This is a genomic window from Pseudomonas sediminis, from assembly GCF_039555755.1.
Lineage (GTDB): Bacteria > Pseudomonadota > Gammaproteobacteria > Pseudomonadales > Pseudomonadaceae > Aquipseudomonas > Aquipseudomonas mendocina_D.
Window position 1 is genome coordinate 4415567 of the sequence record NZ_CP154631.1, and the last position, 54988, is coordinate 4470554.

53 protein-coding genes, 4 tRNA genes and 1 pseudogene (2 of these 58 cut by a window edge) are annotated in these 54988 nt (G+C 62.5%); 30 read left to right on the forward strand and 28 right to left on the reverse strand.

Annotated features, from left to right (window positions below; genetic code table 11):
- Nucleotides 1–177, forward strand: partial view of a transaldolase gene (gene tal, locus AAEQ75_RS20800; RefSeq protein ID WP_343350332.1) — the final stretch only. 750 nt of this gene lie to the left of the window's left edge; 177 of the gene's 927 nt are visible here — the last part of the coding sequence; the start codon falls outside the window, past its left edge; the stop codon is at nucleotides 175–177.
- Between the two features lie 134 nt (nucleotides 178–311).
- On the opposite strand, the gene rssC is transcribed toward tal, so the two are convergent.
- Together rssC and rssB are read right to left on the reverse strand one after the other, a co-directional pair.
- Nucleotides 312–794 carry an anti-sigma factor antagonist RssC gene (gene rssC, locus AAEQ75_RS20805; RefSeq protein WP_026088796.1) on the reverse strand — a complete coding sequence of 161 codons (483 nt, stop codon included), beginning with the start codon at nucleotides 792–794 and terminating at the stop codon, nucleotides 312–314.
- 8 nt (nucleotides 795–802) lie between these two features.
- Nucleotides 803–1987, reverse strand: a complete 1185-nt coding sequence (gene rssB, locus AAEQ75_RS20810) for a two-component system response regulator RssB (protein WP_343350333.1) — start codon at nucleotides 1985–1987, stop codon at nucleotides 803–805.
- Nucleotides 1988–2201: 214 nt separating this feature from the next.
- Here rssB and AAEQ75_RS20815 point away from each other — a divergent pair, with 214 nt between their 5' ends.
- Complete coding sequence (locus tag AAEQ75_RS20815; protein ID WP_021490576.1) at nucleotides 2202–2501, forward strand: PilZ domain-containing protein; 300 nt, start codon at nucleotides 2202–2204, stop codon at nucleotides 2499–2501.
- Between the two features lie 56 nt (nucleotides 2502–2557).
- Here AAEQ75_RS20815 and AAEQ75_RS20820 read toward each other — a convergent pair whose 3' ends face one another.
- Nucleotides 2558–3262 carry an MlaA family lipoprotein gene (locus AAEQ75_RS20820; RefSeq protein ID WP_343350334.1) on the reverse strand — a complete coding sequence of 235 codons (705 nt, stop codon included), beginning with the start codon at nucleotides 3260–3262 and terminating at the stop codon, nucleotides 2558–2560.
- A 103-nt stretch (nucleotides 3263–3365) separates the two neighbouring features.
- Between AAEQ75_RS20820 and AAEQ75_RS20825 the strand changes: the two genes are divergently transcribed.
- The 3 genes from AAEQ75_RS20825 to AAEQ75_RS20835 all read left to right on the forward strand — a co-directional run bounded on the left by AAEQ75_RS20825 (nucleotide 3366) and on the right by AAEQ75_RS20835 (nucleotide 4938).
- Nucleotides 3366–3776: an acyl-CoA thioesterase gene (locus AAEQ75_RS20825; protein WP_343350335.1), complete on the forward strand. Its 411-nt coding sequence runs from the start codon at nucleotides 3366–3368 to the stop codon at nucleotides 3774–3776.
- 62 nt (nucleotides 3777–3838) lie between these two features.
- Entirely contained in the window at nucleotides 3839–4555 is a 717-nt protein-coding gene (locus AAEQ75_RS20830; RefSeq protein WP_343350336.1) for an HAD family phosphatase, read from the forward strand.
- Nucleotides 4556–4671: 116 nt separating this feature from the next.
- On the forward strand, nucleotides 4672–4938 hold the full coding sequence (locus AAEQ75_RS20835) for a DUF4404 family protein (RefSeq protein ID WP_021490580.1): 267 nt from the start codon (nucleotides 4672–4674) through the stop codon (nucleotides 4936–4938).
- 153 nt (nucleotides 4939–5091) lie between these two features.
- On the opposite strand, the gene AAEQ75_RS20840 is transcribed toward AAEQ75_RS20835, so the two are convergent.
- From AAEQ75_RS20840 to AAEQ75_RS20870, 7 genes are all read right to left on the reverse strand, one after another.
- Nucleotides 5092–6516 (reverse strand): IS1182 family transposase, encoded by a 1425-nt coding sequence (locus AAEQ75_RS20840; RefSeq protein WP_343350338.1) that lies wholly within the window; start codon nucleotides 6514–6516, stop codon nucleotides 5092–5094.
- Nucleotides 6517–6616: 100 nt separating this feature from the next.
- Nucleotides 6617–7447 (reverse strand): NADPH-dependent 7-cyano-7-deazaguanine reductase QueF, encoded by an 831-nt coding sequence (gene queF / locus AAEQ75_RS20845; protein ID WP_125836900.1) that lies wholly within the window; start codon nucleotides 7445–7447, stop codon nucleotides 6617–6619.
- A gap of 301 nt (nucleotides 7448–7748) precedes the next feature.
- Nucleotides 7749–10817, reverse strand: a complete 3069-nt coding sequence (locus tag AAEQ75_RS20850; RefSeq protein WP_343350339.1) for an efflux RND transporter permease subunit — start codon at nucleotides 10815–10817, stop codon at nucleotides 7749–7751.
- Nucleotides 10814–11836: an efflux RND transporter periplasmic adaptor subunit gene (locus AAEQ75_RS20855; protein WP_343350340.1), complete on the reverse strand. Its 1023-nt coding sequence runs from the start codon at nucleotides 11834–11836 to the stop codon at nucleotides 10814–10816. The genes AAEQ75_RS20850 and AAEQ75_RS20855 overlap by 4 nt, the downstream gene beginning before the upstream one ends.
- 156 nt (nucleotides 11837–11992) lie before the next feature.
- A complete protein-coding gene (locus tag AAEQ75_RS20860) occupies nucleotides 11993–12787 on the reverse strand; it encodes an ABC transporter permease (RefSeq protein WP_106735297.1) in 795 nt (264 codons plus the stop codon).
- Nucleotides 12784–13716 carry an ABC transporter ATP-binding protein gene (locus AAEQ75_RS20865; RefSeq protein WP_125836896.1) on the reverse strand — a complete coding sequence of 311 codons (933 nt, stop codon included), beginning with the start codon at nucleotides 13714–13716 and terminating at the stop codon, nucleotides 12784–12786. The genes AAEQ75_RS20860 and AAEQ75_RS20865 overlap by 4 nt, the downstream gene beginning before the upstream one ends.
- A gap of 154 nt (nucleotides 13717–13870) precedes the next feature.
- Nucleotides 13871–14533 carry a transglutaminase-like domain-containing protein gene (locus AAEQ75_RS20870; protein WP_143504139.1) on the reverse strand — a complete coding sequence of 221 codons (663 nt, stop codon included), beginning with the start codon at nucleotides 14531–14533 and terminating at the stop codon, nucleotides 13871–13873.
- Nucleotides 14534–14673: 140 nt separating this feature from the next.
- On the opposite strand from AAEQ75_RS20870, the gene AAEQ75_RS20875 reads away from it, so the two are divergent.
- The 12 genes from AAEQ75_RS20875 to AAEQ75_RS20930 all read left to right on the forward strand — a co-directional run bounded on the left by AAEQ75_RS20875 (nucleotide 14674) and on the right by AAEQ75_RS20930 (nucleotide 25367).
- Nucleotides 14674–17121, forward strand: coding sequence for an acyl-CoA dehydrogenase (locus tag AAEQ75_RS20875; protein WP_343350342.1), 2448 nt, complete (start codon nucleotides 14674–14676; stop codon nucleotides 17119–17121).
- Nucleotides 17122–17315: 194 nt separating this feature from the next.
- Nucleotides 17316–17723 (forward strand): PA2817 family protein, encoded by a 408-nt coding sequence (locus tag AAEQ75_RS20880; protein WP_343350343.1) that lies wholly within the window; start codon nucleotides 17316–17318, stop codon nucleotides 17721–17723.
- 102 nt (nucleotides 17724–17825) lie between these two features.
- Nucleotides 17826–18374 carry a Tll0287-like domain-containing protein gene (locus AAEQ75_RS20885; protein WP_003460914.1) on the forward strand — a complete coding sequence of 183 codons (549 nt, stop codon included), beginning with the start codon at nucleotides 17826–17828 and terminating at the stop codon, nucleotides 18372–18374.
- A complete protein-coding gene (locus AAEQ75_RS20890; protein ID WP_003460913.1) occupies nucleotides 18371–18655 on the forward strand; it encodes a metal-sensing transcriptional repressor in 285 nt (94 codons plus the stop codon). The genes AAEQ75_RS20885 and AAEQ75_RS20890 overlap by 4 nt, the downstream gene beginning before the upstream one ends.
- Before the next feature lie 200 nt (nucleotides 18656–18855).
- A complete protein-coding gene (locus AAEQ75_RS20895; RefSeq protein WP_256836637.1) occupies nucleotides 18856–19719 on the forward strand; it encodes an MBL fold metallo-hydrolase in 864 nt (287 codons plus the stop codon).
- 16 nt (nucleotides 19720–19735) lie between these two features.
- Nucleotides 19736–21505 (forward strand): SulP family inorganic anion transporter, encoded by a 1770-nt coding sequence (locus AAEQ75_RS20900; protein ID WP_343350344.1) that lies wholly within the window; start codon nucleotides 19736–19738, stop codon nucleotides 21503–21505.
- Nucleotides 21489–21869 (forward strand): rhodanese-like domain-containing protein, encoded by a 381-nt coding sequence (locus AAEQ75_RS20905; RefSeq protein WP_003460910.1) that lies wholly within the window; start codon nucleotides 21489–21491, stop codon nucleotides 21867–21869. The genes AAEQ75_RS20900 and AAEQ75_RS20905 overlap by 17 nt, the downstream gene beginning before the upstream one ends.
- 165 nt (nucleotides 21870–22034) lie before the next feature.
- Nucleotides 22035–22247 (forward strand): cytochrome oxidase putative small subunit CydP, encoded by a 213-nt coding sequence (gene cydP / locus AAEQ75_RS20910; protein ID WP_003460908.1) that lies wholly within the window; start codon nucleotides 22035–22037, stop codon nucleotides 22245–22247.
- Nucleotides 22244–23809, forward strand: a complete 1566-nt coding sequence (locus AAEQ75_RS20915) for a cytochrome ubiquinol oxidase subunit I (protein ID WP_343350345.1) — start codon at nucleotides 22244–22246, stop codon at nucleotides 23807–23809. Before cydP ends, AAEQ75_RS20915 begins: the two co-directional genes overlap by 4 nt.
- A 10-nt stretch (nucleotides 23810–23819) precedes the next feature.
- Entirely contained in the window at nucleotides 23820–24959 is a 1140-nt protein-coding gene (cydB, locus tag AAEQ75_RS20920; RefSeq protein ID WP_003460906.1) for a cytochrome d ubiquinol oxidase subunit II, read from the forward strand.
- 11 nt (nucleotides 24960–24970) lie between these two features.
- Complete coding sequence (cydX, locus tag AAEQ75_RS20925) at nucleotides 24971–25084, forward strand: cytochrome bd-I oxidase subunit CydX (protein WP_037051820.1); 114 nt, start codon at nucleotides 24971–24973, stop codon at nucleotides 25082–25084.
- Entirely contained in the window at nucleotides 25077–25367 is a 291-nt protein-coding gene (locus tag AAEQ75_RS20930; RefSeq protein WP_343350348.1) for a cyd operon YbgE family protein, read from the forward strand. Before cydX ends, AAEQ75_RS20930 begins: the two co-directional genes overlap by 8 nt.
- Nucleotides 25368–25421: 54 nt before the next feature.
- Here the strand turns inward: AAEQ75_RS20930 and AAEQ75_RS20935 are convergent.
- From AAEQ75_RS20935 to AAEQ75_RS20950, 4 genes are all read right to left on the reverse strand, one after another.
- Nucleotides 25422–25497, reverse strand: a tRNA-Gly gene (locus AAEQ75_RS20935).
- Nucleotides 25498–25511: 14 nt separating this feature from the next.
- A tRNA-Glu gene (locus AAEQ75_RS20940) sits at nucleotides 25512–25587 on the reverse strand.
- A gap of 46 nt (nucleotides 25588–25633) precedes the next feature.
- Nucleotides 25634–25709, reverse strand: a tRNA-Gly gene (locus AAEQ75_RS20945).
- A 15-nt stretch (nucleotides 25710–25724) separates the two neighbouring features.
- Nucleotides 25725–25800, reverse strand: a tRNA-Glu gene (locus AAEQ75_RS20950).
- Between the two features lie 222 nt (nucleotides 25801–26022).
- Between AAEQ75_RS20950 and AAEQ75_RS20955 the strand changes: the two genes are divergently transcribed.
- Nucleotides 26023–26787 (forward strand): hypothetical protein, encoded by a 765-nt coding sequence (locus tag AAEQ75_RS20955; RefSeq protein ID WP_260678965.1) that lies wholly within the window; start codon nucleotides 26023–26025, stop codon nucleotides 26785–26787.
- A 58-nt stretch (nucleotides 26788–26845) separates the two neighbouring features.
- Nucleotides 26846–27508: a glutathione S-transferase family protein gene (locus AAEQ75_RS20960; RefSeq protein WP_343350349.1), complete on the forward strand. Its 663-nt coding sequence runs from the start codon at nucleotides 26846–26848 to the stop codon at nucleotides 27506–27508.
- A gap of 143 nt (nucleotides 27509–27651) precedes the next feature.
- Here the strand turns inward: AAEQ75_RS20960 and AAEQ75_RS20965 are convergent, their stop codons facing one another.
- Nucleotides 27652–28134, reverse strand: coding sequence for a GAF domain-containing protein (locus AAEQ75_RS20965; RefSeq protein ID WP_143504156.1), 483 nt, complete (start codon nucleotides 28132–28134; stop codon nucleotides 27652–27654).
- Nucleotides 28131–29021 (reverse strand): ATP-binding protein, encoded by an 891-nt coding sequence (locus AAEQ75_RS20970; RefSeq protein ID WP_343350350.1) that lies wholly within the window; start codon nucleotides 29019–29021, stop codon nucleotides 28131–28133. Before AAEQ75_RS20970 ends, AAEQ75_RS20965 begins: the two co-directional genes overlap by 4 nt.
- Before the next feature lie 110 nt (nucleotides 29022–29131).
- Here AAEQ75_RS20970 and AAEQ75_RS20975 point away from each other — a divergent pair, with 110 nt between their 5' ends.
- Nucleotides 29132–31453: a response regulator gene (locus AAEQ75_RS20975; protein WP_343350351.1), complete on the forward strand. Its 2322-nt coding sequence runs from the start codon at nucleotides 29132–29134 to the stop codon at nucleotides 31451–31453.
- On the opposite strand, the gene AAEQ75_RS20980 is transcribed toward AAEQ75_RS20975, so the two are convergent.
- From AAEQ75_RS20980 to pdxB, 3 genes are all read right to left on the reverse strand, one after another.
- Nucleotides 31443–31901 (reverse strand): MarR family winged helix-turn-helix transcriptional regulator, encoded by a 459-nt coding sequence (locus AAEQ75_RS20980; RefSeq protein ID WP_343350352.1) that lies wholly within the window; start codon nucleotides 31899–31901, stop codon nucleotides 31443–31445. The two genes, AAEQ75_RS20975 and AAEQ75_RS20980, sit on opposite strands and share 11 nt — an antisense overlap.
- Nucleotides 31898–32383, reverse strand: coding sequence for a glutathione peroxidase (locus tag AAEQ75_RS20985; RefSeq protein WP_037002727.1), 486 nt, complete (start codon nucleotides 32381–32383; stop codon nucleotides 31898–31900). The genes AAEQ75_RS20980 and AAEQ75_RS20985 overlap by 4 nt, the downstream gene beginning before the upstream one ends.
- 180 nt (nucleotides 32384–32563) lie before the next feature.
- Nucleotides 32564–33694 carry a 4-phosphoerythronate dehydrogenase PdxB gene (pdxB, locus tag AAEQ75_RS20990; protein ID WP_343350355.1) on the reverse strand — a complete coding sequence of 377 codons (1131 nt, stop codon included), beginning with the start codon at nucleotides 33692–33694 and terminating at the stop codon, nucleotides 32564–32566.
- Nucleotides 33695–33844: 150 nt separating this feature from the next.
- Between pdxB and AAEQ75_RS20995 the strand changes: the two genes are divergently transcribed.
- Together AAEQ75_RS20995 and AAEQ75_RS21000 are read left to right on the forward strand one after the other, a co-directional pair.
- Nucleotides 33845–35218, forward strand: a complete 1374-nt coding sequence (locus tag AAEQ75_RS20995; RefSeq protein ID WP_343350356.1) for an MATE family efflux transporter — start codon at nucleotides 33845–33847, stop codon at nucleotides 35216–35218.
- Nucleotides 35219–35257: 39 nt separating this feature from the next.
- Complete coding sequence (locus tag AAEQ75_RS21000) at nucleotides 35258–36331, forward strand: DUF3080 domain-containing protein (protein WP_343350357.1); 1074 nt, start codon at nucleotides 35258–35260, stop codon at nucleotides 36329–36331.
- Between the two features lie 90 nt (nucleotides 36332–36421).
- Here the strand turns inward: AAEQ75_RS21000 and tusA are convergent, their stop codons facing one another.
- Entirely contained in the window at nucleotides 36422–36673 is a 252-nt protein-coding gene (gene tusA / locus AAEQ75_RS21005; RefSeq protein WP_003460892.1) for a sulfurtransferase TusA, read from the reverse strand.
- A gap of 89 nt (nucleotides 36674–36762) precedes the next feature.
- Nucleotides 36763–37818 (reverse strand): 23S rRNA (cytidine(2498)-2'-O)-methyltransferase RlmM, encoded by a 1056-nt coding sequence (gene rlmM / locus AAEQ75_RS21010; protein WP_343350358.1) that lies wholly within the window; start codon nucleotides 37816–37818, stop codon nucleotides 36763–36765.
- A gap of 400 nt (nucleotides 37819–38218) precedes the next feature.
- On the opposite strand from rlmM, the gene acnA reads away from it, so the two are divergent.
- The 4 genes and pseudogenes from acnA (at nucleotide 38219) to AAEQ75_RS21030 (ending at nucleotide 43651) form a co-directional block, all read left to right on the forward strand.
- Entirely contained in the window at nucleotides 38219–40960 is a 2742-nt protein-coding gene (gene acnA / locus AAEQ75_RS21015) for an aconitate hydratase AcnA (RefSeq protein WP_343350359.1), read from the forward strand.
- A gap of 180 nt (nucleotides 40961–41140) precedes the next feature.
- Nucleotides 41141–42706, forward strand: coding sequence for a methyl-accepting chemotaxis protein (locus AAEQ75_RS21020; protein ID WP_256836615.1), 1566 nt, complete (start codon nucleotides 41141–41143; stop codon nucleotides 42704–42706).
- 247 nt (nucleotides 42707–42953) lie between these two features.
- Nucleotides 42954–43091, forward strand: a pseudogene (locus AAEQ75_RS21025) (SDR family NAD(P)-dependent oxidoreductase); the annotation flags it as partial.
- A gap of 23 nt (nucleotides 43092–43114) precedes the next feature.
- Nucleotides 43115–43651, forward strand: coding sequence for a DinB family protein (locus AAEQ75_RS21030; protein ID WP_256836614.1), 537 nt, complete (start codon nucleotides 43115–43117; stop codon nucleotides 43649–43651).
- Between the two features lie 40 nt (nucleotides 43652–43691).
- On the opposite strand, the gene AAEQ75_RS21035 is transcribed toward AAEQ75_RS21030, so the two are convergent.
- From AAEQ75_RS21035 to AAEQ75_RS21055, 5 genes are all read right to left on the reverse strand, one after another.
- Nucleotides 43692–44399 (reverse strand): type 1 glutamine amidotransferase, encoded by a 708-nt coding sequence (locus tag AAEQ75_RS21035; protein ID WP_256836613.1) that lies wholly within the window; start codon nucleotides 44397–44399, stop codon nucleotides 43692–43694.
- A gap of 237 nt (nucleotides 44400–44636) precedes the next feature.
- Nucleotides 44637–44981, reverse strand: a complete 345-nt coding sequence (locus tag AAEQ75_RS21040) for a ribonuclease E inhibitor RraB (protein ID WP_017679242.1) — start codon at nucleotides 44979–44981, stop codon at nucleotides 44637–44639.
- 319 nt (nucleotides 44982–45300) lie between these two features.
- Nucleotides 45301–46062, reverse strand: coding sequence for an SDR family oxidoreductase (locus AAEQ75_RS21045; protein ID WP_343350363.1), 762 nt, complete (start codon nucleotides 46060–46062; stop codon nucleotides 45301–45303).
- On the reverse strand, nucleotides 46062–46991 hold the full coding sequence (locus AAEQ75_RS21050; RefSeq protein ID WP_343350365.1) for an alpha/beta hydrolase: 930 nt from the start codon (nucleotides 46989–46991) through the stop codon (nucleotides 46062–46064). The genes AAEQ75_RS21045 and AAEQ75_RS21050 overlap by 1 nt, the downstream gene beginning before the upstream one ends.
- Nucleotides 46975–48450, reverse strand: coding sequence for a flavin-containing monooxygenase (locus tag AAEQ75_RS21055; protein ID WP_343350367.1), 1476 nt, complete (start codon nucleotides 48448–48450; stop codon nucleotides 46975–46977). Before AAEQ75_RS21055 ends, AAEQ75_RS21050 begins: the two co-directional genes overlap by 17 nt.
- A 98-nt stretch (nucleotides 48451–48548) precedes the next feature.
- Here AAEQ75_RS21055 and AAEQ75_RS21060 point away from each other — a divergent pair, with 98 nt between their 5' ends.
- The gene (locus tag AAEQ75_RS21060) at nucleotides 48549–49565 is read left to right on the forward strand and encodes an AraC family transcriptional regulator (RefSeq protein ID WP_343350368.1); all 1017 of its coding nucleotides are present in this window, start codon (nucleotides 48549–48551) and stop codon (nucleotides 49563–49565) included.
- Nucleotides 49566–49689: 124 nt separating this feature from the next.
- Here the strand turns inward: AAEQ75_RS21060 and cysK are convergent, their stop codons facing one another.
- Complete coding sequence (cysK, locus tag AAEQ75_RS21065; RefSeq protein ID WP_099525312.1) at nucleotides 49690–50661, reverse strand: cysteine synthase A; 972 nt, start codon at nucleotides 50659–50661, stop codon at nucleotides 49690–49692.
- A 128-nt stretch (nucleotides 50662–50789) separates the two neighbouring features.
- On the opposite strand from cysK, the gene AAEQ75_RS21070 reads away from it, so the two are divergent.
- From AAEQ75_RS21070 to AAEQ75_RS21080, 3 genes are all read left to right on the forward strand, one after another.
- Nucleotides 50790–51872, forward strand: a complete 1083-nt coding sequence (locus tag AAEQ75_RS21070; RefSeq protein ID WP_343350369.1) for a DUF748 domain-containing protein — start codon at nucleotides 50790–50792, stop codon at nucleotides 51870–51872.
- 145 nt (nucleotides 51873–52017) lie between these two features.
- On the forward strand, nucleotides 52018–52863 hold the full coding sequence (locus AAEQ75_RS21075) for an AAA family ATPase (RefSeq protein ID WP_079784028.1): 846 nt from the start codon (nucleotides 52018–52020) through the stop codon (nucleotides 52861–52863).
- Between the two features lie 176 nt (nucleotides 52864–53039).
- Complete coding sequence (locus tag AAEQ75_RS21080) at nucleotides 53040–54218, forward strand: vWA domain-containing protein (protein WP_343350370.1); 1179 nt, start codon at nucleotides 53040–53042, stop codon at nucleotides 54216–54218.
- A 91-nt stretch (nucleotides 54219–54309) separates the two neighbouring features.
- Here AAEQ75_RS21080 and AAEQ75_RS21085 read toward each other — a convergent pair whose 3' ends face one another.
- On the reverse strand, nucleotides 54310–54988 hold the 3' portion of the coding sequence (locus AAEQ75_RS21085) for a DUF2167 domain-containing protein (protein ID WP_343350371.1). The gene runs 389 nt beyond the window's last position; the window shows 679 of its 1068 coding nt (coding positions 390–1068); its start codon lies beyond the right edge, outside the window — the gene reads right to left on this strand; its stop codon occupies nucleotides 54310–54312.

Sequence of the window (54988 nt, forward strand, 5' to 3'; positions counted from 1 at the left end):
CTCACTCGTCAACTCGCCCCTGGCGCTGCCGGCGAACCTCGCCAGAGCCTCGATGAAGGCGGCTTCCGCTGGGCTCTGAACGAGGATGCCATGGCTACCGAAAAACTGGCCGAGGGCATCCGCCTGTTCGCCCGCGATCAGGAAAAACTCGAAGCCCTGCTGGCCGCCAAGGCCTGAATGACAAAGGGGCGTCAGCCAAGCTGACGCCCCTTTTCATTTCATTGCGAGTTCGAAGGTAGGGCGCGCTGTGCGCACCAACGACTTTCTCGGCAGATATCGGTGCGCGCAGCGCACCCTACGGAAACAATCGATCAGTGCCGCTCGAGCGCGCTAACCAGATCGTGAAAGGCTTCGCGATTGGAGTCATTGAGCCCCATCAGGATGCGGTGCGCTTCCAGCACCTTGGCCTTCACCACCTCTTCGGACTGATCCTGCGAAGGCAGATCATCCAGGCAATCCGGGCAGGGAATCGGCCGGTCGACGATGTTGAACACCTGGTCGAAGCCCATGGACTCCAGCAGGCGCGTGATGTCGTCGTGAGTGGTGACAACGGTCGGCAACAGACCAACCTTCTGCCGCGACAGAATGGACAATTTCGCCAGCAAACCGAGGGTCGTGCTGTCGATACTGCGAGTTTCGGTCAAGTCGATGACGATGGCCGAAAAATTCAACGCGGTGAAAATCTTTTCAATCGTGGCATCCAGTGCTGAACACAACGTCAGACGGACTTCACCGACAAACTTCAGGACGAAGGTTCCGTCCTGCTCGGCGAATTGGATGCGACCGGGGCTTATCCCAGGATTCATGCAAGGTTCCTGCTCAACACCAGCAAGGCGATATCATCCGGCATCTCGCCCAGATTGGCCAGACCGAGAACTTGACGCAAACCACCCAGCGTACCGCCAGCCTGGCTAACCAGTTGTGGCAACGCCAATTCCTTCTCTTTCAGCGTGTAACCTGGCAGCAGGTCGAGAATGCCATCGGACAGCAGCGTCAGGCTGAAAGACTCTGGCAACTGCATTTCCAGATCACCGTATTCGGCTTCCTCGAACAGGCCGACTGGTAGGCCACGGCCTTCCAGGTAGCGCGCCTGGCCATTCTCGAACAGCACCGGCAGCGGCAGATGCCCGCCGATGCTGTAGGTGAGCATGCCGCTCTCCTCGTCGATCACACCGCCGAGCATGGTCACGTGCTTGCCCAGCTTGCAGTTGATCAACCCGCGATTGATGTGGCCGAGTACATCGGAGGGTTTGAATTCCGGTAACGTGCCGCCACGCCGCCACTCGTAGAGCAGGCGCGTGGTCATGAACTTGAGTAGCACGGTGACGAATGCCGACGACGCACCATGGCCGGAAACATCGGCCAGGTAGAACGCTATGCGTCGCTCGTCGATACGGAAGTAATCGACGAAGTCACCGGACAGGTACAACGACGGGATGATCTGGTGCGCGAAGTTCAGGCCATCGGCCTGCCAGGGCGTCACCGGTAGCATGTTCATCTGCACCTGACGGCCGGCGTTCTGGTCCTCCTGCAACAGGTGCAGGCTGGCCTGGAGCTCACGATTGGTCGCTTCCAGCTTCTCACGATAGAGCTGGTTCTCGACGCGCAGACGCGCACGGTCCAGCGCACGGCGCACCGAATGCTCCAGCACGGCGAGGTCTTCGAGAGGTTTGATCAGGTAATCGGCAGCGCCGAGACGCAGGGCTTCGACAGCATCGGTCATCACACCGGCGCCGGAAACGACGATCACCGGCACCTCGACACCCAGTGCGTTGATACGACGAATCAGTTCAAGACCGTCGACCTGCGGCATGCGCAGATCGCAGATCATCAGGTCGGGGCCTTCCTGCTGGAACACTTCCAGCCCCTGCAAACCGTTGTTGGCCTGCAACACCTTGAAGCCGCTGTCCTCGAGGTAGGCCGCGAGGCTTGCACGTACGACATCGTCGTCGTCAATGATCAGCAGAGTGGCACTGGTTTTGTGCATGGGGTATCCAGGCAAACTGCGCCAGGGCAATTTTTGGTCACTGCCCGTGGCGCGGCGCTGCATCTATGGCGCCAGGGCGATTTCAAGGGGCAGACGGTACTCCCATCTGTCGGCCGATTCAAGCCGGGACCGGTCGTCGTTCGGCGGCTTTACAGGTCAAATCGACGAGGGTTATAAGAGCCGCGGGAGAGCTCATAAGAAGAGGACAGGGTCCATGAGTCAGAACGATCGAGCGTACAGCGAGAAACGCGACTACATCCGCATGCGACTGGAAGCTGCAGTCGTCCTCCATCATGCTGGCCGGGAAATTCCCGCACTGTGCCTGGATCTTTCCAGTACTGGCATGCAAATCGAGGCTGAAGCGGCCTTGAGCATGGGCGACAAGGTCAAGGTCCATATCCCTTCGGAACACAGCGAACTCGCCGGCCTCGACGCCCACGCAGAGGTCGTGCGGGTCGGCGACCTGGGTGACGGCCGTCAGTCGCTGGGCCTGGCCATCATCTCCATGAGCTGAAATCTGCATTTACGAAAAAGGCGGCCCTGAGCCGCCTTTTTTGCATCTGTCAGGACTTAAAAGTCGTCTTCGACCTGGCCATCCTTGACCTTGAACTCACGGCTCTGCAGGTAGGCGTTGCGAATGAAGATGTACTTGTCGCCGCTGACCAGTCGCTCGGCCTGCAGCAGGTTGGCACGGGTGTCGACCACCTGCACGCCACGGGTGACGTTACGGGTCGGCACATGATCCATGTGCGGATACGGCGTCAGGAAGCTGTCCGGCACCCGACCGGTGGCATCACGCACGGTGCTTGGCCCGAGGAGCGGGATGACCAGGTAAGGCCCGCTATTCAGACCCCAGACGCCCAGGGTCTGACCGAAGTCTTCGTCACTCTTGCGCAGGCCCATGTGCTTGGCCACGTCGAAGAAGCCCAGCACACCGAAGGTGGTGTTGAAGATCAGGCGACCGGTATCGACGCCGGCGTTGTGCAGTTTGCCCTGCAGCAGGTTGTTGGCCAGGTTGCCAACGTCGCCGATGTTGCCGAACACGTTGTGTACGCCATCTTCGAGAAATTGCGGCGTGACCGCCCGGTAACCCTGGGCGATCGGCTTCAGCGCATAGGTATCGACGGTATCGTTGAAACGGAAGATGGGCCGATTGAAGCTTTCCCAAGGATCTTCTTCCGAAGCGGCCTGACTCATCGCAGGCAGCAGGCTCAGGCCGACGAGGGCCATCAGGCCACCCAGGCGCGCGATCCAGCGAGCACCGATCACATGCATTTAAATCTCTCCTTGAGGAAATAATGTGGCCACCGCCAGCGGGCCGAATGCCGCGTAGTATAAAGCCTGGAGCCCTGATTGGGCAGCATAGCGAAGAAAAGCGATGACCGACGAAACCTTGCTGCACACCGCACACATCCCCGTACGCTGGGGCGATATGGACAGCTACGGGCACGTCAACAACATCATCTACATGCAATACCTGGAAGAAGCCCGTGTCGCCTGGTTCGAGCTGGCCGGCGTAGCCATGAGCAACGTGCCGCTCGGCCCGGTGGTACTGCAGACCCAGCACACCTATCTGAAACCGGTGATCCACCCTGCCACCGTGGTGGTGGAACTGAGAGCCGGAGCAGTGGGGCGCAGCAGCCTGGTGATCGAACACCGGCTGCGCACCGTCGAAGACCCGCTCACGGTCTACGGTGAGGGTTACTGCAAACTGGTGTGGATCGACCATGAGAGCGGCAAGTCGGTAGCCCTGCCGGAGCACGTACGCGCTCTGTTCGACGTCATCTAGCGGTCACATTACGGTCATCCGTTGGCGCTAGATTGGCCTAGGCCGATGCCACGGATGATCCCATGCCCTCCCCCTGCACCGCCCTGATCTTTCAACTGTCCGGCTGCCTGGTCGACTTCGGCGCCCGCACGCTACCCGTCGCACTGCAGCGGCTGCACCCCGAGTGCACGCCCGCAAGCCTCGTCGGTGCGCCGCAGCAGGCGCTGGATGTCTGGCTAGGCAAGCCGGCAACCGCAGCACAACTGCAAGCGCTACAGCAGACGCTGAGCGAGGTGGCCGGCGACCATGCCGAGCTGACCCCAGGTGCTGCACAGTTGCTGCAAAACCTGCATGCCAATGGCACACCCTGCGCCTGGCTGGATGACCTACCAACCGACGCCAGTCTGCGCCTGGCCGAAGCGCTGCCCGCGCCCATTGAAGCGGTGCGGACCCGTCAGGCCAGGCCGTGGCCGGCGCCAGACAGCTGCTGGCAGGCATTGAGCCAGCTGAGCATCGAGCGCCTGGATGGTTGTGTAGTCGTCAGTGGTAATCCGCTATTGCTGCAAGCCGGGCTCAATGCTGGCTGCTGGACCATCGGCCTGGCCGCCTGCGGGCCACTTTGCGGCTATGCCCTGGCCGACTGGCAGGCACTGGACGCAAGCGAGCAGAAACACCTGCGCGCCGAGGCCACGCTGCAGCTCTATCGTCTGGGCGTGCATTCGGTAGTCGATCACCTGGGAGAAATCGAGGCCAGCCTGGACGATATCGGCGTACGCCGGAGCAAGGGCGAAAAGCCCTGAGACTTTGACTCTGATCAGGCAAAGCCGGCCCGCTTGGATTAACCTTCAGGTACGGGTTGAAAACTTCCAGCGCAGCTGGGGGTCAATGCCTAAGCTGATTCGAAAAGGAGAACTCTATGCCAGCAAGCGACCTGCAGCAGCAACTGGAAGCCCTCCAGCAACACCTGGCCCAGGACACGCCGCTCAGCGAGGAAGAACGCGCATCGCTCTACCTGCTAACCCAGGAAATCGAAGTGCAATTGGCGCGTGAAGCCGCCTCAGCGCCTGACGCCACGCTGGTCGATGGCGTCAATCTGGCGGTGGAACGTTTCGAGGCCAGCCACCCTACCCTCGCCGGCACCCTGCGCAACATCATGCAGAGCCTGGCCAACATGGGCATCTGAATGCCCTGCCCAGGCTAACATCGAGCAACTCAGGAAAATGCCGCCATTTCAGACTGTGTGAAAACGTTCTGAACTGAACCGGTTCAATACAAACGCCTCGATTGATTCGGGGCGTTTGTGTTTTTACTGGTGCAATGATGCAAAGTGCAGCGCTCAGGTCAGCAGCTCGATCATGCGGCGTGCCCCGAGTACCGAAATAGCACGTTTGAGGTTGTAGGCTTGCACGGCCATCGCCATCTCTGCTCTCACCCCGCTGAAATGGCGCACTAGAAAACGACCGTTGCCCAGAATCCATTGTTTGAGATTGCCAAAAGGGTGCTCGACGATTGCTCGTCGCCGTCCCATCATCTCAGGGTGAGTTTCGAGTCGTTTCTCCATCCGCGCGAACGCCTCTTCGTTGGGATGGCGGCTGATATGACGCCGTTGGGCCTGTGTGCACTTGGCTTTTAATGGGCAGTTCCCGCAGTCCTTGGCACGGGCTGCGTAAAGGCGAGTGCCACGATTGAGCTGTTTGAGCGACAGGGTCTTGCCCGCAGGACATTGGAAGCTGTCGGTCGCAGGATCGTAAGTGAAGTCCTGACGCGCAAACAGTGTGCCGCCGCCCTGGTTGTTGGGCGCGCGATTCACGGGGACGAAAGCCGTAATGCCCGCTTCTTCGCAGGCCTGAAACTGCGCCCCGTTGGAATAACCTGCATCAGCCGTGACGGTCAGCTCAGGCTGCTGCAGAACCGCCTGAGTCGCTTTGGCCATCGGCTCCAACTGCTGGTTGTCGGTGCAGTCACTGGTCACTTCGTGATGCACGATCAGGCCATGCTCGGCATCGACAGCGCTCTGCACGTTGTAGGCCACGCAAGGGCTCTTGCCTGAGCAGCGCATCTTCTTGGCATCCGCTTCGCCTTCGACGAACTGTTCCAGGCCCTGCACCTCCATCAGCGCTTTTACGGTCAAGTTATCGGCATGGCGATCCTGTAGCTGGCGTAGCGCCTGTTTCACCGCTGCCCGGTCAATCGTCTCTTGCGCGTCTTGTGCATCACCCTCATCAAGCTGGGCCAGGTACTGGGCAATGTGTTTTTCCAGCTTCGCTTGTTGACGCTTGAGCTTCTCCACGCTCAGGTGCTTGCGCAGCGAAGCTACCGCTTGGAACTTGCTGCCATCGATGGCCACCAGCTCCCCACTGATCAAGCTCGCCTGGCGACAGAACTGGACGAAAGCCTTGCAAGTCGCCTGAAAGGCCATGCTGTTATCTTTGCGAAAATCCGCGATGGTCTTGAAGTCCGGCGCCAGACGACCCAGCAACCACATCACCTCGATATTGCGCTGGCACTCCGCCTCCAATCGACGAGAGGAGCGAATGCGCTGGAAGTAGCCATATAGGTATAGCTTGAGCAAATCAGCTGGATCGTAGCCAGGGCGCCCAGTCTTGAGCGGCTCAGCCTTGCTGAACCCCAGTACCTTCAGATCCAGACGAGCCACATAGGCCTCGATGACTCGAACTAGATGATCCTCAGGAACCAGCTCTTCCAATGTCGGCGGAAACAGGCTGCTTTGTTGCCGATCTTCACCTTGGATATAGCCCATAAACGACAATGCCCCTATCGACCGATAGAGGCATTGTCTTCAGCTTGCTCTCAGACTGCTAGGTTTTCACACAGTCTGATTTGGCGGCATTTTTCATGGGTTACTGGCGCGCCAGGCGACCATTTTCCGGCTTGATCGCCTCGGTGCTGCGGTACGGGTTGATATCCAGCCCACCGCGGCGCACGTAGCGCGCATAGACAGTCAGCGACTGCGGCTGCAGCAGATGCTGCAGATCGAGGAAGATGCGCTCGACGCACTGCTCGTGAAAATCCGCGTGCTGACGGAAGCTCACCAGATAGGCCAGCAGGCTGGCATGATCCAGCGCGGTACCGCGATACTCGACGACCAGACTGCCCCAATCAGGCTGACCGGTAACCGGGCAGTTGGATTTGAGCAGATGACTGTGCAGGCTCTCCTCCACCACGCGATCGGCGTCGCAGCGCAGCAGCTCGGGTTGCGGGTGGTCGTACTGGCTGACACTGATGTCCAGATCATCGATGCACTGACCAGGCAGCGTCGCCACTCCTTCGTCAGAAACCTCAGCCAGAGAGCGCAGGCGCACCGCTACTGGCTTGCCGGCCACCGCCGACAGATCACGCACCAGTGTCGCTTGCAACTCATCCCAACTGGCGAAAGCCGACTGGTTCAGGGAATTGAGATACAGCTTGAAGGACTTCGACTCGATGATGTTCGGCGAGTCTGCGGGGATGGCGAACTCACCGATGGCCACCACCGGCTTACCGGACGGCAGCAGCCAGGACAGCTCGTAGCAGTTCCAGTAGTCCACGCCCTGATACGGCAGGCTGGCGCCATCGAGGCCCAGCTCCGCCCACTTGGTGGTACGCGAGATGGGAAACAGCAGCTCGGGGCTGTACTCGGCGATGTACTGGCTGGACTTGCCCAGCGGGGAATGTTCGGCGGGGTGCTGCATGGCTGGCAATCCAGGGTGACGAAAACCGCGCGAGTTTAGCGGGTTGAGCGCCAAGTCGCACCCGCGAAGCACCACGCAGACACTTGCAGGAGCGAGCTCCGCTCGCGAATCGCCTCACCGCCAAAAGCTTCGCGAGCAGAGCTCGCTCCTACGACAATCAGTCGTTCAATGCCCGTGGGAGGGGCTTTCGGCTCGGGCATCCTGCTTCGCTCTACCTCCTGCATCCCTGCAGTCGTGGCCGCGACAGCTGCAAAAGCTCGCCGTTAAAGCGCCTCCTACGATGGCTATCGGCACAGGCCAGTCAGACCGCTGCCGGCTCCTCCTCGATTACCCGCAGCGGTGCCCAACGGCGCAGCAGCAGGTACAGCGTCGGAATCACGTAGAGGGTGAAGAAGGTCCCCACCAGCAATCCGCCAACAATCACCAGGCCGATCTGCTGACGGCTTTCGGCACCGGCACCCGTGGCGATGGCCAACGGCAGCGAACCCAGCACCATGGCGCCGGTGGTCATCAGGATCGGCCGCAGGCGCTGCACCGACGCCTCAATCACCGCCTCACGTAGCGCCTTGCCCTCGCGCAGCAGGTGGTTGGCGAACTCGACGATAAGGATGCCGTGCTTGGTGATCAGGCCGATGAGAGTCACCAGGCCGATCTGCGAATAAATGTTCCAGGTCCCTCCGAACAGCTTCAGTGCCAGCAACGCGCCGGCCATCGACAAGGGCACGCTGAACAGAATGATCAGCGGGTCGCTGAAGCTCTCGAACTGCGCCGCCAGCACCAGGAAGATGAAGGCCAGCGCCAGAGCAAAGATCAGCAGGATGCCCGAGCTGGACTCCTTGAAGTCACGCGAAGTACCGGTGTAGTCGTACTGCGTCTCGGGCGGGAACACCTCACGCGCAGCGGTCTCCAGGTGGTTGAGCGCCTCGCCCAGGGTGTATCCGGCACCGACGTTGGCGCTGATGGTCACAGCACGCAGCTGGTTGAAGTGATTGAGCTCGCGCGGCGCCACCGTCTCGCGCACCTCGATCAGGTTGGACAGCTGCACCATGCCGCCATCGCGATCACGCACGTAGACCCGATCCAGGTCCTGCGGGTTGCTGCGGTCGATATCCTGCAGCTGCACCATGACGTCGTACTGCTCGCCGTTCTGCTTGAAGCGGGTCACCTGGCGGCTGCCAAACAGGCTTTCCAGGCTGCGGCCGATCACCGATACATCGGTGCCAACCGCCGTTGCCTGCTCACGATTGACAGTGATCTTGAGCTGCGGCGAATTGAGCTTGAGGTCGCTATCCAGCCCCTCCAGGCCCGGATAATCACGCATGCGCTCCATCAGTTGATCGACATAAACCTGAAGCTCGGCGTATTCCATAGACGAGCGCACGACGAAGTTGATCGGCTGGTTACGCGCACTCTGCCCCAGCGGCGGACGGTTGACTGGGGTCACGCGCATGCCGGCGATGTCCTGCAACTGCGGCAGCAGCTCGTTGCGAATCTCGAACTGGGTACGCGAGCGGTCGCCCCAGTCCTCTAGCTTCATGAAGGAGATACCCTGCGCCACCGTGGGGAAACCAGCGATCATCAGATAGCGATTGGTCTCCGGAATGCTCGCGTAAGCGGCTTCGACCTCACGGCCGTAGCGCGCCGTGTAATCGATGGTGGCGCCGTCCGGGCCATTGAACACGCCGACGATGGTACCGGTGTCCTCGGTAGGCGCCAGCTCCGAACGCAAGCCGCCGAACAGCCAGGCGCACATCACGAAGGCGCCTAGCAGCACGCCAAGCACCAGCGGCCAGGCACGCAGGGCACGGTCCAGACTGTGCTTGTAGCTATAGGTAAGGCCGTTGAGGAAGCCTTCGATCAGGTTGTACACGCGGCCATGGCGCTGCTCGTGCTGATGCGGTTTGAGCATCACCGCGCACATCATCGGCGTCAGCGTCAGTGCCACGAAACCGGAAACCAGAACGGCGCCGGCCAGGGTCCAGGCGAACTCGGTGAACAGCTTGCCGGTAGTGCCCTGCATGAAGCCGATGGGGGCGAATACCGCCGCCAGGGTCAGGGTCATGGCGATCACCGCGAAGGCGATCTCGCGACTGCCCTTGAAGGCCGCCTGCATGGGCTTCATCCCGGCCTCGATATGGCGATGGATGTTCTCCAGCATGACGATGGCGTCGTCCACCACCAGGCCGATAGCCAACACCATGGCCAGCAATGTCAGGGTGTTGATGGTGAAGCCCATCAGCGACATCAGGGCGAAGGCGCCGATCAACGAGACCGGGATGGTTACCAGCGGAATCAGCGTCGCACGCAGCGAACGCAGGAAGATGAAGATGATCAGGATGACCAGCGCCACGGCTTCCCAGATGGTGGTAAAGACGTTATCGATGGACTCGCGGATGAACTGCGAGTTGTCGTTGGCCACGGTCATGTTCATGCCGTCGGGCAGCAATGCCTGAACGTCATCCCAGGCCGCTTCGAGCCCGTCGGAGATATCCAGCGGGTTGGCCGTGGCCTGCTTGACCAGACCCAGGGTCACCGCTGGCAAACCGTTGAAACGCACCACGGTGCGCTCGTCGCGGGGCCCCACCTCGGCGCGGCCAACATCGGACAGACGCAGCAGATAGCCTTGCGAATCGTCGAGAATCAGCTCGCTGAACTGCTCCGGGGTACGCAGATCGGTTTCCGATAGCACGCTGAACTCACGCTCGCGTGACTCGATGCGTCCGGCCGGAATCTCCACGTTCTGCCGACGCAGGGCGTCTTCCACGTCCTGCACGGTGAGGTTGTGCGCGGCAAGCTTTTCCGGATCGAGCCAGATGCGCATGGAGAAGGTACGCGCCCCGCGTACCTGCACTTCGGACACACCGGGAATGGTCTGCAGGCGATCCTTGACTACCCGCTCCAGCAGATCGGTGATCTCCATGGCGCTGTGCTGCTGGCTGTGAAAGGCGATCCACACCACCGGCTGGGCGTCGGCCTCGACCTTCTGCACGATGGGCTCGTCGACCTCATCCGGCAGCAGGTTGCGCACTCGCCCAAGGCGATCACGCACGTCGTTGGCGGCCTCGTCTGCGCTGCGGCCGAGGCGAAACTGTGCGGTGATCTGGGTGTTTTCCGCGCGACTGATGGAGGTGACAAAGTCCAGGCCCTCGATACCGGAGAGCACGTCCTCCACCGGCTGCGCCACCTGCGACTCCATGATTTCCGGACTGGCGCCGGGATAGGTGACCTGCACAGTGACGATAGGCACGTCGATATTGGGGTATTCGCGCACGTTGAGGCGGTCGTAGGCCATCAGCCCCAGCAGCACCACGATCAGCGACAGAACAGTGGCGAATACCGGCCGGCGAATGCAGACATCGGAAAGTGTCACGGCTGGCGCTCCCCGCTCTTGGTACGCACGACCAGCCCTTCACGCACACGCTGCCAACCGGCGCTGATGATAGTTTCGTCACCCTGCAGGCCTTCACGCACCTCGACCAGGCCGTCGAAACGCTTGCCCAGCGTCACCTCACGGCGCTCGACCTTGCCATCGACCACCAGGTTGACCAGCAACTTGTCGCCCTGCGGCATCACCGCCTCTTCGGGGATCACCAGCGCCTGCGGCCGCTCTTCGAGAATCACCGAAACGCGGACGAACTGGCCTGGACGCAGGCGCCGATCATCGTTGCCGATATGCGCGCGGATAGCCTGGCTGCGCCCCGCTTCATCCAGGCGCGGGTTGATGGCGTAGATCTCCCCTCGAAAACGTTCGCCCGGGTAGGTATCGAGGGTGATTTCCACGGTCTGACCGAGGCGCACCTGGGCCACGGCCTTCTGCGGAATACGGAAGTCGACCTTGAGCGGGTCGAGCACCTCCAGATTGACGATGTTTTGCCCGGAACTGAGGTAGTCACCGACGCTGGCCTGACGCAGGCCGAGAGTACCGTCGTGAGGGGCCTTGATCTGAGTTTTGTCGAGCCGTGCCTGGGCCAGGGCCTGGCTGGCGCGCGCAGCCTGCAGCTGGCTCTGCGCCTCATCCAGCGCCTGGGCATTGCTGGCGCCGCGCTGGAACAACATCTGCGCCCGCTGGTGGTTTTTCTCGGCGAGATCGAGATTAGCCCGCGCCTGGGCGAATTCGGCACGGGTAATGGCATCGTCGAGGCTGATCAGCAGGTCGCCGGCGGTTACCGCCTGACCCTCGCGAAAATGCAGGGTGGCCAGGCGCCCTTCCACTTCCGGACGGATCATCACCGACTCGTCGGAGCGCAGCGAACCGAAGGTGATCAGCTCGTCACGCACCTCCATCTGCCGCACCGGCACGATCTCGACCATTGGCCCTTCTGCAGCAACCGCAGGCAGCGCAAATACACCCAGCCACAGCAATGGAAGAGCACGCAACAGCACGGTCATGATCAGCCCCTTCTTCTTGGTAGAGGCGGAGTCTAACCGGCTGCTGCGTTACTGACAGGTGCGCAAGTTATTTCGCTATGTTTTTTCTCTCGCCACCACGCCTGTAGGAGCGGCTTTAGCCGCGAGATCGCGGATGAATCCGCTCCCACAAAAGCGTCACTGACGCATGCCGCGACCGCTGATCAGCAGGCGGATGCACAGGGTATAGAGCGCAGCTGTGGCCAGCAGCATGAAGCCGATGGCTACGCCAATGCGGATGTCGGATACCCCGAGAATGCCGTAACGGAAGGCGTTGACCATATGCAGGATGGGATTGCCCAGCGACACCGTCTGCCAGAACGGCGGCAACAGGGTGATGGAATAGAACACCCCACCCAGGTAGGTCAGCGGCGTCAGGACGAAGGTCGGGATGATCGAAATGTCGTCGAAGTTGCGCGCGTACACCGCGTTGACGAAGCCGCCCAGCGAGAAGATGGTCGCCGTCAGCAGCACTACCAGCACGGTCACACCCAGGTGATGCACCTGCAGATGAGTGAAGAACAACGACAACAGCGTGACGATGAAGCCCACAGCCAACCCGCGCAACACGCCACCGACGACGAAGCCGATGAGGATGGTGTGCGGCGATACCGGCGATACCAGCAGTTCCTCGACGTTGCGCTGGAACTTGCTACCGAAGAAGCTCGACACCACGTTGCCGTAGCTGTTGGTGATCACCGACATCATGATCAGCCCCGGCACGATGTATTCCATGTAGCTGAAGCCGCCCATATCGCCGATCTGCCGGCCGATCAGGTTACCGAAGATAACGAAGTACAGGACCATGGTGATCGCTGGTGGTAGCAGGGTTTGCGGCCAGATACGCACGAAGCGACGGACCTCACGGTGAACGATGGTACGCAGGGCCACCAGGTTGGCGGCGAATTCGCTGTTGAGGTACTGAGAGGTCATTGCGCCACCTTGGCCAGGTTCTTTTCCACCAGGGAGACGAACAGCTCCTCCAGGCGATTGCTCTTGTTACGCAGGCTGAGCACCTCGACCTGCTGCTGGGCCAGTTGCTGAAACAGCGCGTTGAGGCCCTGACTCTTCTCCACCTGCACTTCCAGGGTGTGATGATCGACCAGGCGCGCCGGATAGCCCTGCAGCGCCGGAACGGTGCTGTAGGAATCCTTTAGGTCGAAGAGAAAGGTCTCGACGTGCAGCTTCTTCAGCAGATCCTTCATGCTGCTCAGCTCCACGATACGGCCGTGGTCGATGATGCCGATGTTGCGGCAGAGCTGCTCGGCCTCTTCCAGGTAGTGGGTCGTCAGGATGATGGTGGTGCCCTGCTTGTTCAGCTCAGTGAGGAAGCTCCACATCGAACGGCGCAGCTCGATATCCACCCCGGCAGTCGGTTCATCGAGGATCAGCAGGCGCGGCTGGTGCACCAGAGCGCGGGCGATCATCAGGCGGCGCTTCATGCCGCCGGACAGTTCGCGGGAGGCGACGTCGCGCTTGTCCCAAAGGCCGAGCTGGGTCAGGTACTGCTCGGCGCGCTCCTTGGCGACGGAACGCGGAATACCGTAGTAGCCGGCCTGGGTGACGACGATGTCGAACACCTTCTCGAACTGGTTGAAGTTGAATTCCTGCGGCACCACGCCGAGGCAGCGCTTGAGCGCGTAGGGTTCGCGGTCAAGGTCATGGCCGAACACGCTGACCGTGCCGCTGCTCTTGTTCACCAGCGTGGAAAGCACGCCGATGGTGGTGGATTTGCCGGCGCCATTGGGGCCAAGCAAGGCGAAGAAGTCACCTTCGGCAACGTCCAGATCGATGCCGTGCAGGGCCTGGAAGCCGTTTCCGTAGGTCTTGGTCAACTGGCGAATGGTCAGGGCGGAGCTCATGAAGATGGGGTTTCCCGCGCGAGAGTGAGGTCGTTATAGATGGGTACGAAGAGCCCCGATTGCAACCGGGTGTTTCGCCCATTTCTTTCTGGCATGCACCCTACCGACCCCGGCGCGCAGATAAAAGACCGTCATGCCAATCTTGATTATCGACTCAGTCGATAACACTGGCCTCACGTTGCATATCGCCACTCAATTCCAGCGCACCTACCTCGAACAGATGCGGATAACACCCGCGCAGATGGTCGAAGAACAGTTGCTCGGGCAGATCCTCGAACTGACCGTGATCGTGCAGGTATTCCATGTAGCGCTCCCCCTGGTCGTTGTAAGGATGGAAGACGCTGTCATGCACGCCGTCGAACTCCAGCGGCGCCACCTTGAACACCCGGCACAGTGCCTCGTTGAACGCCGGCGTGGCCTTGACCCAGCGCCCATCCAGATACAGCTCGGTATAGCCATGCATGGCGAATACCTCGCTACGCAGCAGTTCCAGCAGACGCGGCGTCGACAGGTGATTGCGCACGTCGGCCAGGCCAATACGCGCGGGAATCCCACAATGCCGGGCACAGGCAGCGAGCAGATTGGCCTTGGGCACGCAGTAGGACTCACCGGCCGCCAATGCATGACTGGCCTTCAATGTCTGCGCATCGAGGCTGAAGGCATAGGGGTTGTAGCGAACCTCGTCACGCACCGCCAGATACAGGGCCACGGCCTGACTGGTCGGTTCTCGTGACGCACCACGCCAACGTTCGGCGAACTCGACTACCGCGCGATGGTCACTGTCAATGAAGCGGCCGGGACGTAGATAGGTCTGCATGGCGAGGGCTCCTGAAGTTTGCTTCAGTCTAATCCCGTCAATTGCGCCACGTTCACGACGATCCGGCCAAGCTCACCGCCCCTGCCGCCATTTATGGCTATGCTCGGGGCGTCGCCCGCTCGAATCATGGAGGAATGCACATGCTCGTCATCTGGTTGCTGGTTCTGCTGCTCGGGGTCGCCTACCTGGCCCATAGCCGTACCACCGCCCTACCCGCCCTCGGCATCACCGCAGCCTATCTGGTGGCCATGGCATTGTTCAGCCCGGTGCCGGGCTGGTTGCAACTGCTGCTGTGGATCGTCACTGGCGCCGTCGCCGCCTTCATTCTGCTAGGCGATCTGCGCCGGCAATTGTTCACCAGCCCGCTGTTCGCCTGGTTCCAGCGCGTACTGCCGCCAATGTCGGCGACCGAGCGCGATGCCATCGAAGCCGGTACGGTGTGGTGGGATGGCGAGCTGTTCAGCGGCAAGCCTGACTGGGACAAGCTGCTGGCCTACCCCAAGGCCAAGCTGACCGACGAAGAACAAGCGTTCATCGACGGCCCCACCGAGGAACTCTGCGCCATGATCAGCGACTGGCAGGTTGGCCAGCAGATGGATCTGCCGGAGAAAGCCTGGGAGCACATCAAGCAGCATGGTTTCTTCGCCCTGATCATTCCCAAGGAGTACGGCGGCAAGGGCTTCTCGGCCTACGCCCACTCGCAGGTGGCGATGAAACTGGCCACCCGCAGCGGCGACCTGGCCTCCACCGTGATGGTGCCCAATTCCCTCGGCCCAGCCGAACTGCTGCTGCACTACGGCACCGATGAGCAGCGCCAGCACTACCTGCCGCGCCTGGCGCGCGGTGATGACATTCCCTGCTTCGCTCTGACCGGCCCGCTGGCAGGCTCCGATGCCGGTGCCATGCCGGACACCGGGATCATCTGCAAGGGCCAGTACAACGGCGAAGAAGTGATCGGCCTGCGCCTGAATTGGGAGAAGCGCTACATCACCCTCGGCCCGGTGGCGACCCTGCTCGGCCTGGCCTTCAAGGCCTACGACCCGGATCACCTGCTGGGCGACAAGGAAAACCTCGGCATCAGCCTGGCGCTGATTCCCACCGATACCCCCGGCGTGGAAATCGGCCGTCGTCACCTGCCCCTCGGCGCAGCCTTCATGAACGGCCCGAACTCCGGCAAGGACGTGTTCATTCCGCTGGAGTACCTCATCGGTGGCCAGGAGTACCTCGGCAAGGGCTGGATAATGCTGATGAACTGCCTGTCGGTTGGTCGCTCCATCTCCCTGCCGGCAGTCGGCACCGGCGCGGCCAAGTTCACCAGCCTCGCCACCGGCCAGTACGCTCAGCTGCGTGAGCAGTTCAACGTACCGCTGGCTGCCTTCGAGGGCATTCAGGAGGCCTTGGCGCGCATCGGCGGCAATGCCTGGCTGATGGATAGCGCGCGCATCCTCACCGCCAACGCCGTCGATCTAGGCGAGAAACCCTCGGTGCTGTCGGCGATTCTCAAGTACCACCTGACCGAGCGCGGCCGTGAGTGCATCGGCCACGCCATGGACGTGCACGGCGGCAAGGGCATCATCATGGGCCCGAACAACTACCTGGCCCGCTCCTGGCAGGGCGCGCCGATCTTCATCACCGTCGAGGGCGCCAACATTCTCTCGCGCAATCTGATGATCTTCGGCCAGGGCGCCATCCGCTGCCACCCCTACGTGCTCAAGGAAATGGCCCTGGCCGACCGCGAGGACAAGGATCAGGCACTGGCCGAGTTCGACTCACTGCTGATGAGCCATATCGGCTTCGCCGTCGGTAACGCCGCCAGCAGCTTCCTCTTGGGGCTGACACTGAACCGCCTGGGCCAGGTGCCCGGCGATGACCTCAGCCAACCTTACTACCGCGCCCTCAACCGCCTGGCCGCGGCCTTCGCCCTATGCGCCGACAGCAGCATGATGTTGCTCGGCGGCGACCTGAAACGCCGCGAGCGCCTGTCTGCACGCCTGGGCGACGTACTCAGCCATCTCTATCTGGGCTCGGCCGCGCTCAAGCGCTACCACGACCTGGACTACCCGGAAGCAATTCGTCCGCTGCTGCGCTGGGCCATGGAGGAAAACCTTTACCACGCCGAGCAGGCACTCGATGACCTGCTGAGCAACTTCCCCAACCGTCTGTTCGGCTGCCTGCTGAAAGTGCTGGTGTTCCCGCTGGGTCGCCGCCATCACGGCCCGAGCGACGAACTGGACGCCGAAGTGGCCGCGATCATTGGCCGCCAGGCCGGCGACCCGGCACTGGAGTCGGTACTGGAAGGTTGCTACCGGCCGCAGGCCGATCAGGATTCGGTTGGCGCCCTGCAACACGCGCTGAACCTGGTGCAAGCCAGCCAGGATGCGCGCAAGCGTCTGCACCAGGCGCTCAAGGATGGCAGCCTGCAACCGGCTCCGGGCCAGGACGCCATCGAGGCGGCGATCGCTGCCGGCATCCTCGACGGCGAACAGGGCCAGCGCCTGCAAGCCGCCGAAGCGGCACGGCGTCGGGTGATCGACGTCGACGACTTCGCCAAGGAAGAGCTCAAGCTGAGCCGCGGCAAGGTGCGCTGAGTCGAACCGCTTGTGGGAGGGGCTTTTAGCCGCGAGTTTCTTGCGGCGCGGCTACGACTGCAGGGATGCAGGAGGTAGAGCGAAGCAGGATGCCCGAGCCGAAAGCCCCCTCCCACGAAAGCCAGCTATGCAGGACAGCGGGCGCCAGGAACTCTATACTCCTGCGCCCGTTTTACCCTTCAGGAACCTGCACCATGGCCAGCCATCTCGAACACCACCTCGCCCTGCTCAACCACCTGCGCGGCATCCTCGTCGCCCTGGGCGAAGCCGAACAGGTGCTCGACGACAGCCACGCCCTGTTCCTCGAGCGCTACGACGAACTGCTCGCCGAATTGCCGCGCGACCCGGTTTCCAGCCAATACCTGGGCCAGGATCTGATCAGCCAGGTGTTCCACCGCTACCCACAGATCGCCCACCTGGTACCCCGTGATCTGCTGTGGTTCTTCGGTGGCGACTGCCTGCACTTCATGCCCGACGAAGAAATCGCCCTGTACCAGGCCCTCGACGAGCGCCGTTTCGAAGCCGAAGAGAACGACGAGCCCTTCGACTGGAACCTGGAAAAACAGCTGCTGGCCCTGCCCACTGACGGCGCCAAGCACTGATCCACCGCTAACACCTATTGGTCAGAATGTCGCAGATGACGGCGGTGACAGCCGTCATCTTTCATGCATAAATACCCCCACCAGTATTTATGAGGTTCGACCATGCGCCCATTTCTGCTCGCTACCCTGCTCGTTAGCACCGCCGCACAAGCAACCGCCCCCTGGCAAGACGAGGCGGCGGCGCAGATCCCACCATTCGCCGAGCACTTGCTGGGTACGGTACGCCAGGCCATCACCGATGGCGGGCCAACTGCAGCAGTACAGGCCTGCCAGGCATTGGCGCCACAGATCGCCAGCGAGCACAGCCAGCAAGCGTGGCAACTGGGCCGCACATCGCTCAAGGTACGCAACCCGGACAACACCCCCGATGCCTGGGAGCGCAGCGTGCTGGAACGCTTTGCGGAAGCCGCGATAGCCGGAACGCCGGTCAAGGAATTACGCTACAGCGAAGAGGTCGACGGCGAATATCGCTACATGCAGGCCATTGCCGTAGGCGAGCCTTGCATGGCCTGTCACGGCACCGCGATCAAAGCAGAGGTACAAGAGGCCATTGATCAGTACTATCCGCATGATCAGGCCCGCGGCTATCAGATCGGCGAACTGCGTGGCGCCTTTACCCTGACTCGCCCCCTCGCACAGGAAACGCCATGACCGAGACTACCGACCTGCATTTACGCATGCTCGAACAGCAGCAAGCGATGCTCAAGCGCCTGGCCCGTGTCGAAGGCCAGATCCGTGGCATCCAGGCGATGATCAAGCGTGGCGAGGATTGCGCCGCCATCGCCCAGCAGTTCTCGGCAGCTCGTAGCGCCCTGGACAAATCCTACCGCCTGATGCTCACCTGCCTGATCGAAGAAGCCATGCTCGACCCCGAGCAGGATACCGAGGCCTCACTGCAGCGAGTGCGCGAGATTTTCACCAAGTACACCTGACACACGCCCCCTCTGGCGCGCCGCTCGCGCGCGCCTGCCTCTGCCAGTGCCCGGCACCTCAAAAAACGCACAAACCGGTTATGGCCGACCTGAACAAGGTTGCGACATCTTATTACTTAACAATCTATGCATAGAACCAAAACACAGTTAAGCTAAATCTTAATTAAATACTCCCATGGGTATATGAGAGGAGCCTGACCATGCGCCCTGATGTCGTCGAATTCTTCGATCCTGTCACCTACACCTACAGCTACGTGATCATCGATCCTGCCACGCAACACTGCGCCATCGTCGACTCGGTGCTGGACTACGACCCGGCCTCCGGGCGCACCTCACACGCCAGCGCAGACCGCATCATCGCCTTCGTCAAGGAGCGCGATCTGCACGTTGAGTGGTTGCTGGAAACCCATGTGCACGCCGACCACCTGTCCGCCGCGCCTTACCTCAAGCGCGAACTGGGCGGCAAGCTGGCCATCGGTGAGCACATCACCGTAGTGCAGAACACTTTCGGCAAGCTGTTCAACGCCGGCACCGAGTTCGCCACCGATGGCAGCCAGTTCGACCGGCTGCTCCACGATGGCGATACCTTCCATATTGGCGAGCTGCACGGTAGAGCCATCCACACTCCTGGCCATACCCCGGCCTGTATGACCTACCTGATCGGTGACGCTGGTTTCGTTGGCGACACTCTGTTCATGCCCGACTACGGCACTGCGCGCTGCGACTTCCCCGGCGGCGACGCGCACATCCTCTACCAGTCGATCCAGCGACTCTTCACCCTGCCCGACGAAACCCGCCTGTTCATGTGCCATGACTACAAAGCGCCGGGGCGCGAGGATTTTCGCTTCCAGACCACCATCGCCGAAGAACGTGCGCACAACGTCCACGTTCATCAGGGCATCGCCGAAGCCGACTTCGTCGCCATGCGCCGCCAGCGCGACGCCACCCTGGACATCCCCACCCTGATTCTGCCGTCGGTGCAGGTCAACATGCGTGCAGGGCAACTGCCACCGGCCGAAGCCAATGGCACCCGCTACCTGAAAATCCCTTTGGATGTGCTGTAGAGCGGCAGGAAAAGAAATGAAACTGAGCCACTGGCTGCCCTGCTTGGACTGGGGCAGACGCTACGACCGAGGCAGCGCAACGCAGGATGGACTCGCCGCACTGATCGTCACCCTGATGCTGATTCCGCAGAGCCTGGCCTATGCCATGCTCGCGGGTCTGCCACCGGTGACCGGCCTCTACGCCAGCATCCTGCCGCTGCTGGCCTACGCCCTGTTCGGCTCCAGCCGCACTCTGGCGGTTGGTCCGGTGGCCGTGGTTTCACTGATGACCGCCGCCACCCTGGCGCCACTGTTTCCGGCCGGTAGCGCCGAATACGTCGGCGCCGCCATGCTCCTGGCCCTGCTCTCGGGACTGCTGCTGGCAGCCATGGCCATGCTGCGCCTGGGCTTTATCGCCAACTTTCTCAGCCATCCGGTGGTGTCCGGCTTTATCAGCGCCTCGGGCATTCTCATCGCTGTCGGCCAGCTCAAGCACCTGCTCGGCGTCTCGGCGTCCGGCGAAAATCTGCTGCAGTTGCTGCCACAACTGATCCAGGCGCTACCTGGCACACACGGACCGACGCTGCTGATCGGCGTGCTCAGCCTGGCATGGCTGTGGTGGGCCAGAAGCCGACTGAAGCAACTACTGCAAGGCCTTGGCCTGTCGCCGCAACTGGCCAGTAACCTGGCCAAGGCCGGGCCGGTACTGGCGATCATCGTCGCCATTGCCGCTGTCGCACTGCTGCAACTGGAGCAAGCCGGGGTCAAGGTGGTTGGCCTGGTGCCGCAAGGGCTGCCAGGGCTGACGCTGCCGACAATGGATCTCGACCTGGCCATACAACTGCTGCCAGCGGCGCTGCTGATCAGCCTGGTGGGCTTCGTCGAATCGGTCTCGGTCGGCCAGACCCTGGCGGCCAAACGCCGCCAGCGCATCCAGCCGGACAACGAGCTGCTCGGCCTTGGCGCGGCGAACATCGCCGCATCCTTCAGTGGCGGCTTCCCCGTCACCGGCGGTTTCGCCCGCTCGGTGGTCAATTACGATGCCGGCGCCCGCACGCCCATGGCCGGCGTATTCACCGCCCTCGGTATCGGCCTCAGCGTGATGCTGCTGACGCCTCTGCTGCACGACCTGCCACAAGCCGTGCTGGCGGCGACCATCATCGTCGCTGTGCTCAGCCTGGTCGACCTCAAGTCGCTGCAGCACACCTGGCGTTATTCGCGCCAGGACGGCGCCGCGCAGATTGCCACCCTCCTCGGTGTGCTGCTGATCGGCGTCGAGGCCGGTATCCTGCTTGGCGTCGGCCTGTCGCTGCTGCTGTTTCTCTGGCGCACCAGCCAGCCACATATCGCCGTGGTCGGCCAGGTACCGGGTAGCGAGCATTTTCGCAACGTCGAACGCTTCGCCGTGATCGAGAGACCCAGCGTGTTGTCGCTGCGTGTCGACGAGAGCCTGTATTTCCCCAATGCCCGCTATCTGGAAGACCGCATCGGCGAGCTGATCGCCAGTCGGCCGCAGGTACGTCACCTGGTGCTGATGTGCTCGGGAGTCAACCTGATAGACGCCAGCGCCCTGGATTCGCTGCACGCCATCGTCGAGCGCCTGCATACCGCCGGTGTGCAACTGCACCTGTCCGAGGTCAAGGGGCCAGTAATGGATCAGCTACGCCGCTCCGACTTCCTGGAGCGCTTCGGCGGCCAGGTATTCATCAGTCAGTTCGAGGCGCTCAAGCAGCTCGCCCCCGCGCCTCCATCGCCAACTTCTCAGCCACTTTCCATGCAAGGAAATACTCATGAAAAGCGCTCATGATCTGGTCCTCGCCGCCAAGACTCGCATCACTGAAGTCGATCTGTCGCAGGCCGAAGCAGCCATCCGCGATGCCGACCTGCTGATCGACGTGCGCGAGGCGGATGAATACAGCGCCGCACACATTCCCGGCGCCATCAACATTCCACGCGGTCTGCTGGAATTCAAGCTGAGCAACGATGCGCAACTGGCCGAGCGCACGCTCAAGCTGGTTCTCTATTGCAAGAACAGCGGTCGCTCGGCGCTGGCTGCCGACGCGCTGCGGGAGATGGGCTATCGCAATGTGCTGTCTCTGGCCGGCGGTATCGAGGCCTGGCAAGCGGCCGGTCGAGAACTGCTGACGCCGACCCTGCCGGCGTTCGACTGAGTGATTGGCGGCTGCCACTGCAGGCATTGATCCGCTAATCGACATTCTCCTGACCTGCATCAATCTCCATCGCTACATACCCCCACGAGTACTCTGTAACATTAGGACACATCCACTCTGCCGGTGCGGCCTCACCGCCCGCACCGGCACACGCGGAGCATCGAGATGCCCGATCGCGAACCTTCCTCCCCCTGGCGCATTCCGCTAGTACGCGAAATCGCCGTGATCCTGCTGATCAAGCTGACCCTGCTGCTGAGTATCAAGGCCATCTGGTTCAACGAACCGACAGTCCCCGAGGACGGCCAGCAGCGCGTCGAGCATCACCTGTTTGGTCAGCCTGCCCCACTTTCTATACACACCGAGGAGACACCGAGATGATCTCGGAATCAGTCGTCGACCTTTCACGCCTGCAGTTCGCCATGACAGCGATGTATCACTTCATCTTCGTCCCCCTGACCCTGGGCCTGGCCTTCCTGCTGGCGATCATGGAGTCGGTCTACGTGATGACCGGCAAACAGGTCTACAAGGACATGGTCAAGTTCTGGGGCAAGCTGTTCGGCATCAACTTCGCCTTGGGCGTCACCACCGGGCTGACCATGGAGTTCCAGTTCGGCACCAACTGGGCCTACTACAGCCACTATGTCGGTGACATCTTCGGTGCGCCGCTGGCCATCGAAGGACTGATGGCCTTCTTCCTCGAATCCACCTTCATCGGCCTGTTCTTCTTCGGCTGGGACCGCCTAAGCAAGCTGCAGCACCTGACCGTGACCTGGCTGGTGGCAATTGGCTCGAACCTTTCGGCGCTGTGGATCCTCATCGCCAATGGCTGGATGCAGAACCCGGTAGGTGCCGAGTTTAACTTCGAGACCATGCGCATGGAACTGACCGATTTCGGTGCCCTGCTGTTCAACCCGGTGGCGCAGGTCAAGTTCGTGCATACCGTGGCGGCGGGCTATGTCACCGGTTCGATCTTCGTCCTGGCCATCTCCAGCTATTACCTGCTGAAGAAACGCGATCAGGGTTTCGCCCGTCGCTCCTTCACCATCGCCTCGGCCTTCGGTCTGGCCTCGATTCTCTCGGTGATCGTCCTCGGTGACGAGTCCGGCTACGAGATCGGCGACGTGCAGAAGACCAAGCTGGCGGCCATCGAGGCCGAGTGGGAAACCCACCCAGCACCGGCGGGCTTCACCCTGTTCGGCCTGCCCAACCAGGACGAGCAGCGCACCGACTACGCGGTGAAGATCCCCTACGCCCTGGGGCTGATAGCCACCCGCTCGCTGGATAAGAAGGTAAAGGGCATCAAGGACCTGCTCATCGAGCACGAGGCGCGCATCCGCACCGGCATGACCGCCTACGGGCTGCTGGAGCGCCTGCGTAACGGCGACAAGTCGGCCGAAACCATTGCTGCCTTCAACGAAGTGAAGAATGACCTGGGCTATGGCCTGCTGCTGAAGAAATACACCGCCAATGTGGTCGATGCCAGCGAGGCACAGATCAAGCAGGCCGCGCTGGACACCATTCCCAACGTGTTCAGCCTGTTCTGGAGCTTCCGCATCATGGTCGCCAGCGGCTTCCTTATGCTGGCGCTGTTCGCCTGCGCCTTCTGGGCCTCGGCGAAGAAGAACGAAGAAAGCAAACCCTGGCTGCTCAAGTGGGCGCTGTGGAGCCTGCCACTGCCCTGGATCGCCGCACAGACCGGCTGGTACGTGGCTGAACATGGCCGCCAGCCCTGGTCGATTGGTGAGGTGCTGCCGACCCATCTTTCCGCCTCCAGCCTGTCGTCCGGTGACGTCTGGGGCTCGCTGATCGCGCTGATCGCCTTCTACAGCCTGCTGCTGGTGGTGGAGATGTACCTGATGATCAAGTTCGCCCGCCTTGGCCCATCGAGCCTGCACAGCGGACGCTACCACTTCGAGCAACAGCAGCCGGCCCACGCCTGAGGACTTCGTCATGTTCGACTACGAAACCCTGAAACTCGTCTGGTGGGTGCTGATCGGCGTGCTGCTGATCGGTTTCGCTCTCACCGATGGCTTCGACATGGGCGCCATGGCGCTGATGCCTTTCGTCGGCAAGACCGACAACGAGCGCCGCGTCGCCATCAACACCATCGCCCCGCACTGGGACGGCAACCAGGTGTGGTTCATCACCGCTGGCGGCGCGCTGTTCGCCGCCTGGCCGATGGTCTACGCGGTGGCCTTCTCCGGGCTGTACTGGGCCATGTTACTGGTGCTGTTCGCCCTTTTCTGCCGCCCGGTGGGCTTCGACTACCGCAGCAAACTGGAAAACACCCGCTGGCGCAGCGCCTGGGACTGGGCCCTGTTCGTTGGCGGCGCGGTACCGGCGCTGGTTTTCGGCGTGGCCTTCGGCAACCTGTTCCTCGGCCTGCCGTTCCAGCTCGATGACATGATGCGCTCGAGCTACCACGGCTCCTTCTTCGCCCTGCTCAACCCCTTCGCCCTGCTCTGCGGCGTGGTCAGCCTGAGCATGCTCTGCGCCCACGGCGGCGCCTGGCTGATGATGCGCACCGAAGGTGACCTGGCCGCACGCTCGCGCACGGCCACTTACCTCAGTGCGCTGGTATTCCTGATCGGTTTCCTGCTGGCCGGCAGTTGGCTGGCACTGGGTATCAAGGGCATGAGTCTGGCGGGTGCGTTCGATGCTGGCGCGGCACTGAACCCGCTGCACAAGCAGGTGCTCGCCGACAATGCCGGCTGGCTCGGCAATTACAGTCGCTACCCACTGACAATGGGCGCCCCCGTGCTTGGTGTGGTCGGCGCACTGCTGGCGATTCTCGCCAGCACCTGGCGTCTCGCCGGCCTGACCTTCATCGGCAGTAGCCTGATGATCGTCGGCACCATCTGCACCGCCGGCTTCGCCCTATTCCCCTTCGTCTTCCCGTCGAGCCTTGATGCGGCCTCCAGCCTGACGGTGTGGGACGCGGTATCGAGCCAAAAGACCCTCGGCATCATGTTCGTGGTCGCCTGCATCTTCGTACCGATCATCCTCATCTACACCCTCTGGGGCTACGTGAAGATGTGGGGCAAGCTCAACGACCGCAGCATCGAAGCCAACCCCCACAGCCTGTATTGAGGAGAAACGCGATGTGGTACTTCACCTGGATTCTTGGCGTGCTGCTGGCCTGCAGCTTCGGCATCATCAACGCACTATGGCTGGAAACCACGCAGGATCTCGACACCGAGAGCGAGCATGAGTGACACCACCCTGAGCGAGCGCGCGCCGTTGCGCGTGCTCTCCTGGCTGCTGGCCACGCCCCTGGCGCTGCTGCTGCTGATCCACCCCGGCGCCATGCTCGACAGCCAGGGCCGCTACAGCCATTCGCTGCTGATGCTGGTGATGTGGGGCGTATCCAACGCCTTCATCCACGGCGTCGGCTTCGCCCCGCGCCACTGGCTGTGGCGCGCCATATTCTCACCCTGGTTGGGCTGGGGATTGTGCGGGCTGGGCTATACCCTGCTGTATCTGGCACGAACGGCCTGAACGCAAACGACAGAAACGAAAACGCCGCTCGATTGAGCGGCGTTTCTGTTTATTTGGAGCGGGAAACGAGACTCGAACTCGCGACCCCGACCTTGGCAAGGTCGTGCTCTACCAACTGAGCTATTCCCGCAGTACAACTTGAAATGGCGTCCCCTAGGGGACTCGAACCCCTGTTACCGCCGTGAAAGGGCGGTGTCCTAGGCCACTAGACGAAGGGGACCTTGGAACTTCGTTTGAAACCCTGCCGAAGCAGCATTTCGAAAATTTGGAGCGGGAAACGAGACTCGAACTCGCGACCCCGACCTTGGCAAGGTCGTGCTCTACCAACTGAGCTATTCCCGCATTACAGCTTGAAAGTGGCGTCCCCTAGGGGACTCGAACCCCTGTTACCGCCGTGAAAGGGCGGTGTCCTAGGCCACTAGACGAAGGGGACACACCCCGGAACATCAAGCAACTTTCCGGCTTCCTTCGCTTCGCTTTGGGCTTTGCGCTGGAAGTGGCGCGCATTCTATGGAGGCTTTTAAAGGTCGTCAACCACTCTCTAAAAAATTTTTAAAATCAAAGACTTCAGCCCAGAAATCGATATGCCACTAGGAGCCATGCGAGCAAGCCACTACACTCGGTCGAAAAGTCGATTCTCGAGAGGTCCCAAGCAGTGTCCGCACTCGTGATTACCATGCTGATCGTCGGCGGCATCGCTCTGCTGATGATGATTGCCTACATCAACCACGCCGTCGAGAACAGCAAGCTGGAGAAAGCGCGTCAGCGTGCCGACCTGCTCGACCGTATCCGTCGCTGCCAGGATATCTCCGAGCGTATACCTGGCCAATTGATGACGCCGCAGCTGAAGCTACTGCTGAGCCAGTTACAGTTGCAGGCCAGCGAACGCTTACTGCCACTGGAGAAACAGAACACGACCCTTCGGAGCGATATCGACACGCTGAAGGCGCAGGTCGCTCAGGGCGAATCCATTGTCGTGAAGAACCCTCCTCAACCCATCGCCAACGAAGCCAAAGCCAAGGACGTGCGTTTCCTGCTGGAAAACCTGCATGCCCTAATCACCGGTTCGGTTCAGGCCGGCCTGCTACCCGCAGGCGACGGCAAGCATTGGCTCAAGCAGATTCGGCAGATGCTGGTGCTGGTGCATATCGAGTTCTTCAGCACCCTGGGCCAGGCGGCCATGCAGCAGAAACAACCCGGCCAGGCCCGCCTGGCCTTCGAGCGCGGTGTTCAGTACCTGCGCAAGCAGCCAGATCCCGCGCCCTACCAGGCGCAGCTCAAACGATTCGAGGAGCAGTTGGCACGTGCCAATGCCATGGTGCTCAACAACAATGCTCCAAGGGCGGAAGAACCGAGCCAGTTGACCGAAGGTCTGAAGGACCTGGAAGACGACTGGAAGAAGAAGAATATCTACGACTGAGCAACCCGTTCGCGCGCCCTCGCTCAGTCGAGCACGCGGACCGCCGCTAGGAGTTGCAATGAGCCTGACCGTTTACGGGGCACCGCTGTCCCCCTTCGTCCGCAAACTCTGCCTGTGCCTGATCGAAAAGGGCCTGGATTACGAGCTCGAGGTGGTCATGCCCTTCGGCCAGCCCGATTGGTTTCGCGAACTCAACCCGCTAGGCCGAATTCCCGCCTTTCGCGACGGCGACCTCAAGCTGGCTGACTCCAGCGTCATCTGCCAGTACCTGGAAGAACGCTACCCCGAGCACACACCGCTGTATGGCGCCGATGCAGAGCAACGCGCCAAGGTGCGCTGGCTGGAAAAATACGCCGACTACGAGCTGGCGCCACTGTGCACCTTCACCGTGTTCCGCAACCGCGTGCTGAAAGCCACCATGGGTCAGCCCTGCGACGAGGAAAAGGTGCAGCAGACGCTCAGGGACAAACTGCCCAACCACTTCGACTACTTCGAGACCACGCTGGGTGATGCGCCCTATTTCCTCGGTGAGCAGCTTTCCATGGCCGACCTGGCGCTGGCCAGCCAGCTGATCAACATGGAGCATGGCGGGGAAACCCTGGATGCCAGCCGCTGGCCGAACCTGATGGCGCACTACGAGCGCATCAAGAACCGTGCATCCACACAGCAACTGCTACCGCGTGAACTGCGTACGCTGGAGAAGATCGGCGCCAAGCGCTGAGCCCGCCTCGTAGGGTGCGCGGTGCGCACCAATTCCGACATAAGCTTGCGTGACACATCAAGCCGGCGGTGCGCGTGGCGCACCCTACCGGATCGAGCTCAAACCGCCGTATCGCCTCCGACAGAGCGGCACCATGGGCGTATTCAGCAGTCGCTGGCAGCCAGAAATACCGCTGCCAGCGCTTCGATGCCAGCCTGATCCACCTCGGTGAAACGCCCCACCGACGGGCTGTCCAGATCCAGCACGCCGATCAGGCGCCCTTCCTTGACCAGAGGCACCACCAGTTCACTGTTCGATGCACTGTCACAGGCAATGTGCCCTGGGAAGGCATGCACATCCTCGACTCGTTGCGTCTGCAGGCTGGCCGCCGCCGCACCACAGACGCCACGACCGAAGGCAATACGCACACAGGCCACCTTGCCCTGAAACGGGCCAAGCACCAGCTCGCCATCCTTGACCAGATAGAAGCCAGCCCAGTTCAGGTCGGCCAGCTCGTGAAACAGGAAGGCGGAAAACTGCGCAGCATTGGCAATGAAATCACGTTCGCCGCTAAGCAATGCCTGCAATTGTGCACTCAGCAGAGGGTAACCGTTGAGATCGCCACCAGTCTGAGAAAGATCGATCATGCCTGTTGCTCCAGCAGTTGCAGCCCGACCCAGTGGCGGGCGAATTGATAGGCGCAGCGGCCATTGCGGTTACCACGACCCAGCGCCCAGCGGATGGCAGCCTTTTCCAGCGCATCGTCCCAGCTCCAGTTCAGCCCGACCTGACGCGCCTGCACGTCCACCCAGTGGCGCACGACGATCAGGAAGTGATCCTGAGTGAAGGGATAGAACGACAGCCACAGGCCAAAACGGTCGGACAGCGCGATCTTGTCCTCTACTGCCTCGTTGGGGTGCAGCTCGCCGTCGACCCTCTTCCAGTTCTCGTTGTCGCTCTGATGCTCGGGCACCAGATGGCGGCGGTTGGACGTGGCGTACAGCAGCACGTTGTCCGGCGCCTGTTCCAGCGAGCCATCGAGCACGCTCTTAAGCACACGGTAGTCGCCCTCACCCGCCTCGAACGACAGGTCATCGCAGAACAACACGAAACGTTGCGGCAGGCCGGCCAGCAAGCCGACCACGCGCGGCAGATCGGCCAGGTGATCGCGTTCGATCTCGATCAGGCGCAGGCCGCACTTGGCGTGCTCGGCGAGCAAGGCACGCACCAGGGAAGATTTGCCTGTACCGCGCGCGCCCCAGAGCAGCGCATGGTTGGCCGGCATGCCGCTGACGAACTGGCGGGTATTGCGTGCCAGTTGCTCGCGCTGGACGTCCACGCCCAGCAGGTCGCTCAACGACAGGTCGAGGCTGACCTCCAGCGGCATCAGGTAGCCACTGCGGCCATCACGCACCCAGCGCGCGGCCACGCATTTATTCCAGTCCACCTGCGGGCGCAGCGCAGGCAGCAAGGGCTCGAGACGCTCCAGCACCTGCTCGGCGCGGGCAAGAAAATCCAGCAATCGGGAATCCACGGTCTACTACTCCTTTTGCGCAGAGCAGCACGTTGCAGGCTCTGCCGGTACAAGGTCGCTATCAGCTATGCTTGGCAAGGCGCCAAGGATCAGAGACGACGCACGCATTTATGGATATTTCGCTCACCAATCGTCTGTCGTTCAAACAGGCCGGTCTAACTGTGCTGGTGGCGTTTATCCTTGGCACGCTGCTCAGCGTCACCCAGGTGGCGATCGATTATGCCAGCGAAGAGGCCTCCATCAACCGCGAGATTCGTGCTCTGCTGGAAATCAGCCACAATCCCGCCGCCCGTATCGCCTACAACATCGACGCCGAACTGGCGCAGGAACTGGTACTCGGCCTGCTGCGCTCCCCTGCGGTGACCCGCGCTGAACTGATCGACAACAGCGGCCTGGTGCTGGCCAGCGTCAGCCGTCCACGCAGCGAGAGTCGCTACCGTTTCCTGAGTGACAGCCTGTTTGGTGCCGAACGTGCATTTCAGGACCCGCTGTTCGTATCCCATGCACCCCACGAGCCCCTGGGCTTCCTCCGTCTGGAGATCGATACCTACGCGTTCGGCAGTCACTTCCTGCGGCGCTCGCTACTGACCTTGCTCACCGGGTTCGCGCGCAGCCTGCTGCTATCGCTGATCCTGCTGGTGCTGTTCTACTTCATGCTGACCAAACCCCTGACCGGCGTGATTCGCGCACTCAGCCAACGCAATCCACAAGCGCCGCAGCACCGACCGGTGCCCTGCCCCAAGGGCCATGAGCGCGATGAAATCGGCATCCTGGTCGAGGTTACCAACCGCCAGCTGTCGAGCATCGCCCAGGAGATCGAGCAAAGACGCAACGCCGAAGACCGGCTGACCCAGTACCTGAGTGAATTGGAAAACATCGTCTCGGCCCGTACCGCCGAACTCAAGGCGACCAACGTGCGCCTCAGCCAGTCCAACGCCGAGTTGGAAACGGCGCGCACCACCGCCCTGAACATGGCGCAGGCGCGCTCGGCCTTCCTGGCCAACATGAGCCATGAGATCCGCACCCCGCTCAACGGCCTGCTGGGCATGCTCGCACTGGCCCTGGACGGCCCGCTCAGCGCCGAGCAGCGTCAGCAGCTGGGTATCGCACACGACTCCGGCAAGGTGTTGGTGGAGCTGCTCAACGACATTCTCGACCTGTCCAAATTCGAAGCTGGCCAGCTGGAGCTTGAGGAAATCCCCTTCGACCTCGGCGCCCTGGCCGAAGAAACCGCCAGCTTGCTGTCGCAGAACGCCGCCAACGCCGTGGAGCTGACCTGCCTGATCGATCCGGCACTGCCGGCGCAGGTGCTGGGCGATCCGACGCGAGTGCGCCAGATCGTCAGCAACCTGCTGTCCAATGCGCTCAAATTCACCCGCTTCGGTCGCGTCGACCTGATCGTCGCCTGCACTGTGGACGGCATCAGCATTCGCGTGCGCGATACCGGCATCGGCATCGCCGAAGACGCCCAGGCGCGCATTTTTCAGCCCTTCGCCCAGGCCGAAGTGGGCATCACCCGTGAGTACGGCGGGACCGGCCTCGGACTGGCACTGACGCGGCGCCTGTGCGAGGCAATGCACGGCAAGCTGAGCGTGCATTCGAAAGAAGGCTTCGGCAGTGAGTTCTGCGCCGAGCTACCGCTGCCTGCCCATGTACAAGCCAGTTCACAACCGGCGCTTGAGGGCCGCATCGTCGCGCTGACCCCGGCCAGCAGCGGCCTGCAACAGATGCTCAGCCAGTGGCTGCCCGCCTGGGGCCTGAGTTATCAGCGCCTGGATACAGATGCCAACCTGCACGGCGTGGAGGCCGACCTGCTGATCAGCGATTGCCCGGAATGTCTGTTCGGCATTCGTCCGGCGATGAGCACACCGGTGTTGCTGGTCACCGCCTACGGCAACTTCCTACCGCATGAGCAGGCACAACGCCTTATGCCGCTGCTGCAGATCGCCCGCCCAGTGTCGCGCAATGGCCTGCTACAGGAGCTGCGGCACGTCCTGCACAGCGACGACGGCGACGTTCACAGTAGTGCCCAAGCGCAGCCTGTGCGGGAAAGCAATGCACGCGTACTGCTGGTCGAGGACAACCCGGTCAACCAGATGGTCGCCAAGGGCATGCTGGCCAAGCTCGGCTATCAGGTGCTGGTAGCAGGCCATGGAGGGGAAGCGCTGGAGGTTCTGGAGCAGGAACCTGTCGACCTGATCCTGATGGACTGCAACATGCCGGTGCTGGATGGTTACGAGGCCAGCCGACGCATTCGCAGCAACGGGCGCTGGCCGGAGTTGCCCATTGTCGCCCTGACCGCCAATGCGCTGTCCGACGAACGCGAACGCTGCCGCGCCGCCGGCATGAACGACTACCTGGCCAAACCCTTCCGCCGCGAGGAACTTGCAGCCATTCTGGATACCTGGCTGCCCGCCGACCTCACTCGCTGAGCCTGGCCAACAGGCGATCCAGGCTGCGGCGCAGCCCTTCCACCTCCAGCAGGTCCTGATCGTCGAACTGGCAGAGCAACTGCGCCTTCAGCGGCAAGACCTGCGCCTGGAGCACCCTGCCAGCCTCGCTCAGCGCCAGATGCACCTCGCGCTCGTCCACCTGCGCGCGACGGCGCTGCACCAGCCCCATCTGCTCCAGACGCTTGAGCAGCGGCGTCAGGGTCCCGGAGTCCAGCTGCAGGCGTTGCCCGAGTGCCTTGAGCGTCGGCTGCTCAGGCGCCCGCTCCTGCCACTCCCACAGCACCAGCATCACCAGATATTGCGGGTAGGTCAGGCCGAGGCCGTCGAGCATCGGTTTGTAGGCGCGGATCACCGAGCGTGAAGCGGCGTAGAGCTTGAAGCACAGCTGGTTGTCCAACTGCAGCCCAGCGGTATCGAAAGCACTCATTTCAGCAGGGCTTCGATCTCGCTGCTCAGCTCTTCGGGCTTGGTGGTCGGGGCGAAACGCTTGACCACCTGGCCATCCTCGCCAATCAGGAATTTGGTGAAATTCCACTTGATGCCCTGACTGCCCAGCAGGCCCGGTGCGCGCTTCTTCAACTGCACGAACAACGGGTGAGCATCGCTGCCATTGACGTCGACTTTCTTGAACAGCGGGAAGCTGACACCGAAGTTCAGCTCACAGAACTCGGAAATCGCGCCCTCGTCACCCGGCTCCTGCTTGCCGAACTGATTGCAGGGGAAACCCAGCACCACCAGGCCCTTGTCCTTGTATTGCTGCCAGACGTTTTCCAGGCCCTTGTACTGCGGGGTGAAGCCGCACTTGCTGGCCGTGTTGACCACCAGCACGGCCTTGCCGCCGAAGTCAGCCAGGGTCTTCTGCTCGCCCTTGATGGTGGTGACCGGGATATCGAAAAGCGCGTTGCTCATGGGGAATCGTCCTGAATGGGCTGAAAGTGACGAACAAGGTAGCGAGCAATTAAATTGCATGCAATTCAATTAATGCAGAATAAGGCGCATGGATAGCGCCTTATCGTAGGGTGTCGCGGGACCACCTAGGCTGTGCGCACCTCGGGGCTCTGCGATATCAGCCGGTGCGCACAGCGCACCCTACACAAGGGTCGCGCCCAGGGCTCGCACCAGCGCGGTCAGTGGTGCTGCATCACCCTGAATGCGTACGTGCAGGCCATCGATCTCGCGGCGCATGGGGTAATGCTTGCGCAGGCGGTCGAAGCCGGCGCGACGGGCATCGGCATCGCCGTCCAGGCTGCGACGAAAATCCGCATCGTCACGGCGTGGGTCGTACACCGCGCGACACAGGCTGGCCAGGACCCAGGCCGGGTCCGCGCTGCGGTCGATGCTCAATTCGCTCAGCCAGGGCGCCGGCAACAGATCGGCCAGGCTCACCTGCTCGGCCACGCCCAGCACCCGGCAACAGGCCTGGTAGATCTGCGCCGTGCCGCGCAGCTTGCCGTCCAGGCTATAGCCAGCGATATGCGGCGTCGCGAGTTGGCACAGGGCGGCCAACTCGACGTCGGCCAGCGGCTCGCCTTCCCAGACATCCAGCACCACCTTCAGATCAGGCCGCTGCGGCAGCAGGCTGCGCAGCGCGGCGTTGTCCACCACAGCACCACGGCTGGCGTTGATCAACCAGGTTCCTGGCTTCAATGCCGCCAGGCGCGCCGCACCGAACAGATGGCGCGTCGAAGCGCCCAGCGGCGTGTGCAGGCTGATCACATCGCACTCGTCGATGATCTGCTCCAGGCTGACGAAGTCGCCGCCCTCGTCTGCCTGACGCGGCGGGTCGCATACCCGCACCTGCCAGCCCAGCCCCTGCAACAGCCTGACCAGACGCCCGCCGACCTGCCCTGCGCCAACCACACCGTAAACGCGCGCTGCCGGGTCGGCACCCTCGCGCTCGGCCAGGGTCAGCACGCTGCCCAGCACGTAATCCACCACGCCACGGGCATTGCAACCGGGGGCACTGCTCCAGGCGATACCGGCCTCGGCGAAGTAATCGAGATCCAGGTGGTCGGTGCCAATGGTGCAGGTACCGACGAAACGCACCCGGCTCCCTTCGAGCAAGGCGCGGCTGACCTGCGTCACCGAGCGCACCAGCAGCAGGTCGGCATCACGCACATCGGCTGCCGTGATGGCGCGCCCGGGCAAGCGGCGGATGCTGCCGAACGCAGCGAAGAACTCATCGAGCAGGGGAATGTTTTCGTCGGCGACTATGTGCATGTTGGGCTCCATCAGGCAGGTCGCCATTCTAAGTCAGCCGACACCTCAGCGTCGCCCCACAGGCCGCAAGACAGAGGGGCAGATCGTTCTTTCCTGACCGCTACGTCAAAGCGTAGACTACGCGGTTTCCTGTTATCCCGAAGAGTCGAAATGTCCACCGACAGCCGCCTTGGCCGCGTGCGCACGGAACTGCGCAGCCTCTTGCTCCTGGCCACGCCCATCATCATCGCCCAGCTAGCGCACACCGCCATGGGCTTCGTCGACACGCTGATGGCCGGGCGCGTCAGCCCGCAGGACCTGGCGGCCGTGGCACTGGGCAACTCGATCTGGGTACCGGTATTCCTGCTGATGACCGGCATCCTGCTGGCGACCACGCCCAAGGTGGCGCAACGCTTCGGTGCCGGCCAAGAGGCCGACATCGGCCCGCTGGTGCGCCAGGCGCTCTGGCTGGCGCTTGTTGTCGGCTGCAGCGCCGCAGCCCTGCTGTGGAACGCCGAATTCATCCTGCGCATCATGAATGTCGACCCGGCGCTGATCACTCCGGCGATGGGCTATTTGCGCGCTGTGGCCCTGGGTTTCCCGGCTGTGGCGCTGTATCACGTGCTGCGCTGTTTCAGCGATGGCCTCGGCCACACCCGCCCGGCCATGGTGTTGGGTATTCTCGGCCTGCTGCTGAACATCCCCGCCAATTACATCTTCATCTACGGCAAGTTCGGCCTGCCGGCCATGGGTGGCGTTGGCTGCGGCTGGGCAACCGCGCTGGTGATGGGCTTCATGCTGATTGGCATGCTGGTCTGGGTGAAATGGGCGCCCTACTACCGCAGCAGCGCGCTGTTCACCCACTTCGAATGGCCGCAGTGGACGGTGATCAAACGCCTGCTGAGCATTGGCGTCCCGATCGGCATCGCGGTGTTCGCCGAGTCGAGCATCTTCGCGGTGATCGCTCTGCTGATCGGCGGCCTTGGCGCCACCGTGGTGGCCGGGCACCAGATCGCGCTCAACTTCAGCTCCATGGTGTTCATGATCCCCTACTCGCTGGCCATGGCCGCCACCGTGCGCGTCGGCCAGGCGCTGGGCCGTGGTCAGCCGCGCGAGGCGCGCTTCGCCGCCGGGGTGAGCATGGCGGCAGCGCTGGGCTATGCCTGCGTATCGGCCAGCCTGATGTTCCTGCTGCGTGAACAGATCGCGCAGATCTACACGCCGGACCAAACGGTGATCACCGTGGCGGCAACGCTGATCGTCTATGCGGCGCTGTTCCAGTTCTCCGATGCCATTCAGGTTACTGCGGCCGGCGCGCTACGCGGCTACCAGGACACGCGCATCACCATGCTGCTGACCCTGTTCGCCTACTGGGGAATCGGCCTGCCGGTGGGGTATGCGCTGGGGCTGTCCGACCTGTTCGGCGAACCGAGTGGCCCCAGCGGTCTGTGGCAGGGTCTGGTAGTAGGTCTGACCTGCGCCGCGGCGATGCTCACCGTGCGCCTTGCGGGTAGCGCACGCAAGCGCATTCGCCGGGCCGCCTGAGGCATTGGATAGGCAGGAGATCAGCTCTAGACTGAGCGCATGATTCGACCAGCCCTGCTCCTCTGCCTGCTTCTGCTCGCTGCATGCAGCCCGGCCAACGACGGCCTGGCCCTGCAGAGCGACTACCTCGAACGCCTGCAGCGTTCGCTCGATGCTGCTGACGTCGACGCCTTCGACAGTCGCAGTGTCAGCCAGTACCGCCTGCCGGCCCGGCGTGAGCGGCTTAGCGAGATTCCCGAGTTGCGTATCGGCCTGCTCGATCTGGTGATCGATGCACGGCGCTGCCCGCACCTGCAACAACTGATCAGCCAGCGCAACAGCAGCCTGGGCAAGCAACTGATGCCCTGCCAGCGCCTGGGCTACGAAGGCGACCTGCTGCGTGCCATCGATGACTGCCTGCCACACCTGCCGGAGGACTCCAGCCTCAAGGCCACCCTGCAACGTCTGGCCAACGACAAGCGCCAGCAACTGCGAGCGGTGTTCTGGAATGCCCTGAACGGCAGCCCGGAATTCGAGAACTACCTGCGCTTTGCCGACCAGGCATTGCCAGTCGGCACTCAGGAAGACAGCGCCGCCCTGGACGCATTGCAGCGACTGGCCAGCATCGGAACCGCCCTGCCTGCACGACTGCCACCGAATAGTGACGAGCTGGACCCGCTGTTCTTCGCCCTCTACGCCAGCGAACAGGGCAGCCAGCTAATCACCAGCCTGGCCAGCCTGCGCCACACCCTCGAGGCCAGCAGCGAGATGCTGGAGCAACGCCAACAGGGCCGCCCTCTTTGCCCGCTGGGCCAGGCGACGCCGCGCGGGCGCATCCTGCAGAACATCTTCATCAAGTTCTACGCTGGCGGCCTGCAACCCTACCTGGCTCAGGTCGACCAGCGCGGCCAGCAGTGGCAGGCGGCGCTGCTGCAATTGCAGCACATCGACGGCATTCCCTCCGCCACCCGCGAGCACCTGCAGCGGCTGGCCGGCGAGCAGGATTCGTTATGGCAGGATTTCCGCGCCGCCACGGCGCGTCACGTCAAGGCTTGGCAAACACTACTGAACAGCTGCGACCTGGCGCCAGGGCAGGCGGGATGGAACAACGCTGAAAACGATGCAGAGCCGTAGGGTGCGCCGCGCGCACCGATAACCACAGATAACACGGATCAAGGCACATCACCGGCGCGCACGGCGCACCCTACATGCGACATGCGTCGCCTAGTCGGCCTTCTTGCGAATCCAGTACAGGTAGGTGCCGTCCTCTTCGGCCTGGCCGAGCAGCTCGTGGCCGAGAAACACGCAGAACTTGGGGATGTCACGGCGAGTCGAGGGATCAGTGGCGATCACCTTGAGCAGACCGCCCGGCGACAGGTCGCGCACCTTGTTGTGCAGCATCATCACCGGTTCCGGGCAATTCAGGCCGCTGGCGTCGAGCAGGTCATCGTGATTGAGGGTCAGGGCTTCGGACATAGAGGGCTCCACTAACAGGCACGCATTGTCGCGCAAAGCTGACCTCCAGGTCACCTGCGCGCACAATCCTGAGACCTACACGCAGACAATCACTTGCCATGCCGACGCAGGTGGCAGGTCACTTCCTCACGGTCGTGATACAGCTGCTTGCAGCCGATGCTGACCTTCAGGCCGCGCTCGACCAGCCCCGATTCGATGCGATCGAGCAGGCGCCGCACTTCGGCGTAGCGCTGCTTCATCGGCAACTTGAGGTTGACCACCGCCTCGCGGCACAGCCCCTCGCCCAACCAGGTTTCGATCATCGCCGCCGTGCGCGCCGGTTTCTCGACGATATCGCAGACCATCCAGTGCACCGGATGCCGTGGTCGGAAGGTGAAACCATCAGCGCGCTGATGCACGACAAAACCGGAGTACATCAGGCTTTCGGCCATCGGCCCGTTGTCCACGGCGGTGACGCGGATTTCCCGATTAACCAGTTGCCAGGTCCAGCCGCCGGGCGCAGCGCCCAGGTCAACCGCGGTCATGCCGGGCGCCAGGCGCTGATCCCACTGCTCGCGCGGGATGAAATGGTGCCAGGCTTCCTCCAGCTTGAGCGTGGAGCGGCTCGGCGCCTCGCGCGGAAACTTCAGACGCGGAATGCCCATCGGCCACATCGCCCGGTTGTCTGCCTCGGCAATGCCGGCGAATACCTCGCGGCCGCTCTTGAAGGTCAGCAGCAGGCGCGGCTTCTTGGCATCGTCCACAAGCTTGCCGGCCTTGAGCAGCGCCTTGCGCAGCGGCGCCTCGAACTTCTTGCAGAAGGTCGAGAGTTCCTTGCCGTCGTTGGTATCCACCACTTCCAGCCACAGGCTGCCGCACACCGGATAATCAGTAAGCGCCTCCAGCAACACGCTGATACGGTCGCTTTCCGGCAGGCTGACATAGGCCCCGCGCGCCCATTGCCGCGGGAAGATCAGCTGATTGAAACGCACGCTGCGCATCAGCCGTTCGCAATCGGCCGCCTCGCTGCAGACAAACTCGGCGCACGCGCTGCCGGGCTTGGTCTTGGAGTAGCCTGGTACATCCAGGCGTGCAGCGAGGTCGGTGATCTCGGCGCAAACCTCCCCTTCGAAACCGGGGCGGCAATGCAGAAACAGGGTATTCATCAAAGGCTCTCCTCGAGGCGCGCATGATACCCGAGACCGGAACCCAGAGCCGCTAAACCTGTCCAGCTATACATGTGCTGCCTGCAGACATGAAGCCGCCAGTCATCGTGTTTCGATGAAATCCGGCCATCCAGACCGGGCAGCACATAACAACCGATAAAGGATATGCGCTAGCCAGACCGCCCAAGCCGAACTAGGGTCTGTACGAAAAGTCGTCGAGCGAAGGTCAGGCAAGGCAAAAACAGGCGAGGAAGCGGAGTTTACATGCTGTAAATGAGCATTCTGAGCCTGTTTTTAACGCAGCATCACCGAGCGCAGGCACTTTATCGTACAGAACCTAGCTTGAAAGTCTGTCGCCATCAGAAACAGCCCGAACCGTGCGGGCCCAAGGAGATGTGCAATGCCCTCCCTCGATAGCCTGAACTGCCGCCGCGAACTGAAAGTCGGCGACGCCACTTACCGCTATTTCAGCCTGCCCGAGGCTGCCCAACGCCTCGGCAACATCGACCGCCTGCCCAAGTCGCTCAAGGTCCTGCTGGAAAACCTGCTGCGTAACGAAGACGGCCGGACCGTGCAGCCGCAGGACCTGCAGGCGATGGTCGACTGGCTCGACAAACGCGCCTCCGACCGCGAGATTCAGTACCGCCCGGCGCGCGTGCTGATGCAGGACTTCACCGGCGTACCGGCTGTGGTCGACCTGGCCGCGATGCGCGATGCGATGGCCAAGGCCGGCGGCGACCCGCAGCGGATCAACCCACTGTCGCCGGTGGATCTGGTCATCGACCATTCGGTGATGGTCGACCGCTACGCCTCGCCCAGCGCCTTCCACGACAACGTCGAACTGGAAATGCAGCGCAACGGCGAGCGTTACGCCTTCCTGCGCTGGGGCCAGCACGCATTCGACAACTTCAGCGTGGTGCCGCCGGGCACCGGCATCTGCCACCAGGTCAACCTCGAATACCTGGCGCGCACCGTGTGGACCAAGGAGGAAGACGGCATCACCCTCGCCTTCCCCGACACCTTGGTCGGCACCGACTCGCACACCACCATGATCAACGGTCTCGGCGTACTCGGCTGGGGCGTCGGCGGCATCGAGGCGGAAGCAGCCATGCTCGGCCAGCCGGTATCGATGCTGATTCCCGAAGTGATCGGCTTCAAGCTCAGCGGCAAGCTCAGGGAAGGCATCACCGCCACCGACCTGGTGCTCACCGTCACCCAGATGCTGCGCAAGAAGGGTGTGGTGGGCAAGTTCGTCGAGTTCTACGGTGACGGCCTGGCCGACCTGCCGCTGGCCGACCGTGCCACCATCGCCAACATGGCGCCGGAATACGGTGCCACCTGCGGCTTCTTCCCGGTTGACGAGATCACCCTCGGTTACCTGCGCCTGTCCGGCCGCCCGGAGGCCACCGTGCAACTGGTCGAGGCCTACAGCAAGGCCCAGGGGCTGTGGCGCGAGCCAGGCGATGAGCCGCTGTTCAGCGACAGCCTGAGCCTAGACATGGGCAGTGTCGAAGCCAGCCTGGCCGGGCCCAAGCGCCCACAGGACCGCGTCTCGCTGGGCCAGGTCAGCCAGGCCTTCGATGACTTCCTCGGCCTGCAGCTCAAGCCAAGCGCCAAGGAAGAGGGCCGCCTGCTCAGCGAAGGCGGCGGTGGCACGGCTGTTGGTGGCGACAGGCAGAGCGGCGAGATCGACTATGAGGACGACGGTCGCACCTATCGCCTGAAAGACGGCGCCGTGGTGATCGCCGCCATCACCTCCTGCACCAACACCTCCAACCCCAGCGTAATGATGGCCGCCGGCCTTCTGGCCAAGAAGGCCGTGGAGAAAGGCCTGCAGCGCCAGCCCTGGGTCAAGAGCTCGCTGGCCCCCGGCTCCAAGGTGGTCACCGAGTACTTCGACGCCGCCGGCCTGACGCCCTATCTGGAAAAGCTCGGCTTCGACCTGGTGGGCTACGGCTGTACCACCTGCATCGGCAACTCCGGTCCGTTGCGCGAGCCCATCGAGAAAGCCATTACCCAGGCAGACCTGACCGTCGCCTCGGTGCTCTCCGGCAACCGCAACTTCGAAGGCCGCGTGCATCCGCTGGTCAAGACCAACTGGCTGGCCTCGCCGCCTCTGGTCGTCGCCTATGCCCTGGCCGGCAGCGTACGTATCGACCTGACTCGTGACGCCCTGGGTATCGGCAAGGACGGCCAGCGAGTGTACCTCAAGGACATCTGGCCGACCCAGGCGGAAATCGCCCAGGCCATCGCCCAAGTCGACACCGCCATGTTCCGCAAGGAATACGCCGAAGTCTTCGCCGGCGACGAAAAGTGGCAGGCCATCGATGTGCCCAAGGCCGACACCTATGCCTGGCAAGGTGACTCCACCTATATCCAGCATCCGCCGTTCTTCGAGAACATCGCTGGCGACCCGCCACGCATCACCGATATCCGCCAGGCGCGCATCCTCGCCCTGCTCGGTGACTCGGTCACCACCGACCACATCTCGCCGGCCGGCAACATCAAGGCCGACAGCCCGGCCGGGCGCTACCTGCGCGATCACGGTGTGGCCCAGGCCGACTTCAACTCCTACGGCTCACGCCGTGGCAATCATGAAGTGATGATGCGCGGCACCTTCGCCAACATTCGTATCCGCAACGAGATGCTCGGCGGCGAGGAAGGCGGCAACACCCTGCATGTACCGAGCGGCGAAAAACTGGCGATCTATGACGCCGCCATGCGCTACCAGGCCGAGGGCACGCCGCTGGTGATCATCGCCGGCAAGGAATACGGCACCGGCTCCAGCCGCGACTGGGCGGCCAAGGGCACCAACCTGCTGGGGGTCAAGGCGGTGATCGCCGAAAGCTTCGAACGCATCCACCGCTCCAACCTGGTGGGCATGGGCGTGCTGCCGCTGCAGTTCAATCCGGGCACCGACCGCAACAGCCTGAAACTGACCGGCAAGGAAGTGCTGGCCATCGAAGGGCTGGAAGGTGTAGAGCTGCGCCCGCAGATGCCGCTGACGCTGATCATTACCCGCGAGGACGGCACGCACGAGGAAGTCCAGGTGCTATGCCGCATCGACACCCTCAACGAGGTCGAGTACTTCAAGGCCGGCGGCATCCTCCACTTCGTGTTGCGGCAGATGATCGCCAACTGATAGACCCCTGCCCTGTTACCACCGGTAGTGGGGCATTCTCCGTCAGGCCAGGGATGGCCGATGTCGCCACCTAAATGTGACGCCAGTCAAAAAGCATTTAAACTCGCGCATATCGATTCAGCCCTCAACTTTGCCGCTCACCGGCCGATGACAGGGGCATTACAACGACGGATACCTGCCATGCGTAACAACCAGCCGGTCACTCAGCGTGAGCGAACCTTCCCTGCGCAACAACGCCTGATTTCCACCACCGACCTGAAAGGGCAGATCACCTACTGCAACGATGCCTTCATCGACGTCAGTGGTTTCAGTGGCGAGGAGCTGCTGCGCGCGCCGCATAACATCGTGCGCCATCCCGACGTGCCATCGGCGGTGTTCGATCACATGTGGACGACCCTGAAGAAGGGTCGCCCGTGGATGGGCATCGTCAAGAATCGGTGCAAGAACGGCGACCACTACTGGGTCAACGCCTACGTCACGCCCATGACCGAGAACAACCAGGTCGTCGGTTATGAATCCGTCCGCGTCAAACCGACTGCCGAACAGGTGCGCCGCGCCGAAGCGCTGTACGCCCGCATCAACGCCGGCAAGTCCCCGATTCCGAAACGCGACGCCTGGGTCCCGGTAGTGCAGGCCTGGATGCCTTTCATCCTGATCAGCCAGATCGGTTTCCTGATCGGCCACTGGATGGGCAGCGGCTGGGGCTTCGCACTGGCAGCGATTCTATCGGTACCGCTGGGTCTGGCCGGCATAGCCTGGCAGACACGCGGGATCAAACGCCTGCTACGCCTGGCCGAACAGACCACCTCCGACCCGCTGATCGCGCAGATGTATACCGACAGCCGCGGCGCCGAGGCCCGCTTGGAGATGGCAATGCTCAGCCAAGACGCCCGGCTGAAAACCTGCCTGACCCGTCTGCAGGACACCGCCGAGCATCTGACCCAGCAGGCCCGCGAGGCCGACAAGCTGGCGCACAACAGCTCCGCCGGCCTTGACCGCCAACGCCAGGAAACCGAGCAGGTCGCTACCGCCGTGAACGAAATGGCCGCCACCACTCTGGAAGTGGCCAGCAACGTCGCCCGCACCGCCATCGCTACCCAGGAGGCCAACCGCCTCACCAGCGAGGGCCGCACCATCGCCGCGGAGACCCGTGAAGCCATCCAGCGCCTGTCGCAATCGGTGGGCGATACCGGCGAAACCGTTACCCGTCTGGCCCAGGACAGCAGCGAGATTGGCGGCGTGGTCGACGTGATCAAGGGCATCGCAGACCAGACCAACCTGCTCGCCCTCAACGCCGCCATCGAGGCCGCCCGCGCCGGCGAAATGGGCCGCGGTTTCGCCGTGGTGGCCGACGAGGTTCGCTCGCTGGCTCAGCGCACGGCCGAATCCACGGAGCAGATTCATGGGCTGATCGCCAAGCTGCAACGTACGGCCGAAGAAGCCGTGCTGACCATGGAAATCGGCCGCAAGCAGGCTGACGAAGGTGTCGAACGCGTTCTCCAGGCCGATCAGGCGCTGTCCGGCATCAGCGAATCGGTTGCCAACATCGCCGACATGGCCAACCAGATCGCCGCAGCGGCGGAAGAGCAAAGCGCCGTCGCCGACGAGATCAACCAGAACATCACCACCATCGCCCAACTGGCCGACCAGACCGCCGGCGAAGCCAACGATACCGCCAAACTCAGCGAGGCCCTGACCAACACCGCACAGGGCCAATACGCGCTGGTCGAACGCTTCAACCGCTGAAACAAAAGGCGCAGCGGCTCACCGCTGCGCCTCCTCTCCTCCCCGCCCCGTTTTTTGTAGGAGCGAGCTTGCTCGCGATCTCCCTACGCCCTTCCCAAGAGTCCCCCGCTTTCGCGTATCTGCCACTTGCCGAGACGCTTTCACTTCGTCGAACCGGGCGGCAACCAGTTTGCCGTATGGTCGGAGCCGGACGGCCAGTAGTCGGCCCTCGAATCCGTAGCCCCCTGCTGCAACCGTCATTCCCGTGCAGGCGGCACAAAATGGCGAAGGTCAGCTGATTCCACTGCACGATGTCGTCGCTCTGGTTCGAACGCTAGTGAGCCTGTCCGATGCCAGTTACGTGCGTGAGCTGGTGCTACCGGCCATTGCCGATGAGCGTTTCTGAAAGAACAAGCACAGGTAATGGCCATGCAGAGAGTCGACCATATCCGCCTGATGGCACGCTACAACAGCTGGATGAACGAACGGCTCTACACAGCGGCTTCTACCCTGCCTGATGAAGCGCTGAGTGCCAAGTGTGGTGCGTTCTTCGGCTCGATCCTCGGCACGCTCAACCATCTGCTGGTGGCTGACCGTATCCGGCTGGGGCGCTACACCGCGCACCCGGCGAACTTTCAAGCATTGCAGGCGCTCGCAGAGCTGGAAGCGCCGACGCGCCTGGATCAACCGATGGGTGCGGACATACGCGAGCTGGCCGCACTGCGTAAACAGCTGGACAGTTGCATCGAAGCCCTGGCCGCCGATATGGGCGAAGAGCAGCTGGATCAACCGCTGAGCTACCACAACATGAAGGGCGTAGCCGCGCAAAAGCACTTCTTCGCCCTGCTGATGCACCTGTTCAACCACCAGACGCATCACCGCGGGCAGGCTACGACGCTACTAACCCAGGCGGGCGTGGATGTGGGTGTGACCGATCTGCTGGCGTTGATCCCTGACGAGCTTTGAGCTGCGGCCAAGTGCCGATGGCGCCTCGCCCTCTCCAGGCTCAAAGGCCAGCCAGGTTCAGCCAGTGTGCGTAGAAACCTTCGGCAACCCGGTTCAATGCCCTGACCTTCCCACTCAGGTCGTCACGCATCTCGGCGATGCTCTGCTGGCTGGGCTGGCTGGCATCGAGCAAATGTGCCCAGTCGTCTAGCCAGAGCGCGATCAGATCTTCGGTCATCTCCGGGTGGCCCTGCAGCGCAAGCACCTTGTCACCCCAGGCGAAGGCCTGATTGTCGCACCACTGGCTACTCAACAGAGGCTGGGCGCCGTCAGGCAGCGAGAAGGTGTCGCCGTGCCACTGGAAGATGCTGAACGCTGCAGGCAGATGCGCCAGCCAGGGGCTATCGACAGCTTCTGCACGATGTTGCATGTGCTGCCAGCCCGCTTCGGTGTAGGGCATGCGACGGACGCTGGCACCCAGTGCCTTGGCCAGCAGCTGGCCGCCCAGACAGTGACCGATGATGGGAATGTCGCGCTCGATAAAGCGCTGCAACGCAGCCACTTCGTCGGCGATCCAGGGCAACGGGTCATTGACGCTCATCGGCCCGCCCATCACGGCGACCGCCTTGGGCCGCTCCAGGTCGTAACCGTGCAGTTCACCCAGATCGACGCGCAGCACGTCGAAACTGCAGCCACGCGCCTGCAGCACCTGCGCCAGATGGGCTGGCGGGCAATAATCGATATGAGTCAGGATCAGAACATCGGCCATAGCTACCTCCGCCGCGCAGTCTGCGCGAGAAGGATTGGCAAGTCGAGGTGGGCTGGGAGTTGAAGCCATCGGCCGGACAGCCGGCCGATGGTCTGAGCTGATGGACGCCGCTGCATCCACATTTGAGGATGTCCTGAAAAAGCCAGCTATCGTCACTCCCGCGAAGGCGGGAGCCCAGATAATTCGCTGGTTGTGGATGCCCGCCTGCGCGGGCATGACAACTTTTTCAGTGTTTCCCTAACGCATGGCTGACGCTTTCACCTCCTGGGTAACACCCCAGCCATCCATCTTGCCGCCCAGCGGGACGACGATGGACTCCAGGTCATGTTCGAACTCGCCGATACCGGCATGGGTGGCATACATCACTTTGCTGATTTGCAGGTGCCAGATGCCGTCCTCACGGGCGGATATCTGAGCGTTGAGCGACTCGCCGCGAAAGTTTCTGGCCGCCGTTCTGGCCCGTTCTTCGTCGGGAAAGATGGCGTAGAACTCGATCGGGTGAAACTGGGCGAAGTCGAATCCTCCTTCTTTCATCCGACGCAGCACCGATGTGCTGGAGTCTTCGTGGAAGGCTGTGCTCATAAACGACCCCCTCTCAGGCTATGGATGGATTAACCGCTTTCCCAATGCGACCGTCCTACAGACGGTGTCGCGGCCTCTACCGGAAACCTCTGAAAACGCCCTGCGTTTACAGAAGCACCCAAGTGGCGCCGCCCCGAGAATCGAGCTGGTGCTCGATGTGTCTACTGCAAGCGTATCGACGACTGCCCGACAGAACGCCGGGCTGAAAACCGTCACCCCAAGAGTAGCCGCTAAACGCGAGGTTGGCGTCGCCCAGAAAGCCTTTGTGACAAAGCCGACGACCGACGGCAATTGGCCAGCCTGACCGCCTTGCCGGAACTCATGAACGACTGAGCCAGGCCATCAGTAACCTGTTGATCCAGCCCGGCGTAATCTGCCCAAGGTTGAACAACAGCCCGAACTGTAGCCCCACCGGGCGATGCACGGTGCTGGCGTGGGCCTGCTTCCAGGCCGCTTCGGCGATCTGCTCGGCCTCCAGGCGCACGCCCATACGACGCATCACCGGCGGACGCTGCGCCTGACTGCTCACCATCGGCGTGTCGACGAATGGCGGCATCAGGTCACCCACGCGGATGCCATGTTCGCGCCACTCCAGCTCCAGCGCCTCGGTCAGACCGCGTACGGCGAACTTGCTGGCCGAATAGCTGGCCAGTTGCGGCACGCCATAGAGCGCCGAGGCCGAGCTCATGTTGATCACTTGCGCCTCTGATGTAGCCTTTAGATAGGCGAAAGCGGCATGGCAAAGATTGAGCACGCCGAGCACATTGATCTGTACCAGACGCGTGTGCTGCTCCAACTCGATATCGGCGAAGGAACCGGTGCGCAGAATGCCCGCGCCGTTGAACAGCAGGCGCAACTGACCGCCACTCTGCGCGCAGAAGTCGGCTAGCGCGGCTTTCACCGCTGCGGCATCGACCACATCCAACTGCGCATGCCAGGCGCCGCCCAGCTCGGCGGCCAAGGCTGCCAGCGCCTTTTCATCGACATCGAGCAACCCGACGCGCCAACCCCGCGCGTGAAACAGCCGCGCGGTGGCGGCGCCAATGCCCGATGCGGCGCCGCTGATGAGAATGTTGTTCATCACACACCCCGCTCACGGAGAAAGGCCGCCACACGGGCGATGGCGTAATCCGCCGCGCGTAACATGCCGACATGCGCCTGGAACACGTGCCACAACCCCGGATAGCGCTCCAGGCGCAGGTTGATCCCAGCCGCTTTGGCGCGCTCGGCCAGGCGCAGGCTGTCATTGAGCAATAACTCGTCTTCACCTACCTGGATCAGCGTCGGCGGCAGTTGGCTGAGGTCGGCAAACAGCGGCGACAGGCGCGGATCATTGCGCGGCAGGTCGGCCGGGCAGTACAGCTGCGCGGCCTGTTCGATCCAACTGGGATGGAGCAGCGGATCGCCGGCCGGCGGCTCGTGCATCTGCTCACCGGTGAAGTCGGTAACCGGAGAGAAGCACACCAGCGCGGCGGGCGCCGGCAGACCGAGTTCGATAATGCGCAGGCAGCCGACCAGGCTAAGGTTGCCGCCGGCCGAGTCGCCGCCAATGGCGATCTGTTCGGGTCTATAACCGGCGTCCAGCAGCGCCTGGTAAGCCGCCACCACGTCTTCGCGCGCAGCGGGATAGGGCTGCTCCGGTGCCAGGCGGTAATCCAGCGCACAGACCTCCAGAGCAGCGCGTTTGGCCAGGCTGGCGCAGATGCCCCGGTGCGTGTCCGGCCCGCCGATCATGAAGGCGCCACCGTGCAAATAAAGCAGCACGCTGCCGCTGCTGGCAGGCGGTCGATGCCATTCACAGGGGCGTCCGGCCAGGGTCGCGGCGCTGCGGCTGCCCCCGCGCGGCGTCAGGGTGATGGTGGTGAGTGCGCGCATTATGCGGCGCTGCGCCGGCACGGGCATCGGTGGCCGCACCAGGCCGCGAAAGAACAGACGCAGAAAACCGCGCAACAGGCCGCGCAGCAACATCTGCTCGGCGGCTGGGGCTTTGAAATCAGCGGACGCAGTCATAGTCGGCAAGCTCCGGAGTACGGGTCATGAGGCGATAGGTGAAGGTGAAACCCGGCCAGTTGTTGGTGTTCTTGCCGGTAGCGGTCTTGTACCAGCTGTCGCAGCCCTGTTCCCATATCGTTCGATGGGTCGCCTGTTGCAACTCCGCGTTGTAGTGCCGTTGCACCGTCGGGCGCAGATCGAGATAACGCAGCTGCTGTTCGCGCAGCACCTGCAGGCAGCCCAGCACGTAGGCGTACTGGCTCTCCAGCATGTAGAGAATCGAGTTGTGACCGAGGTTGGTGTTCGGCCCGTAGAGCAGGAACAGATTGGGAAAGCCGCTGACGCTGATGCCCTTGTAGGCTTCGGCGCCCTCCTTCCAGGCATGATTCAGCTCCAGCCCGTCGAGGCCGCGAATGCGCATCGGCGCGAGGAAGTCGGTGGCGGTGAAACCGGTGCCGTAGATCAGCACATCGCAGGGGTGCTCACGACCATCGGCCGTCACCAGGGAATGCTCGCGCACCTCGCGAATCGCCGCGTCGACGATCTCGACATTGGCCTGCGCCAGCGCCGGGAAGTAGTCGTTGCTGATCAGGATACGTTTACAACCCATGGGGTAGTTCGGCTGCAACCGCGCGCGCTTGCCAGCATCGGGCATCTGCCGCTGCAGGTGGTGGGTGAAGCTGTGGCGAAACAGGCGCATCAGCCAGGGAAAGCGGATGAAGGCCAGCGCCCGCCCCTCGTGATGCAGGTATTGGAGGAGGCGGTCGGCGCGTTGCAGCAGCGGCAAACGCTGTTTCAGGGCAATCTCCCAGGGTCGATAGGTACGATCCGGTTTGGCCAGCACATAGGCCGCCGAACGCTGGAACAGGCTCAGGCTGGCCACCTTGGGCTGGATCTGCGGCACGAACTGGATCGCCGAAGCGCCGGTACCGATCACTGCCACGCGTTTGCCGGTCAGATCCAGATCATGGCGCCAGCGCGCCGAGTGAAAGGTCTCGCCACGAAAATGCTCCAGGCCAGGCAGTTTCGGGTAGGCCGGCCGATTGAGCTGGCCGCAGGCACTCACCAGCGCCTGCGCCTCGATCACTTCGCCCCCTGCCAGCTCGACACGCCAGATACCGCGCGCGGCATCGAAATCGGCACCGAGCACTTCGCTGTTCAGGCGAATGTGCGAACGCAGCCGGTATTTCTCCACGCATTGCAGGATGTAGGCGTGGATTTCCGCCTGCGGTGCGAACTTGCGCGACCAGTCGTGCTTGGGCTCGAAGGAAAAGGAATACAGGTGCGAAGGCACGTCGCAGGCGGCGCCCGGGTAGCTGTTATCGCGCCAGGTACCGCCGACCTCGCCAGCCTTTTCCAGCAACAGGAAATCGTCCTCGCCTGCCTTGCGCAACTGCATGGCCAGGCCCAGACCGGCAAAGCCGCTGCCGATGATCAACACGCGCCAGGGCGCGTTCGTACGGGGGTTGTTATTCATTGTGATGACCCGTGTATGACGATGAGCTGATGCTACTTGCCTCGCCCTGCGCAGGTTATGGCATAGTCGGCCAGGATATTGTGATTTTCGGACAATCTATGTCATCTCCCTGGCCCGCACGCCGCAGCATCACCAGCATTCAGTTGCTCACCCAACTGGGGCTCGATCTGGGTCTGAGCCTGGACAGGTGCCTGCATCAAACGGGGCTCAGCCCGGTGCAGTTGGCCAGCCTGAATGGGGAGATCGAAGCGCAGCGTGAGCTGCAGTTGATCGCCAACCTGATCGAGGCACTACCCGCAGTCGAAGATCTCGGCTTGCAGGCCGGCCGGCGCTACCACCTGACCACTTACGGCGCCTGGGGTTACGCCATTCTCAGCAGCGCCACGGTGCGCCAGGCCGCCGACCTGGGCCTGCGCTATCACGGCCTGACCTACGCCTTCACCCGCATCAGCCTGGACGTGGAGGATGCCGTCGCCAGCCTGAGTTTCGACGACAGCGCCCTGCCCCCGGCGCTGCATGATTTCATCGTGCAGCGCGATATGGTCGGCGCCCTGATGGTCGTGCGTGAATTGCTCGGCAGCACGCTGCGGCTGCTGGACGTGGAACTGCGCCAAGCCGCACCGGCCGATACAGCGCCGTTCATCGCCGCCTTCGGTCAGTTGCCAAGCTTCGGCGCGGCGTGCAATCGCATGGGCTTCGCCGCCGAGTTGCTGGACAACCCACTGCCACGGGCCAACCCGCAACTGGTCAGCGCCTGCGAGCAGCAATGCCAGGCATTGCTGGCGCGCCATCAATGGCATCAGGGCGTGGCCGGACGCGTGCGCCAGTTGCTGTTGCAGTCGCCGGGGCAGATCGCCGATATGGAACAGGTCGCGGAGCGCCTGCACCTGAGCAGCCGCACTCTGCGCCGGCGCCTGATCGAAGAAGGCACGAGCTTCCGTGCCCTGCAGGACGAGGTGCGCCAGGCGCTGGCCGAAGAGCTGCTGGCCGCCGGCGGTCTGAGTCTGGAAGAGATTGCCGAACGACTTGGGTATGGCGAGCTGTCGAACTTCATCCACGCCTTCAAGCGCTGGAAAGGCGTAACGCCGGGGCGTTATCAGCGAGATGCGGGGTAACCAGATAGTCCTGGTGGACTGTTCGCTGGCGCTCCTGAGTCCACCCGAGCTGGCGCTACGAGTGGCCGGCATTCCGATCCACCCTACGCTTGGCTCAGCTTTTAGCCTGTAGCCTGCAACTGCCTTACTGCTGCAACTCCTGCTCGGTGAACATATCGCTGAACAGCATGCTCGACAGGTAGCGCTCGCCGGAGTCCGGCAGGATCACCACGATGGTCTTGCCCTGCATCTCCGGTTTCTCCGCCAGACGCACAGCCGCCACCATCGCTGCGCCGCAAGAGATACCGCAGAGAATGCCTTCCTCACGCATCAGGCGCAGGGCCATGGCCTTGGCGTCGTCGTCATTGACCTGCTCGACCTGATCGACCATCGCCAGATCGAGGTTCTTCGGCACGAAACCGGCGCCGATGCCCTGGATCTTGTGCGGGGCCGGCTTGACCTCGTCACCCGCCAGGGTCTGGCTGATTACCGGCGACCCCACTGGCTCCACCGCGACCGAGAGGATCGGCTTGCCCTGGGTCTGCTTGATGTAACGCGAAACCCCGGTGATGGTGCCGCCAGTCCCCACGCCCGCGACCAGCACGTCGATGGCGCCTTCGGTGTCACGCCAGATTTCCGGGCCGGTGGTCTTCTCGTGGATGGACGGGTTGGCCGGGTTCTCGAACTGCTGCGGCAGGTAATAGTCAGGGTTGGCGGCGGCCAGTTCGTTGGCCTTCTCGATGGCGCCCTTCATGCCTTTGGCCGGCTCGGTAAGTACCAGTTCGGCGCCCAAGGCCTTGAGTACCTTGCGCCGCTCCAGGCTCATCGAGGCCGGCATGGTCAGCACCAGCTTGTAGCCACGTGCGGCAGCGACGAAGGCCAGGCCGATGCCGGTGTTGCCCGAGGTCGGTTCGACGATGGTCATGCCCGGTTTGAGTACGCCGCGCTCCTCGGCATCCCAGATCATGCTGGCACCGATGCGGCACTTGACCGAATAGGCTGGGTTGCGCCCCTCGATCTTGGCGAGGATGGTCACACCTTTCGGTCCCAGGCGATTGATCATCACCAGCGGCGTGTTACCGATGGCCTGGGAGTTGTCAGCGAAAATGCGGCTCATGATTCCTTCCTAAGCAGATGGACGATGAATAAGGGGCACCAGCCTATGCCCAGGTGCAGCGTCAGTCCAGCCGAACAGAATGCCGCGCATGCAGTCCATCGAAGATAGATCACTCGATGGACTGTCCGATGAAACGACGTTACAGCTGGCCCCTCAGGGCTCTGCTTGTTGCACTGCTGCTGGTGCTGGCGGCGCAGCTTACGCTGCCCTGGTTGATCCGCGACTACCTCAACGGCAAGCTCGCCGACATGGGCGACTACCGCGGGCATATCGCTGATATCGACCTGGCCTGGTGGCGCGGCGCCTATCGCATCAACGACCTGCGCATCGTCAAGAGCAGCGGCGACGTACCAGTACCGCTGCTCGACGCGCCGCTGATCGATCTGGCGGTAAGCTGGAGGGCATTGTGGTCGGAACACGCCGTGGTCGCGGAAGTGTTCTTCGAGCGCCCACAACTGAACTTCGTCGATGGCGGCGAAAACGACCAAGCCACCCAGACCGGTGCCGGCACCGACTGGCGCGATCAGTTGAACAAGCTGCTGCCCATCACCCTCAACGAACTGCGGGTGATCGACGGCCGCATCAGCTTTCACAACTTCAGCACCGACCCCCAGGTGGAACTGAGCGCTGACCAGGTCAACGCCAGCCTCTACAACCTCACCAATGTCGGTGACGAGCCGGGCGACCGCGTCGCGCACTTCGGAGGTCGCGCGCTGTTGCTGGAGCACGCGCCACTGGAAGCCGAGGCGACCTTCGACCCGTTCGAGCAATTCGAGGACTTCGAACTGCGCCTGCGCGCGAAGGACATCGACCTGACGCGCTTCAACGACTTCGCCCGCGCCTACGGCCGCTTCGACTTCAAACGCGGCAACGGCGACCTGGTGATCGAAGCGCAGGCCAAAAATGCTCAGCTCAACGGCTACATCAAACCCCTGCTTCGCGATGTCGAGGTGTTCGACTGGGAGCAGGACGTCGAAGACGAAGATAAAGGTGTACTGCGCTCGCTTTGGGAGGCCATCGTCGGCGGCAGCGAGACGCTGTTGAAGAATCAGCGCCGTGACCAGTTCGCCACCCGCGTCGAACTCAGCGGCAGCGTGCACGACCAGCAGACCAGTGCATTCCAGGCCTTCATCGCCATCCTGCGCAACGCGTTCGTCGAAGCCTTCACACCCCGCTACGAACGCCCACCACCCCAGCAGGACGGCAGCTGAGCCGTAGTCATAAGCAGCGGTGACCGCCCATTCAGTGACTGAATACTGCGTCTGCGTTCACAGCCACCTGAGCTGCGCGTTATAGTCGCGCTCTGAATTTCTGCTGCGGGCCGGCCCCGCGCGTTACCGTTCCGAGGATTTTCCGATGAAGTTCGAAGGCACCCAGTCCTACGTCGCCACCGACGACCTCAAGCTCGCGGTCAACGCCGCCATCACCCTGCAGCGCCCGCTGCTGGTCAAGGGTGAGCCGGGCACCGGCAAGACCATGCTCGCCGAGCAACTGGCCGACGCCTTCGGCGCCAAGCTGATCACCTGGCACATCAAATCCACCACCAAGGCGCATCAGGGCCTGTACGAATACGATGCGGTCAGCCGCCTACGCGACTCGCAGCTCGACTCCGACAAGGTTCACGACGTTCGCAACTACATCAAGAAAGGCAAGCTGTGGGAGGCGTTCGAGGCCGACGAGCGCGTGATCCTGCTGATCGACGAGATCGACAAGGCCGACATCGAGTTCCCCAACGACCTGTTGCAGGAACTCGACAAGATGGAGTTCTACGTTTACGAGACCAACGAGACGATCAAGGCCAAGCAGCGCCCGATCATCATCATCACCTCGAACAACGAGAAGGAACTGCCGGACGCCTTCCTGCGTCGCTGCTTCTTCCACTACATCGCCTTCCCCGATCGCGACACGCTGAAGAAGATCGTCGACGTGCACTACCCCAACATCAGCGGCGAGCTGGTGGCCGAGGCGCTGGACGTGTTCTTCGACGTGCGCAAGGTACCGGGCCTGAAGAAGAAGCCCTCGACCAGCGAACTGGTGGACTGGCTCAAGCTGCTGATGGCCGACAACATCGGTGAAGCCGTGCTGCGCGAACGCGACCCGACCAAGGCCATCCCGCCGCTGGCTGGCGCTCTGGTGAAGAACGAGCAAGACGTGCAGTTGCTCGAGCGCCTGGCCTTCATGACCCGCCGCGCTTCGCGGTAAACATCGGGCGACTGCGCGTCGGCCAGGTTGCGTTGAGAGCAGGCTCGCAATGCTCATGTACAAAAGTACACTGCGCGTGCTCGTCTGCTCTCGCCTTGCCTGGCTCTAGCTCGCTCGCCCGTCCTCTGGAGCGGGCAGTGACCACAGGCAGTCACAGACTTTCATGAGGGCATAGCATGCTGCTCAACCTATTCAACGAAATGCGCGCGGCCAAGGTGCCGGTGTCGGTGCGCGAGTTGCTCGACCTGATCAACGCGCTCAAGCACAACGTCGTGCTCGCCGACATGGACGAGTTCTATTACCTGGCGCGCGCGATCCTGGTGAAGGACGAACGTCACTTCGACAAGTTCGACCGCGCCTTCGGCGCCTACTTCAAGGGCCTGGAAAACCTCAACGAGCACATCGAGGCGATGATCCCCGAGGAATGGCTGCGCAAGGAATTCGAGCGCCTGCTGACCGACGAGGAAAAGGCGCAGATCCAGAGCCTGGGCGGCCTGGACAAGCTGATCGAGGAATTCAAGAAGCGCCTCGAGGAGCAAAAAGAGAAGCACGCCGGCGGCAACAAGTGGATCGGCACCGGTGGCACCAGCCCGTTCGGCTCCGGCGGCTACAACCCGGAAGGCATTCGTGTCGGCGATGCCGGCAAGCGCCAGGGCAAGGCCGCCAAGGTGTGGGATCAGCGTGAGTACAAGAACCTCGACGACCAGGTCGAGCTGGGCACGCGCAACATCAAGGTGGCGCTGCGCCGTCTGCGCAAGTTCGCCCGCCAGGGCGCAGCCGAAGAGCTCGATCTGGACGGCACCATCGATCACACGGCGAAAGATGGCGGCCTGCTCAACATCCAGATGCGCCCGGAGCGACGCAACACGGTCAAGCTCCTGCTGTTGCTGGATATCGGTGGTTCGATGGATGCTCACGTCAAGGTCTGCGAGGAGCTGTTCTCGGCGTGCAAGACCGAGTTCAAGCATCTTGAATATTTCTACTTCCACAACTTCATCTACGAGAGCGTGTGGAAGAACAACATGCGCCGCACCAGCGAGCGCACCTCGACCCTGGACTTGCTGCACAAGTACGGCGCCGACTACAAGGTGGTGTTCGTCGGCGACGCGGCCATGGCGCCCTACGAAATTACCCAGGCCGGCGGCAGCGTCGAGCACTGGAACGAGGAAGCCGGCTACGTCTGGATGAAGCGCTTCACCGAAAAGTTCAAGAAGATCATCTGGATCAACCCCTACCCCAAGGACACCTGGAACTACACCGCCTCCACCGGCCTGGTGCGCGAGCTGATCGAAGATCGCATGTACCCGCTGACCCTGCAGGGTCTGGAAGACGGCATGAAGTACCTGTCCAAGTAAGGCATCGAGCCGCAATGAAAAACGCCGCGAACCCTGTAGAGGATTCGCGGCGTTTTCGTAGCCCGGATGCAATCCGGGCTACGGACTGAACTCAGCGTTTATCCGCATCGTCCGACTTGTTCAGGTCCATCACCGTCTGTGCCGGCGTCTGCACGGGCTCCTCCGGCTTGGCTTCGGCGGGCGCTACCATAGGCGTGACAGGGGCGCTCGCCTCTTCACTCGAAGTGTCCTTCTTGCGCAGGCCGATGCGCTTGAACAGCCAACCGCCCAACACCACCGGGATGAACCAGAATTTCTTCAGCAGTACCAGCAACAGCGCCAGCAAACCGGTCTTGGCAGCCACCTTGCCAGCCACCAGCGCACCCAGGCCATAGGCCGCCACGGTATCCAGATCCGGGTCGAATTCGGCATAGCGCTGACCAGGGTTGAAGTCGGTCGCAGCCAGTACGGCCGGCACATTGGCCTCGATTTCCGCCAGTTGATCCATATTGGCGACGAAGTTCAGCACCAGCACGCCCTTACGGCCGAGCACGCGGATGTTGTAGTTCAGGGTGTTGGTCTCACTGTCACCGAACTTCAGTTCCTTGGCCCAATGCAGTTTCTTGCCTTCGGCATCGTAGCGTGGCGCTGCGGCCCAGCCGACCAGTTGTACCGGCTCGTAACCGTTCTCTTCACGCCAGGTGTTGGCCTCGCGCATGTCGGTCTGCATGTCCTTGAGCATGTCGCCATAGTCGATGTCAGCGGCGTCCTCGTCGGACACGTAGCCACTA

Excerpts from the sequence above, each read along its gene's own strand:
- rssB (WP_343350333.1), bottom strand. The coding sequence starts at position 1,987 with ATGCACAAAACCAGTGCCACTCTGCTGATCATTGACGACGACGATGTC.
- AAEQ75_RS20815 (WP_021490576.1), top strand. The coding sequence starts at position 2,202 with ATGAGTCAGAACGATCGAGCGTACAGCGAGAAACGCGACTACATCCGC.
- AAEQ75_RS20820 (WP_343350334.1), bottom strand. The coding sequence starts at position 3,262 with ATGCATGTGATCGGTGCTCGCTGGATCGCGCGCCTGGGTGGCCTGATG.
- AAEQ75_RS20825 (WP_343350335.1), top strand. The coding sequence starts at position 3,366 with ATGACCGACGAAACCTTGCTGCACACCGCACACATCCCCGTACGCTGG.
- AAEQ75_RS20830 (WP_343350336.1), top strand. The coding sequence starts at position 3,839 with ATGCCCTCCCCCTGCACCGCCCTGATCTTTCAACTGTCCGGCTGCCTG.
- AAEQ75_RS20835 (WP_021490580.1), top strand. The coding sequence starts at position 4,672 with ATGCCAGCAAGCGACCTGCAGCAGCAACTGGAAGCCCTCCAGCAACAC.
- AAEQ75_RS20840 (WP_343350338.1), bottom strand. The coding sequence starts at position 6,516 with ATGGGCTATATCCAAGGTGAAGATCGGCAACAAAGCAGCCTGTTTCCG.
- queF (WP_125836900.1), bottom strand. The coding sequence starts at position 7,447 with ATGCAGCACCCCGCCGAACATTCCCCGCTGGGCAAGTCCAGCCAGTAC.
- AAEQ75_RS20855 (WP_343350340.1), bottom strand. The coding sequence starts at position 11,836 with ATGACCGTGCTGTTGCGTGCTCTTCCATTGCTGTGGCTGGGTGTATTT.
- AAEQ75_RS20860 (WP_106735297.1), bottom strand. The coding sequence starts at position 12,787 with ATGACCTCTCAGTACCTCAACAGCGAATTCGCCGCCAACCTGGTGGCC.
- AAEQ75_RS20865 (WP_125836896.1), bottom strand. The coding sequence starts at position 13,716 with ATGAGCTCCGCCCTGACCATTCGCCAGTTGACCAAGACCTACGGAAAC.
- AAEQ75_RS20870 (WP_143504139.1), bottom strand. The coding sequence starts at position 14,533 with ATGCAGACCTATCTACGTCCCGGCCGCTTCATTGACAGTGACCATCGC.
- AAEQ75_RS20875 (WP_343350342.1), top strand. The coding sequence starts at position 14,674 with ATGCTCGTCATCTGGTTGCTGGTTCTGCTGCTCGGGGTCGCCTACCTG.
- AAEQ75_RS20880 (WP_343350343.1), top strand. The coding sequence starts at position 17,316 with ATGGCCAGCCATCTCGAACACCACCTCGCCCTGCTCAACCACCTGCGC.
- AAEQ75_RS20885 (WP_003460914.1), top strand. The coding sequence starts at position 17,826 with ATGCGCCCATTTCTGCTCGCTACCCTGCTCGTTAGCACCGCCGCACAA.
- AAEQ75_RS20890 (WP_003460913.1), top strand. The coding sequence starts at position 18,371 with ATGACCGAGACTACCGACCTGCATTTACGCATGCTCGAACAGCAGCAA.
- AAEQ75_RS20895 (WP_256836637.1), top strand. The coding sequence starts at position 18,856 with ATGCGCCCTGATGTCGTCGAATTCTTCGATCCTGTCACCTACACCTAC.
- AAEQ75_RS20900 (WP_343350344.1), top strand. The coding sequence starts at position 19,736 with ATGAAACTGAGCCACTGGCTGCCCTGCTTGGACTGGGGCAGACGCTAC.
- AAEQ75_RS20905 (WP_003460910.1), top strand. The coding sequence starts at position 21,489 with ATGAAAAGCGCTCATGATCTGGTCCTCGCCGCCAAGACTCGCATCACT.
- cydP (WP_003460908.1), top strand. The coding sequence starts at position 22,035 with ATGCCCGATCGCGAACCTTCCTCCCCCTGGCGCATTCCGCTAGTACGC.
- AAEQ75_RS20915 (WP_343350345.1), top strand. The coding sequence starts at position 22,244 with ATGATCTCGGAATCAGTCGTCGACCTTTCACGCCTGCAGTTCGCCATG.
- cydB (WP_003460906.1), top strand. The coding sequence starts at position 23,820 with ATGTTCGACTACGAAACCCTGAAACTCGTCTGGTGGGTGCTGATCGGC.
- cydX (WP_037051820.1), top strand. The coding sequence starts at position 24,971 with ATGTGGTACTTCACCTGGATTCTTGGCGTGCTGCTGGCCTGCAGCTTC.
- AAEQ75_RS20930 (WP_343350348.1), top strand. The coding sequence starts at position 25,077 with ATGAGTGACACCACCCTGAGCGAGCGCGCGCCGTTGCGCGTGCTCTCC.
- AAEQ75_RS20960 (WP_343350349.1), top strand. The coding sequence starts at position 26,846 with ATGAGCCTGACCGTTTACGGGGCACCGCTGTCCCCCTTCGTCCGCAAA.
- AAEQ75_RS20965 (WP_143504156.1), bottom strand. The coding sequence starts at position 28,134 with ATGATCGATCTTTCTCAGACTGGTGGCGATCTCAACGGTTACCCTCTG.
- AAEQ75_RS20975 (WP_343350351.1), top strand. The coding sequence starts at position 29,132 with ATGGATATTTCGCTCACCAATCGTCTGTCGTTCAAACAGGCCGGTCTA.
- AAEQ75_RS20980 (WP_343350352.1), bottom strand. The coding sequence starts at position 31,901 with ATGAGTGCTTTCGATACCGCTGGGCTGCAGTTGGACAACCAGCTGTGC.
- AAEQ75_RS20985 (WP_037002727.1), bottom strand. The coding sequence starts at position 32,383 with ATGAGCAACGCGCTTTTCGATATCCCGGTCACCACCATCAAGGGCGAG.
- pdxB (WP_343350355.1), bottom strand. The coding sequence starts at position 33,694 with ATGCACATAGTCGCCGACGAAAACATTCCCCTGCTCGATGAGTTCTTC.
- AAEQ75_RS20995 (WP_343350356.1), top strand. The coding sequence starts at position 33,845 with ATGTCCACCGACAGCCGCCTTGGCCGCGTGCGCACGGAACTGCGCAGC.
- AAEQ75_RS21000 (WP_343350357.1), top strand. The coding sequence starts at position 35,258 with ATGATTCGACCAGCCCTGCTCCTCTGCCTGCTTCTGCTCGCTGCATGC.
- tusA (WP_003460892.1), bottom strand. The coding sequence starts at position 36,673 with ATGTCCGAAGCCCTGACCCTCAATCACGATGACCTGCTCGACGCCAGC.
- rlmM (WP_343350358.1), bottom strand. The coding sequence starts at position 37,818 with ATGAATACCCTGTTTCTGCATTGCCGCCCCGGTTTCGAAGGGGAGGTT.
- acnA (WP_343350359.1), top strand. The coding sequence starts at position 38,219 with ATGCCCTCCCTCGATAGCCTGAACTGCCGCCGCGAACTGAAAGTCGGC.
- AAEQ75_RS21020 (WP_256836615.1), top strand. The coding sequence starts at position 41,141 with ATGCGTAACAACCAGCCGGTCACTCAGCGTGAGCGAACCTTCCCTGCG.
- AAEQ75_RS21030 (WP_256836614.1), top strand. The coding sequence starts at position 43,115 with ATGCAGAGAGTCGACCATATCCGCCTGATGGCACGCTACAACAGCTGG.
- AAEQ75_RS21035 (WP_256836613.1), bottom strand. The coding sequence starts at position 44,399 with ATGGCCGATGTTCTGATCCTGACTCATATCGATTATTGCCCGCCAGCC.
- AAEQ75_RS21040 (WP_017679242.1), bottom strand. The coding sequence starts at position 44,981 with ATGAGCACAGCCTTCCACGAAGACTCCAGCACATCGGTGCTGCGTCGG.
- AAEQ75_RS21045 (WP_343350363.1), bottom strand. The coding sequence starts at position 46,062 with ATGAACAACATTCTCATCAGCGGCGCCGCATCGGGCATTGGCGCCGCC.
- AAEQ75_RS21050 (WP_343350365.1), bottom strand. The coding sequence starts at position 46,991 with ATGACTGCGTCCGCTGATTTCAAAGCCCCAGCCGCCGAGCAGATGTTG.
- AAEQ75_RS21055 (WP_343350367.1), bottom strand. The coding sequence starts at position 48,450 with ATGAATAACAACCCCCGTACGAACGCGCCCTGGCGCGTGTTGATCATC.
- AAEQ75_RS21060 (WP_343350368.1), top strand. The coding sequence starts at position 48,549 with ATGTCATCTCCCTGGCCCGCACGCCGCAGCATCACCAGCATTCAGTTG.
- cysK (WP_099525312.1), bottom strand. The coding sequence starts at position 50,661 with ATGAGCCGCATTTTCGCTGACAACTCCCAGGCCATCGGTAACACGCCG.
- AAEQ75_RS21070 (WP_343350369.1), top strand. The coding sequence starts at position 50,790 with ATGAAACGACGTTACAGCTGGCCCCTCAGGGCTCTGCTTGTTGCACTG.
- AAEQ75_RS21075 (WP_079784028.1), top strand. The coding sequence starts at position 52,018 with ATGAAGTTCGAAGGCACCCAGTCCTACGTCGCCACCGACGACCTCAAG.
- AAEQ75_RS21080 (WP_343350370.1), top strand. The coding sequence starts at position 53,040 with ATGCTGCTCAACCTATTCAACGAAATGCGCGCGGCCAAGGTGCCGGTG.